Annotated in this window: 54 protein-coding genes (2 of these 54 running past the window's edge); 30 read left to right on the top strand and 24 right to left on the bottom strand. The window is 61.9% G+C overall.

What is annotated here, in order from left to right:
- The 3 genes in view from KIT08_03565 to KIT08_03555 are tightly spaced (at most 46 nt apart) and all read left to right on the top strand, a layout consistent with a single transcriptional unit that may run on beyond the window.
- On the top strand, nt 1–539 hold the 3' portion of the coding sequence (locus KIT08_03565; protein UYN90322.1) for a formylglycine-generating enzyme family protein. It extends 229 nt beyond the left edge of the window; the window shows 539 of its 768 coding nt (coding positions 230–768); the start codon falls outside the window, past its left edge; the stop codon is at nt 537–539.
- A 46-nt stretch (nt 540–585) separates the two neighbouring features.
- Nucleotides 586–1,083 carry a hypothetical protein gene (locus KIT08_03560; GenBank protein UYN90321.1) on the top strand — a complete coding sequence of 166 codons (498 nt, stop codon included), beginning with the start codon at nt 586–588 and terminating at the stop codon, nt 1,081–1,083.
- 40 nt (nt 1,084–1,123) lie between these two features.
- Nucleotides 1,124–1,474, top strand: coding sequence for a DUF971 domain-containing protein (locus tag KIT08_03555; protein UYN90320.1), 351 nt, complete (start codon nt 1,124–1,126; stop codon nt 1,472–1,474).
- Between the two features lie 175 nt (nt 1,475–1,649).
- On the opposite strand, the gene KIT08_03550 is transcribed toward KIT08_03555, so the two are convergent.
- From KIT08_03550 to KIT08_03525, 6 genes are read right to left on the bottom strand one after another with little or no spacing between them, the layout of a single operon-like run.
- The gene (locus KIT08_03550; GenBank protein UYN90319.1) at nt 1,650–2,411 is read right to left on the bottom strand and encodes a response regulator transcription factor; all 762 of its coding nucleotides are present in this window, start codon (nt 2,409–2,411) and stop codon (nt 1,650–1,652) included.
- A gap of 5 nt (nt 2,412–2,416) precedes the next feature.
- The gene (locus KIT08_03545) at nt 2,417–2,659 is read right to left on the bottom strand and encodes a hypothetical protein (protein ID UYN90318.1); all 243 of its coding nucleotides are present in this window, start codon (nt 2,657–2,659) and stop codon (nt 2,417–2,419) included.
- A gap of 7 nt (nt 2,660–2,666) precedes the next feature.
- The gene (locus KIT08_03540) at nt 2,667–3,176 is read right to left on the bottom strand and encodes an FHA domain-containing protein (GenBank protein UYN90317.1); all 510 of its coding nucleotides are present in this window, start codon (nt 3,174–3,176) and stop codon (nt 2,667–2,669) included.
- On the bottom strand, nt 3,173–4,669 hold the full coding sequence (locus tag KIT08_03535) for a VWA domain-containing protein (protein ID UYN90316.1): 1,497 nt from the start codon (nt 4,667–4,669) through the stop codon (nt 3,173–3,175). Before KIT08_03535 ends, KIT08_03540 begins: the two co-directional genes overlap by 4 nt.
- Before the next feature lie 53 nt (nt 4,670–4,722).
- Nucleotides 4,723–5,628: a serine/threonine-protein phosphatase gene (locus KIT08_03530; GenBank protein ID UYN90315.1), complete on the bottom strand. Its 906-nt coding sequence runs from the start codon at nt 5,626–5,628 to the stop codon at nt 4,723–4,725.
- Between the two features lie 19 nt (nt 5,629–5,647).
- Nucleotides 5,648–7,417, bottom strand: a complete 1,770-nt coding sequence (locus KIT08_03525) for a PQQ-binding-like beta-propeller repeat protein (GenBank protein ID UYN90779.1) — start codon at nt 7,415–7,417, stop codon at nt 5,648–5,650.
- A 236-nt stretch (nt 7,418–7,653) separates the two neighbouring features.
- Here KIT08_03525 and KIT08_03520 point away from each other — a divergent pair, with 236 nt between their 5' ends.
- The 4 genes from KIT08_03520 to KIT08_03505 all read left to right on the top strand — a co-directional run bounded on the left by KIT08_03520 (nt 7,654) and on the right by KIT08_03505 (nt 12,995).
- Nucleotides 7,654–8,646 (top strand): hypothetical protein, encoded by a 993-nt coding sequence (locus KIT08_03520; protein ID UYN90314.1) that lies wholly within the window; start codon nt 7,654–7,656, stop codon nt 8,644–8,646.
- Nucleotides 8,640–9,794, top strand: coding sequence for an FAD-binding oxidoreductase (locus KIT08_03515; protein ID UYN90313.1), 1,155 nt, complete (start codon nt 8,640–8,642; stop codon nt 9,792–9,794). The genes KIT08_03520 and KIT08_03515 overlap by 7 nt, the downstream gene beginning before the upstream one ends.
- Nucleotides 9,794–10,963 (top strand): CinA family nicotinamide mononucleotide deamidase-related protein, encoded by a 1,170-nt coding sequence (locus KIT08_03510; GenBank protein ID UYN90312.1) that lies wholly within the window; start codon nt 9,794–9,796, stop codon nt 10,961–10,963. Before KIT08_03515 ends, KIT08_03510 begins: the two co-directional genes overlap by 1 nt.
- A 109-nt stretch (nt 10,964–11,072) precedes the next feature.
- Complete coding sequence (locus KIT08_03505) at nt 11,073–12,995, top strand: amidohydrolase family protein (GenBank protein UYN90778.1); 1,923 nt, start codon at nt 11,073–11,075, stop codon at nt 12,993–12,995.
- A gap of 160 nt (nt 12,996–13,155) precedes the next feature.
- Here KIT08_03505 and KIT08_03500 read toward each other — a convergent pair whose 3' ends face one another.
- The 5 genes from KIT08_03500 to KIT08_03480 form a co-directional block, all read right to left on the bottom strand.
- Nucleotides 13,156–13,869: an ABC transporter ATP-binding protein gene (locus tag KIT08_03500; protein ID UYN90311.1), complete on the bottom strand. Its 714-nt coding sequence runs from the start codon at nt 13,867–13,869 to the stop codon at nt 13,156–13,158.
- Between the two features lie 9 nt (nt 13,870–13,878).
- The gene (locus KIT08_03495) at nt 13,879–14,676 is read right to left on the bottom strand and encodes an ABC transporter ATP-binding protein (protein UYN90310.1); all 798 of its coding nucleotides are present in this window, start codon (nt 14,674–14,676) and stop codon (nt 13,879–13,881) included.
- A gap of 20 nt (nt 14,677–14,696) precedes the next feature.
- On the bottom strand, nt 14,697–16,352 hold the full coding sequence (locus KIT08_03490; GenBank protein ID UYN90309.1) for a hypothetical protein: 1,656 nt from the start codon (nt 16,350–16,352) through the stop codon (nt 14,697–14,699).
- A gap of 9 nt (nt 16,353–16,361) precedes the next feature.
- Complete coding sequence (locus KIT08_03485; GenBank protein ID UYN90308.1) at nt 16,362–17,423, bottom strand: branched-chain amino acid ABC transporter permease; 1,062 nt, start codon at nt 17,421–17,423, stop codon at nt 16,362–16,364.
- 96 nt (nt 17,424–17,519) lie between these two features.
- Nucleotides 17,520–18,755 (bottom strand): branched-chain amino acid ABC transporter substrate-binding protein, encoded by a 1,236-nt coding sequence (locus KIT08_03480; protein ID UYN90307.1) that lies wholly within the window; start codon nt 18,753–18,755, stop codon nt 17,520–17,522.
- Between the two features lie 441 nt (nt 18,756–19,196).
- Here KIT08_03480 and gyrB point away from each other — a divergent pair, with 441 nt between their 5' ends.
- The 3 genes from gyrB to folD all read left to right on the top strand — a co-directional run bounded on the left by gyrB (nt 19,197) and on the right by folD (nt 22,486).
- Nucleotides 19,197–21,116 carry a DNA topoisomerase (ATP-hydrolyzing) subunit B gene (gyrB, locus tag KIT08_03475; GenBank protein ID UYN90306.1) on the top strand — a complete coding sequence of 640 codons (1,920 nt, stop codon included), beginning with the start codon at nt 19,197–19,199 and terminating at the stop codon, nt 21,114–21,116.
- Nucleotides 21,117–21,161: 45 nt separating this feature from the next.
- Nucleotides 21,162–21,542, top strand: a complete 381-nt coding sequence (locus tag KIT08_03470) for a VOC family protein (protein ID UYN90305.1) — start codon at nt 21,162–21,164, stop codon at nt 21,540–21,542.
- 68 nt (nt 21,543–21,610) lie between these two features.
- Nucleotides 21,611–22,486 (top strand): bifunctional methylenetetrahydrofolate dehydrogenase/methenyltetrahydrofolate cyclohydrolase FolD, encoded by an 876-nt coding sequence (gene folD / locus KIT08_03465; GenBank protein UYN90304.1) that lies wholly within the window; start codon nt 21,611–21,613, stop codon nt 22,484–22,486.
- A gap of 11 nt (nt 22,487–22,497) precedes the next feature.
- Here the strand turns inward: folD and KIT08_03460 are convergent, their stop codons facing one another.
- Genes KIT08_03460 through KIT08_03430 form a run of 7 tightly spaced genes read right to left on the bottom strand, consistent with a single transcriptional unit; the run spans nt 22,498 to nt 28,468 of the window.
- The gene (locus KIT08_03460) at nt 22,498–22,869 is read right to left on the bottom strand and encodes a monovalent cation/H(+) antiporter subunit G (GenBank protein ID UYN90303.1); all 372 of its coding nucleotides are present in this window, start codon (nt 22,867–22,869) and stop codon (nt 22,498–22,500) included.
- A gap of 8 nt (nt 22,870–22,877) precedes the next feature.
- Nucleotides 22,878–23,153 (bottom strand): pesticidal protein Cry22Aa, encoded by a 276-nt coding sequence (locus tag KIT08_03455; GenBank protein ID UYN90302.1) that lies wholly within the window; start codon nt 23,151–23,153, stop codon nt 22,878–22,880.
- Nucleotides 23,140–23,661, bottom strand: a complete 522-nt coding sequence (locus KIT08_03450) for a Na+/H+ antiporter subunit E (protein ID UYN90301.1) — start codon at nt 23,659–23,661, stop codon at nt 23,140–23,142. Before KIT08_03450 ends, KIT08_03455 begins: the two co-directional genes overlap by 14 nt.
- 8 nt (nt 23,662–23,669) lie before the next feature.
- A complete protein-coding gene (locus KIT08_03445; protein ID UYN90300.1) occupies nt 23,670–25,235 on the bottom strand; it encodes a Na+/H+ antiporter subunit D in 1,566 nt (521 codons plus the stop codon).
- Nucleotides 25,232–25,693 carry an NADH-quinone oxidoreductase subunit K gene (locus tag KIT08_03440; GenBank protein UYN90299.1) on the bottom strand — a complete coding sequence of 154 codons (462 nt, stop codon included), beginning with the start codon at nt 25,691–25,693 and terminating at the stop codon, nt 25,232–25,234. The genes KIT08_03445 and KIT08_03440 overlap by 4 nt, the downstream gene beginning before the upstream one ends.
- Nucleotides 25,690–26,118 carry an MnhB domain-containing protein gene (locus KIT08_03435; protein ID UYN90298.1) on the bottom strand — a complete coding sequence of 143 codons (429 nt, stop codon included), beginning with the start codon at nt 26,116–26,118 and terminating at the stop codon, nt 25,690–25,692. Before KIT08_03435 ends, KIT08_03440 begins: the two co-directional genes overlap by 4 nt.
- Nucleotides 26,111–28,468, bottom strand: a complete 2,358-nt coding sequence (locus tag KIT08_03430; GenBank protein UYN90297.1) for a DUF4040 domain-containing protein — start codon at nt 28,466–28,468, stop codon at nt 26,111–26,113. The genes KIT08_03435 and KIT08_03430 overlap by 8 nt, the downstream gene beginning before the upstream one ends.
- Before the next feature lie 337 nt (nt 28,469–28,805).
- Here KIT08_03430 and KIT08_03425 point away from each other — a divergent pair, with 337 nt between their 5' ends.
- From KIT08_03425 to KIT08_03390, 8 genes are all read left to right on the top strand, one after another.
- Nucleotides 28,806–30,191, top strand: coding sequence for an 8-oxoguanine deaminase (locus KIT08_03425; GenBank protein ID UYN90296.1), 1,386 nt, complete (start codon nt 28,806–28,808; stop codon nt 30,189–30,191).
- Between the two features lie 137 nt (nt 30,192–30,328).
- Entirely contained in the window at nt 30,329–31,270 is a 942-nt protein-coding gene (gene arcC, locus KIT08_03420) for a carbamate kinase (protein ID UYN90295.1), read from the top strand.
- A 72-nt stretch (nt 31,271–31,342) separates the two neighbouring features.
- Entirely contained in the window at nt 31,343–32,290 is a 948-nt protein-coding gene (locus tag KIT08_03415; GenBank protein UYN90294.1) for a glycosyltransferase family 2 protein, read from the top strand.
- Between the two features lie 307 nt (nt 32,291–32,597).
- On the top strand, nt 32,598–33,179 hold the full coding sequence (locus tag KIT08_03410; protein UYN90293.1) for a hypothetical protein: 582 nt from the start codon (nt 32,598–32,600) through the stop codon (nt 33,177–33,179).
- The gene (locus KIT08_03405) at nt 33,179–34,684 is read left to right on the top strand and encodes a hypothetical protein (protein UYN90292.1); all 1,506 of its coding nucleotides are present in this window, start codon (nt 33,179–33,181) and stop codon (nt 34,682–34,684) included. The genes KIT08_03410 and KIT08_03405 overlap by 1 nt, the downstream gene beginning before the upstream one ends.
- The gene (locus KIT08_03400; protein UYN90291.1) at nt 34,684–35,274 is read left to right on the top strand and encodes a hypothetical protein; all 591 of its coding nucleotides are present in this window, start codon (nt 34,684–34,686) and stop codon (nt 35,272–35,274) included. Before KIT08_03405 ends, KIT08_03400 begins: the two co-directional genes overlap by 1 nt.
- Complete coding sequence (locus KIT08_03395; protein ID UYN90290.1) at nt 35,271–36,689, top strand: hypothetical protein; 1,419 nt, start codon at nt 35,271–35,273, stop codon at nt 36,687–36,689. Before KIT08_03400 ends, KIT08_03395 begins: the two co-directional genes overlap by 4 nt.
- Before the next feature lie 34 nt (nt 36,690–36,723).
- On the top strand, nt 36,724–37,890 hold the full coding sequence (locus KIT08_03390; protein UYN90289.1) for a hypothetical protein: 1,167 nt from the start codon (nt 36,724–36,726) through the stop codon (nt 37,888–37,890).
- Between the two features lie 51 nt (nt 37,891–37,941).
- Here the strand turns inward: KIT08_03390 and KIT08_03385 are convergent, their stop codons facing one another.
- The 4 genes from KIT08_03385 to KIT08_03370 are packed head-to-tail and all read right to left on the bottom strand — an operon-like array spanning nt 37,942 to nt 41,263.
- Complete coding sequence (locus KIT08_03385) at nt 37,942–38,790, bottom strand: ParB/RepB/Spo0J family partition protein (GenBank protein ID UYN90288.1); 849 nt, start codon at nt 38,788–38,790, stop codon at nt 37,942–37,944.
- A gap of 1 nt (nt 38,791) precedes the next feature.
- Nucleotides 38,792–39,580 carry a ParA family protein gene (locus tag KIT08_03380; GenBank protein UYN90287.1) on the bottom strand — a complete coding sequence of 263 codons (789 nt, stop codon included), beginning with the start codon at nt 39,578–39,580 and terminating at the stop codon, nt 38,792–38,794.
- On the bottom strand, nt 39,580–40,431 hold the full coding sequence (locus KIT08_03375; GenBank protein ID UYN90286.1) for a hypothetical protein: 852 nt from the start codon (nt 40,429–40,431) through the stop codon (nt 39,580–39,582). The genes KIT08_03380 and KIT08_03375 overlap by 1 nt, the downstream gene beginning before the upstream one ends.
- A 40-nt stretch (nt 40,432–40,471) precedes the next feature.
- Complete coding sequence (locus tag KIT08_03370) at nt 40,472–41,263, bottom strand: alpha/beta fold hydrolase (GenBank protein ID UYN90285.1); 792 nt, start codon at nt 41,261–41,263, stop codon at nt 40,472–40,474.
- Nucleotides 41,264–41,440: 177 nt separating this feature from the next.
- Between KIT08_03370 and KIT08_03365 the strand changes: the two genes are divergently transcribed.
- A complete protein-coding gene (locus KIT08_03365) occupies nt 41,441–42,718 on the top strand; it encodes an MFS transporter (protein UYN90284.1) in 1,278 nt (425 codons plus the stop codon).
- Between the two features lie 60 nt (nt 42,719–42,778).
- Nucleotides 42,779–44,065: an MFS transporter gene (locus KIT08_03360; protein ID UYN90283.1), complete on the top strand. Its 1,287-nt coding sequence runs from the start codon at nt 42,779–42,781 to the stop codon at nt 44,063–44,065.
- A gap of 178 nt (nt 44,066–44,243) precedes the next feature.
- Here the strand turns inward: KIT08_03360 and miaB are convergent, their stop codons facing one another.
- Both miaB and KIT08_03350 read right to left on the bottom strand, forming a co-directional pair.
- Entirely contained in the window at nt 44,244–45,611 is a 1,368-nt protein-coding gene (gene miaB / locus KIT08_03355; GenBank protein ID UYN90282.1) for a tRNA (N6-isopentenyl adenosine(37)-C2)-methylthiotransferase MiaB, read from the bottom strand.
- A 77-nt stretch (nt 45,612–45,688) separates the two neighbouring features.
- Nucleotides 45,689–46,063 (bottom strand): hypothetical protein, encoded by a 375-nt coding sequence (locus KIT08_03350; protein ID UYN90281.1) that lies wholly within the window; start codon nt 46,061–46,063, stop codon nt 45,689–45,691.
- Nucleotides 46,064–46,214: 151 nt separating this feature from the next.
- On the opposite strand from KIT08_03350, the gene KIT08_03345 reads away from it, so the two are divergent.
- The 10 genes from KIT08_03345 to KIT08_03300 form a co-directional block, all read left to right on the top strand.
- Nucleotides 46,215–47,420, top strand: coding sequence for a C39 family peptidase (locus KIT08_03345; GenBank protein UYN90280.1), 1,206 nt, complete (start codon nt 46,215–46,217; stop codon nt 47,418–47,420).
- 135 nt (nt 47,421–47,555) lie between these two features.
- A complete protein-coding gene (gene hrcA, locus KIT08_03340; GenBank protein ID UYN90279.1) occupies nt 47,556–48,602 on the top strand; it encodes a heat-inducible transcription repressor HrcA in 1,047 nt (348 codons plus the stop codon).
- 8 nt (nt 48,603–48,610) lie between these two features.
- Entirely contained in the window at nt 48,611–49,126 is a 516-nt protein-coding gene (locus tag KIT08_03335; GenBank protein ID UYN90278.1) for a nucleotide exchange factor GrpE, read from the top strand.
- A gap of 24 nt (nt 49,127–49,150) precedes the next feature.
- Nucleotides 49,151–51,070 (top strand): molecular chaperone DnaK, encoded by a 1,920-nt coding sequence (dnaK, locus tag KIT08_03330; GenBank protein UYN90277.1) that lies wholly within the window; start codon nt 49,151–49,153, stop codon nt 51,068–51,070.
- Between the two features lie 58 nt (nt 51,071–51,128).
- A complete protein-coding gene (dnaJ, locus tag KIT08_03325) occupies nt 51,129–52,250 on the top strand; it encodes a molecular chaperone DnaJ (protein ID UYN90276.1) in 1,122 nt (373 codons plus the stop codon).
- 321 nt (nt 52,251–52,571) lie between these two features.
- Entirely contained in the window at nt 52,572–53,168 is a 597-nt protein-coding gene (locus tag KIT08_03320; protein UYN90275.1) for a YdcF family protein, read from the top strand.
- A complete protein-coding gene (prmA, locus tag KIT08_03315; GenBank protein UYN90274.1) occupies nt 53,168–54,088 on the top strand; it encodes a 50S ribosomal protein L11 methyltransferase in 921 nt (306 codons plus the stop codon). The genes KIT08_03320 and prmA overlap by 1 nt, the downstream gene beginning before the upstream one ends.
- A 198-nt stretch (nt 54,089–54,286) precedes the next feature.
- On the top strand, nt 54,287–55,012 hold the full coding sequence (gene trmD / locus KIT08_03310; GenBank protein UYN90273.1) for a tRNA (guanosine(37)-N1)-methyltransferase TrmD: 726 nt from the start codon (nt 54,287–54,289) through the stop codon (nt 55,010–55,012).
- A 109-nt stretch (nt 55,013–55,121) separates the two neighbouring features.
- Nucleotides 55,122–56,318 (top strand): tetratricopeptide repeat protein, encoded by a 1,197-nt coding sequence (locus KIT08_03305; protein ID UYN90272.1) that lies wholly within the window; start codon nt 55,122–55,124, stop codon nt 56,316–56,318.
- A gap of 2 nt (nt 56,319–56,320) precedes the next feature.
- Nucleotides 56,321–57,010: the 5' portion of a tetratricopeptide repeat protein gene (locus KIT08_03300; protein UYN90271.1), read on the top strand. 642 nt of this gene lie beyond the right edge of the window; the window shows 690 of its 1,332 coding nt (coding positions 1–690); its start codon is at nt 56,321–56,323; its stop codon lies beyond the right edge, outside the window.

The following is a 57,010-nucleotide window of genomic DNA, read 5'->3' as shown; positions in this document are numbered from 1 at the left end:
TGACCAATGCACAATATCGCAAATGCGTGACGGCTGGCGCATGCAACTATCCCATCGGGCCGGAGCTAAACCCGTACTACTACCTGCCCGAGTATGCCAACCACCCCGTGGTGTATATCACTTGGTATCAGGCCCAGGACTTCTGCATGTGGGCCGGAGGGCGCCTGCCGCATGAGCTGGAATGGGAGAAAGCCGCCCGCGGCGAGAATGCGAATAGCTTCCCATGGGGCGAAGAAGACAATATCCCCGTACGGGCTCAAGTGGGGCGTGACCTTTTTCAGGATAGCACCGTTGCCGTCGGCTCCTTTTCGCAAGGACATAGCCCCTATGATGTGCTGGATATGGGCGGCAATGTTCGGGAGTGGATCGACGATTGGTTTGATGAGGGGCATGTTGTCCTGCGCGGAGCGGCCTGGTATGACCCCCCGGTATACAGTCTGACGTATACACGTCTGTCGCACGAGCCGGGCTCGGGCGGGCATGGCCGCGGTTTCCGCTGCGTGTCTGATGGTTTCCTGCTGACCAGCTGGGGCCAATAACCGGACGGCTGTTCGCAACTGCCTTGCGCATAGTATCCTTGTGCGCGTGGATATCCAAGACCTGCTGCAGCGCATTCGCCGTTACGCCACCCCGCGTGTATTGCTGGCCGCCCTGGCTCTGGCGATCGTGCTGGGCGCCGCAGGCGTGTTTGCCATGTTCGCCTACTTGCCCGCCAGCACGGTCGAAGACCGCGCCGCCGCCCTGACCTGGATACCCGGCCCAACCAACACACCCGCCCCCACCGCCACCCTGGTGCCTACCTCTACCCCCACGCCGGAATTCGTTGGCCCGCCCAGCGGGCAAATGGGCGTGGGTGCCTATGTGCAGATCGTAGGCACGGAAGGCCGCGGTCTGAACATTCGCAATGCACCGGGGCTTTCCACCAATATCCAGTTCCTCGCCTACGACGCTGAGGTCTTCATAGTGCGCGATGGGCCGCAGGAAGTGGACGGGCTGACCTGGTGGTATCTGGTGACCCCGGTGGATGCTGCCCGCGCTGGCTGGGCCGCAGCAACCTATCTTGAAGTAGTAGTCGAACAATAGAAAGGAAGGGTAGTGCTCGCACTATCCATAAAGCGAACGCATGACTGAGATCACCCCCAGATCCATGACCGCCAACCGCTCCGAAGCGCGGCTGACCATCGAGTGGAGCAATGGCCGCGTGGCCAGCTACCCGTTCGAGCTGCTGCGCAACGCCTGCCCCTGCGCCCAGTGCCGCGGCGGCCACGAGAACATGAAGCCAGAGCCAGACCCCGGCGTCTTCATCATCCCGCTGATGAGCGCGAATGCCACACGCCTGGTGGGCATCGAGGCCGTCGGCAACTATGCCATTAACGTAGAGTGGGAGGATGGCCACAAGTACGGTATCTACAACTGGTATTACCTGCTGGCCCTGGCCGATGAGATGGATAAGCACGCCCAGAAAGGCGCATAGTTGGATATCTTTGGCCTGAACCCAATGGAGTGGTGCTGCTGGATGCCACTGTTCCTCATTGGTTTACTGGGAGGTATGTCCTTGCAATAAAAAGCCCGCTGTTCAGCGGGCATTTGTTTGTGACGGTTGATTCTTTGCAGCGTTCTACTCGGCCGAAACAAAAGACGGCCAGTAGTTACTTCTTGCTCTTTTTTGCTTCTTTGGGGGCTTCTTTCGCCTGCTCGTTCTCTCGCTTGAAGTCTACAAAGCGATAACCCACACCGCGCTCGGTCAGGATGTATTTGGGGTTGGCCGGGTCTTTCTCCAGCTTTTCGCGCAGGTAATTGACATACAGACGCACGTAATGCGGCTCGTCGCGGTACTCGTAGCCCCATACTTTGGCCAGGATCTGGTCATGGGTTACTACCCAGCCGGCATTCTGCACCAGGTGGTAGAGCAGGCGGTACTCGGTGGGGCGCAGCCTCACCAGCTTGCCGTCCACCCATACTTCGCGGCGGTCAAAATCCAGCTTGAGGCGGTCATCCACCTGGATGATGCCCTCGCTGCCGCGCTGGGATTCGGTGCGGCGTAGCACGGCGCGCACCCGGCTCACCAGCTCGCGCGGGCTGAACGGCTTGGTGACGTAGTCATCGGCGCCAAGCTCCAGGCCGCGCACGCGGTCATCTTCCTCTGACTTGGCGGTGAGCATGATCACGGGCACATCATTATTCTCGCGGATCAGGCGCAACACTTCAAAGCCGTCAATATCCGGCAGCATCACATCCAGCACGATGAGATCGGGCAGGCTTTGGCGTAGCTTGTCGAGCGCCTTCTTGCCGGAGAAGGCTTCCTCAACCTGGAAGCCGTCCTGCTCCAGGTTGAGGCGGATGAAGCGCACGATGCGCTCTTCGTCATCCACCACCAGGATGCGTTTGTTAGTCAGGGGAGCTTCACTCATGGGTCTTATTCACGCACAAAGCCGATAATCTCGTCTTCGCCGCCGCTGGGCAGGATCTCGACAAAGCTGATACGCGTCCACGGCCAATAAACGGTGGTGACATCGTTCTGCAGATAGTGCAGGTCTTTGCCGTCACGCTTGCGTGGGTTCATAACGCGCAGCATGGTGTCAGTGGGCGTAGGCAGTTCTTCGATCTCGCCCACGACGGGGTCTTCGTTATGCAGATGGATAAGTACAGTGTGTGGCATGCGCTCTCTATTCGCCGGTGAGGGCTTGGATGCTTAAGCGCCCGAAGCGCAGCACATCCTTGTTGCTCACGGGGTAGGTCTGGTGGGGGGAAAGCTTCTCATTGTTGAGGCGGGTGCCGTTGGATGAGCCCAGATCGGTGATGGAGATTCCGTCTTCCACAATGCGGATGCGAGCATGCAAGCGGGAGACGCCGGACTCGTAGGCCGCGTACGGTTCCAAATCCACATCCGGTAGGATGGACTGGCCCGAGCTGACCCGGCCGACGATGAATTCGCCCGGCCCTTCCAGCGGCAAAATTTGCCCGCTGCGAATGATATGCAGGTTCAGGCGGGCTGGGCCGTTGGGGCGCATCAGCGTGCCGCTGGTTTGCAGGCGAGTGGTGGTGAGCCCACCGGGAGAACTGTCCATCGGCATGGTGCGCAGACCCTCATCCTGAATGAGCTTAGCCCCGCAGTCCGGGCAGAAGAGATCTTCCTGTTGCTGGTTCTTGCCGCAACCGCTGCAAACGACGATCACCCTGAGCCTCGTTTCCCGCGCCCTTCGGTGTCGTCAATCAGGGCGCGTGTGCCGTATTTTATCTGTTTTCCCTCTTTCGCACCCAGCGCTTCGCTCTCCTTTAGGTCATCAGCGGCCAGCAGCACTGTGCGCGCCAGGCTGCGCTGCCCCTGCGAGAGCAGCCGCGTGGCCAGCATGCGCATGCGCTTGGCCGCGGCTTCAGAGTCGCCATGCTCCAGCTCGTGGCGGGCGCGTTCCTGCATGCGATACAGCGAGAGCTTGCCGATGGCGGTGATGAGCGTATTGGGCGGCGCCTCCGGCTCGATGATCTCCGAGATCTGGCGGGTGAGCTGGAAGCGGGCCGAGTTGGAGGGAATGGGGCGGGTGGGCACGTCCAGGCTGAGGCGCCCTTCTGCCAGGGTCAGGTAGCCGTCTTGCGCGCCGCGGCTGTCGATCTCGAATTCCAGCAGCACGCTGAGGCTGTCGTTCTGCGGCACATTGCCCAGGAAGATGGGCTGTTGAAGCGAAACCGGGCCGAGGTCTGGCGAGAGACGGAAGACGTAATTCAGTTTGCTCATCGCTCCATTTTCGTAGCTCAGTTTGACGTTGTTGGCATAGCTGAGGCTGAGCGTATTGAGCCGCTTTTCGAGCAGGGTGTGAATCTCGGCGCTCTTGTCGGCATACAAGCTGCTGCCGCCGGATTTGGACACCAGCTGGTCAATGAACTCTTCGTTCCATTCGTCGCCAATGCCAATGGCGCTGATCGGGATACCCTGTTGGGCGGCCTGGCTGGCCAGGTCTAGGCAGGCGGCTTCGTCGCCATAGGTGCGGCCGTCTGTGATCAGTACGATGTGGTTGGTGGCGCTGGCACGCAGGTGGCGCTGCACTTCCACCAGGCCGGCCTTGAGCCCTTGGTACATCTCGGTGCCGCCGCTGGTCTGCAACGTGCTGAGGCGCGAGATAAGGCGCTGGATATCAAGGCCGGGCTGGGCCGGCACCACCACCTGGGCGCGGTCATTGAAAGTGATGACCGAAAGAATGTCGTGCTCGCTGAGTTGCGAGACGAACTGGCTGGCGGCTTTGACCACCTGGCTCAGCCGCGCCCCGGCCATGGAAGTGGACGTATCCAGCACCAGGGCGACATTGAGCGGCGGCTTGAGCCGCCGCTCTTCCTCGCTGGCGCTGGGTTTGAGGTCAAGCAGAACGTAGATTACCTGCCCGGGCTCGTCTGGTGTGATCTGCGGGCGGCTGTACAGTGCATTCACCATCAGGGCGGGGGGCGCTTCAATGTCTTCGGGCAGGCTGGCGTCATACTCGCGGCGCAGTTGCGGGTCTTGCAGGGTGTCGAAGGCTTCCTGTACCAGCAGGAAGAGCTCGTTGGCGCCGGTGTGCTTGTTGGTATCCGGGTGAAACTGGCGCGCGGCGCGACGGTAGGCGCGCTGCACTTCATCCTGGCTGGCATCCCGCGGGATGCCCAGGCGGGCGTAGTAGTTATCCAGATAACTGGTTGCCATGAACTATCAGTGTAGCTGAATCCAGCCGGGCAGGAGCCCCCACGGGTATGCTCTTAGTGCACTAGACGCGCCAGCACCACGGCAATGTTGTCGGCGCCGCCGGCGGCGTTGGCTGCTTCTACCAGATGCAGGCAGGCCAGGTAGGGGCTGGTGGTGGCGTTGATGATGGTTTGAATGTCATCTTCTTCAACGAAGCCCCACAAGCCATCCGAGCACAGCAGCAGAAAGCTGTTGGGCGAGAGGCTGCCGGTGAAGAAATCTGCCTGGACAACATCCCCCTGGCCCAGGGCGCGGTAGAGCACGGATTTTTGCGGATGGTCAGCTGCTTCTTCCTCGCTAAGCTGCCCCATTTCCTGCAGGCGTTTGACCAGCGTGTGGTCCTTGGTAAGCTGCTCCATGCGCCCGTCGCGGTGCACCATGTAGGCGCGGCTGTCGCCCAGGTGGGCGATGACCAGCTGGGTGCCAACCACCAGGGCGGCGGTGAGGGTGCAGCCGCCGCCGGGGGCGGCGCGCTTGACGGCGCGGTGGGCTTCGCTCACCGCGCCTTCCATGATCTCACGCAGGGACTCATCCGCGGGCTGCGGGTCAGGCCCGAAGAGCGGCTTGTAGAGCCGCTGCATCAGGTAGTGCCCCAGAGCGCGCACGGCGGTCTCGCTGGCGATCTCGCCGCTGCGGTGGCCGCCCATGCCATCGGCCACGACATACACGCCGAAGGGGATCGCCATGTCGCCGGCGCCCAGTGTGCCGTTGAAGCACAGCAGGCTGTCTTCGTTGTTCTCGCGGCGCTGCCCCTGGTCCAGGGCGCTGCCCGCGATGATGTGAATGTACTTGCCGGGCCGCTCGCCGCTGCCCAGATCCCACAGTTGGGCTTCGCTCAGCGGCGCGGTGGCGGCGTTGCTGGGCAACGGGGCTGAAGCGCCCTTCTTCTTTGAAAACAGCTTCTTAAGGAAGTTGGCCATAACGCTCTCTTGTGCTCCGCTATGCCAGGAAGGCATACAGTTTTTTGTCGGTTGAGCCAATGAAGATCATGTCATCGTGGGCAACGGGGGTCCCTGTGATCGGGGCACCGGTCTGGTAGCGCCAGCGCATGCGGCCGCTGGCTGCATCCAGGCAGTACAGGCTGCCATCCACCGAGCCGCAGTAGACTGCGTCTCGGTGCACGATGGGCGAGCCGTTCACCTGGTGCTCGGTGGTATAGCGCCACAGCTCCTTGGCGGAACGGGTGTCTACGGCGTAGATGATGTGGTCGGCTGCGCCGGTGTAGAGCACATTGCCGGCGATGGCCGGGGTGCAGATGCTGCCCTTGCCCAGGCGGAAGCGCCACACAGCCCAGCCGGTGTTGGCGTCCAGGGCGTACAGCGTGCCGTCCATCGAGTTGAAGTACACCACGCCGTCCTGCAGCACGGGCGAGGAGGTGATAGCGCGCTTGGCCTTGAAGCGCCATTTGGCGTCGCCGCGAAAATCGGTGGCGGTGAAATCGCCAGCCTCGGAGCCGAAGTAGATGTGCTCATTGCCGACCCAGGGCGTGGAGCGCACGGGTGAGCCGGCCTCTGAGCGCCAGGCCAGGCGGCCGCTGCTGAGGCTGACGGCATGCAGACTGCCGTCATCCGAGCCGATGAACACGTGCCCCTCTGCGATCCGCGGCGAGGAGCGCACCGGCCCATCCGTGTAGTGCGTCCACACCACTTTGCCGGAGCGGGTCGAGATCACGTGCAGGCGTTTATCTTCGGAACCGAAGTAGATGTTGTTATCAAAAATGGCGGGTTTGCTGGCGATGCCGCCGTCAGTGGGGTACTTCCATTTGAACTCGCCGTTGGCCGCGTCCACCGCGTAGAGATTGTTGTCATAGCAGCCGATGTAGAGCGTGCCGTCGTGGTAGGTGGCCGAGCTGCGCAACTCGTCCTCGGCTTCGAAGCTCCACAGAGGCTTGACGCCCACGCCGCGGCTGGGAGCGCCGCTGCTGATGGTGGTGGGGATGCTCAGGTTGAGCAGGGTGCCGGTTTTGCGCGCCACGTTGATCAGCGCCTCTTTCATCTCCAGCGCGCTCTCGTAGCGGTCCTCCGGCTTGTATTCAAGGGCGCGCTCCACCACCGCGGCAAACTCGCGGCTGACGTTGGGATTGATCTCGCTGATCATGCGCTCGCCGAAGGAGAACGGCGCCTCCAACTGAGGGTCACGCAGGGTCAGTAGGTGGTGCAGCGTGGCGCCGAGGGCGTAGATGTCCACCTTGGGCGTGGCTTCGCCGCGGTACTGGTCAGGCGGGGAATAGCCCTGCGTGCCCACCATGGTGTTCTTCTGCTTGGATTCAAACACCTTGGCGATGCCAAAATCCACCAGGGCGATGTGGTTCTGCAGGGTGTTCATGATGTTGGAGGGCTTGATGTCACGGAAGATGATCGGCTCCGGCTTGTGGCTGTGCAAATAGTCCAGCACATCGCACAGCTCCACCGCCCAGGCCAGCACCTGCTCCTCGGGGAAGAAGCCGGTGGTTTCCGACAGCAGCTGTTCGAGGTTCTTGCCGTGAATGAATTCCAGCACCAGATAGGCGCGCTCGCCGATGGTGAAATAATCGTATATGCGCGGGATGGAGGGGTGGCGTAGCGTGGCGAGGATGTTGGCCTCGCGCTCGAAGATCTGGAAGATGTTCTTACGCACCAGGGGGTCGGTGACCTGGCTGATCATCTCTTTGATCGCCACCAGGCGGATGGCTTTGAAGTTCTTGTCACGGGAGCGGTAGACCGAGCCCATGCCACCGATGCCTACGATCTCCTGGATCTCGTAGCGCTCTTGCAGCACCTCACCCTGCCGCAGCTGGCTGTGGCGCGCGGCATTCTCAGGGATATCCAGATTGCGGGTGGGTTGGTCCTCGCTCAGCGTTGCTCCTCGGCCAAACGGCCTGGTGAGCGATTATAGCCCTCAGCCCTGTTCTGCGCTAACGCATGCGGCGGCAGAGCTGCACGGCGAAAAGAATTAGAATTGCCAGCATGCTGATACTCAACGCCAATGAAGTCCGCCAGGCGCTGCCGATGGACGAGTGCATCGCCGCCATGAAGCAAGCGTACGCGGCCCTCTCGGCCGGCACGGCCGAGGTGCCGCTCCGCACCCGCCTTAACGTCGCCCCGCATGAGGGCATGAGCATCCTGATGCCCGCATTCGTTGACGGCGCGTCACCGGAAGAGCAGGCCCTGGCGGTCAAGCTGGTCTCGCTGTTCGGCAAGAACCCGCAACGCGGCCTGCCGCTCATCAATGCGGTGGTGCTGGCTTTTGACCCTGAAACCGGCGTGCTGCAAGCGGTACTGGAAGGCGCCGCCGTCACCGCCATCCGCACCGGCGCCGGTTGTGGCGCCGCCACGGATGTGCTGGCCCGGCCAGACGCCAGGACCCTGGCGGTCTTCGGCGCCGGAGTACAAGCCCGTACCCAACTGGAAGCGGCCTGCGCCGTACGCAAGATCGAAACAGCCTGGATCTATTCGCCCAACCAGGAGCAGGTAGCCAAGTTCATTAGCGAAATGGCCGGGGTGGGGCGGGTGCCCAAGGATCTGCGCCCGGCCGCCAGTCCGCAGGAAGCGGTGGCCCAGGCCGACATCATCAGCGCCGCCACCACCAGCCATGCGCCCGTGTTCGCCGCCGCAGATGTGCGCCCGGGGGCGCACATCAACGCCGCCGGCACCCACACTGCTGAGGGCATCGAAGTGCCGGCCGAACTTGTGGCCAAGGCGCGCATCACCGTGGACAGTCGCTCGGCTACCCAGGTGGAAAGCGGCGAGATTGCCATCCCACTGCGTGATGGGCTAATCAAAGTAGACGATATTGCCGAGCTGGGCGAGGTGCTCAACGGGAAGGCGGCCGGGCGCAGCTCGGCGGAGCAGGTCACATTCTTCAAGTCCGTGGGCGTGGCCGTGCAGGATGCACTGGCCGCCCGCGTTGCAGTTGCCAATGCCCGCAAGTTAGGCATTGGCACGGAGGTAGCGTGGTAAGTCTTCCCAAGACGGCATCGGTAGTCATCATCGGCGGCGGCGTAATGGGCGCCTCGGCGGCCTATCACCTGGCGCAGCGCGGCATCAAGGACGTGGTGCTGCTGGAGAAGGAAGAGTTCTTCGGCCTGGGCGCCACCGGCCGCTGCGCCGGGGGCGTGCGCTACCAGTTCGGCACTGAGGTCAATATTCGCCTCAGCCTGGCCAGCCTGCCGATGTTGGAACGCTTTCCAGAAGAGATCGGGCAGGAGGTGGACTATCGCCAATGCGGCTATCTGTTCCTGCTCAACAATGAAACCGATATTGCCGTGTTTGAAAAGAACGTAGCCTTGCAAAACAGCCTGGGCGTGAACACCGAATGGCTCACGGGCGACGAAGTGCGCGCCCGCCTGCCACAGATGCGTTTGGACGATGTGTTGCGCGGCACCTTCAACGCCAAGGACGGCCTATGCGACCCGAACAGCGTGGTGATGGGCTACATCAACGCCGCCACCCGCCTGGGCGCGCAGTGCATCGGCAGCGTCGAGGTAACCGGCCTGCAAGTCGAGAGCGGCGCCGTCACCGGCGTGCATACCAACCAGGGCAGCATCTCGACCCCGCTGGTGCTCAACGCGGCCGGCCCGTGGGCCGCCCAGGTTGGCGCCATGGCCGGGCTGGAGCTGCCCATAAGACCGGTCCGCCGCCAGATGCTTACAACCACGCCGCTGCCGGAGATCCCGGCCGACTATCCCTTCGTGATCGATTTTGCCCAGTCGCTATATTTCCATCGAGAAGGCGAGGGGCTGCTGACGGGCATGTCCAACCCCAACGAGAAGCCAGGCTACGACCAGAATGTGGATCCCGACTGGGAACTCACCATCCTGGAGCGTGCCGCCGAGCGTTTGCCGGTTCTGGAAAAAGCAGGCTTGGCCAGCCACTGGGCCGGTCTGTACGAAGTCACGCCAGACGCGCATCCCATCTTCGGCGCAACGCCAATCGACGGGCTCTATCTGGTGGGCGGTTTCTCAGGCCACGGCTTCATGCACGGCCCGATCTCCGGTAAGCTGATGGCCGAGATCATGCTCGATGGCGCCGCCAGCAGCGTGGATGTATCCATGCTGGGGCTCGACCGCTTCAGTGGTGATTCGCTCAAGGAGTACAACGTAATCTAATGCCCTCCGCTGAGATCCTCACCATTGGCACCGAACTGCTGCTCGGTGAAATTACCGATACCAATACGCAGTACCTGGCGCGCCAACTGCGTGACGCCGGCATTGACCTGTTCTACACCTCCACTGTGGGCGATAACGAGCAGCGCATTGCCGACGCGGTCACCCTAGGCCTCAGCCGTTCCGACATCGTGCTGTGCACCGGCGGCCTGGGGCCGACGGTGGACGACGTCACCCGCGAGGGGATTGCCCGCGCCCTGGGCGTAGAGCTGGAGTTTCGCCCGAAGCTATGGGAGCAGATCGTGGCGCGCTTTGCGCGCATGAAGCGCACCCCCAGCGAGAACAACAAGCGCCAGGCCGAGCTGCCACAGGGCGGCCGCAGCCTGGAGAACGCCGTGGGCAGCGCCCCCGGCGTTCTGGTGGAATCCAATGGCAAAGTGGTCATCGCCGTGCCCGGTGTGCCCAATGAAATGAAACACATCTATGAGCACGGCATCCTCCCGTATTTCAAGGAGCGCTTTGGCCTCACCGGCGTTATCCGTGCCCGCGTGCTGCACGTGGCTGGCGTGCCCGAATCGCAGATCGACGAGCACCTGGCTGATCTGGAACGCCAGACCAACCCTACGGTTGGGCTGGCGGCGCACGCCGGCAGCGTGGATGTGCGCCTGACCGCCAAAGCCGAGAGCGTGGAGCAGGCCAACCAGATGCTGGATGAGCTGGAAACCGAGGTGCGCCAGCGCCTGGGCGACTGGGTGCACGGCGTTGACGAAGAAACCCTGGCTCGCGCCGTGCTGCGCGAGATGTCCAGGCGCAAGCAAACCCTGGCGGTGCTCGAAAAAGGGCTGAGCGGTGCCATCGTCAAAGCGCTCACCGGCGAGGGCAACGCCTTCGTGGGCGGCGAAGTGCTGCACGCTGGCCTGCGCACCGAGCCGCTCAAATCCGCCGCCAGCGAATACGCTGGCAAGGTGCGCGCTGATATTGTGCTGGCCGTGGAGCTGCGCACCAAGGGCGAAGCCCAGCACGCCCACGAGCTGGAGATCTTCATCAGCGGGCTCAAGGCGCCCCATCACATCGCCTTCCCATATGGCGGGCATACCGCCCAGGCGGCAGGCTGGGCTACCAGCCTGGCGCTGTCTTTCCTGCGGCGCAAACTGTTGGATGAGGTAAACTAGGCCAATTTAATTTCAAGCACTCATTAACTTGCGATGCAAGAATATAACGAAAGGGAAATGATTGGCTACTAAAGCAGACCTTATTCTTACCAACGCCCACGTCCTCACCATGAATGAGGACATGCAACAATTCCCCAAGGGCGCCGTCGCCATCCTGGGCGACAGCATTCTGGCCGCCGGGCCGGAAGATGAAATCCTGAAACAATACGAAGCCACAGACAAGCTGGATTGCGGCGGCAAGGTGCTGATGCCCGGCCTGGTCAACGCCCACACACATGTGCCCATGACCCTGCTGCGCGGCCTGGCCGACGACCTGCGCCTGGATGTGTGGCTGATGGGCTACATGATCCCGGTGGAGCGCGAGTTCGTCACGCCGGACTTCGTTCACCTGGGCACCTCGATCGGCTGCGCCGAATACATCCGCTCGGGCATCACCAGCTTTGCCGACATGTACTACTACGAGTCCACCGTGGCTGAGGCCACCGCCGCGGCCGGCATGCGCGCCGTGTGCGGGCAAACCGTGATGAAGTTCCCCACGCCAGATGCCAAGTTCTACGAAGAATCGATGGCCTACACGCGGGAGTTCATCCAGAAATGGAAGGGCCACCCGCTCATCGTGCCGGCCGTTTCCCCGCACGCGCCCTACAGCTGCACCGAGGAGATCCTGCGCGCCACTGCCGCCCTGGCGGTGGAATTTGATGTGCCTCTGCACACCCACATTGCAGAAAGTTCTTTTGAAGTTGAAAATGCCCGCAAGGAATGGGGCATGCCGGTGGTGCCGTACGTAAAGAAGCAAAATCTGTTTGACGCCAAGGTGTTGGCGGCTCACTGTGTCCATGTCGACAAGGGCGAGATCAACACCTTCGCGCACTATAACGTGGGCGTCTCGCACAATCCATCCTCCAACATGAAGCTGGCCTCCGGCGCCGCCCCGGTGAGCGAGATGCTGCGCGCCGGTCTCAACGTCGGCATCGGCACGGATGGCCCGGCCTCCAACAATGACCTGGATATGTTTGAGGAAGTGCGCCTGGCCGCGTTCCTGGCTAAGCTGCGTGAGAATGACCCCACTACGCTGCCGGCCCAGACCGCTTTGCTCATGGCCACTCGCCTCGGCGCGCAGGCCATGCACATTGGCGATGTTACCGGTTCGCTGGAGCCCGGCAAGCGGGCTGACCTGATCCTGGTCAACATTGACACCCTGCATGCCTCGCCGCACTTCAGCCGTGACCCCAACAGCACCTATGCCCAGATCGTGTACGCGGCTAAATCCACCGATGTGACCGATGTGATGGTCAACGGCAAGTGGCTCATGCGTGCCAAGCAGCTCACCACGCTGGATGAGCAGGCTTTGCTGACCCAGGCCAATGAGTTGGCCAAGAAGATCGACAAATTCTTGATCGCTCGCGAGAAATCGGTGCTGACCAAGCTCATCGCCATCGGCGGCGCCACGCAGGAGGAAAGTTTCGAGGCCCAGCTCAAGGTGCCAGTGGAAGACGCCGAGCCGGTGATCGCCGCGATGGAACATCCTGAGATCAAGATCGTTTACAAGCGCCACTATCATGAGTACGACACCTACTTCATGTTCCCTGAGGAAAACTACACCCTGCGCTATCGCGAGGATGTGTTCCTCAAGGAGAACGGGCAGCCTGATCATTCGCGCTACCGCCTGACCCTGATGGGGGACACCCATGAGCGAGATTTCCCCAGTGCGGTCATCCTATCCCGCAGCCGCTACCTGGCGCCGGCAGACCAGAGCCTGCGCTTCTACCGCGAATACTTCCAACCCCCGCGTGAGGTCGAAGTCGAGAAGAACCGCCGCCGCTGGCTGGTGCATTTCCGCGGGGAGGATTTCTACGTCAATGTAGACCGCGTCGACAAGCCGGATCTGGGCAGCTTTGTTGAGATCAAGAGCCGCACCTGGAGCCAGCGTGACGCTGAGACCAAAGCCAAACTCATCCTGGAACTTGCCAAGCTGCTGGGAGTCTCGACCGAAGGCGCTGAGCCACGCGAGTACGTCAAGATTGCCGCTTAGCCCTGCACGCAGACAAAAAAAGCGCAGCCATTGGCTGCGCTTTTTTTTGTTCTAAGTCGATACGTCTTTGCGAGCCGCCAATGGCGGCGAAGCAAACCCAAGCCTATGCGGGAGATTGCTTCGTGCGCTGCTACGCAGCGCCTCGCATGACAGATGAGGCTCAGTCAATGCCCAGATAGGCCTTCTGCACCGTCTCGTTCTTGGCCAGCTTGTCGGCCTTGTCGCTCAGAACAATTTCGCCGGTTTGCAGCACATAGCCGCGGTGGGCGATCGCCAGCGCCATGCTGGCGTTCTGCTCCACCAGCAGCACGGTGGTGCCTTCCTTGTTGATCTCCTTGATGGTGTCGAAGATGCCATCCACCAGGATCGGCGCCAGGCCCATTGAAGGCTCGTCCAGTAGCAGCAGCTTGGGCTGCGCCATGAGCGCACGAGCGATCGCCAGCATCTGCTGCTCGCCGCCCGAGAGCGTACCGGCCACCTGCTTGCGGCGCTCCTTCAAGCGCGGGAAGCGCGTAAAGGCGCCTTCCTTGTTGCGTTCGATGCGGGCCTTGTCGTTATCGATGTAGGCGCCCATCTCAATGTTCTCTTCCACCGTGAGCTTGGCAAATACGCCGCGGCCTTCGGGCACCATCGAGACGCCCTTGTACACCAACTCGTGAGCTGGATATTTGGAGAGATCCTCGCCGTTCAGCTTGACCGAGCCCTCGCGCGGCTTCAGTAAGCCGCTGATCGTGCGCAGAGTCGTGGTCTTGCCCGCGCCGTTGCCGCCGATCAGGGTCACGATCTCGCCCTGATCAACGTGCAGGGATACGCCTTTGAGGGCGTGAATTTTGTCGTAGTAGGTGTGAATGTTGTTGACTTCAAGCATGGCCATGGGGGCTCCTTACTTTGCCTTAGCCGTCTTAAGGCCAGATGCAGCGCCGCTGCCCAGGTAGGCCTCGATCACCTGCGGGTTGCTTTGGATGTCCTTCGGCAAGCCTTCGGCGATCTTGGCGCCGTAGTCCAGCACCGTGATCTGCTCGCTGATCCCCATCACCACCCGCATATCATGCTCGATCAGCATGATGGTGATGCCGAGCGTATCGCGCAGCTCACGGATGAACTTGGTCAGATCGGCGGTTTCGTTGGGGTTCATGCCTGCTGTCGGCTCGTCCAACAACAGCATCTTGGGTTGGGTGGCCAAGGCCCGGGCGATCTCCAGGCGGCGCTGGGCGCCGTACGGCAGATTGCGCGCCAGCGAGTCACCCATGCCGCGCAAACCCACAAAATTCAGCAGGCGCTTGGCCTCCTCTTCGGCGGCAGCTTCTTCTTCCTTGAAGCGCTTTGAGCGCACCACCGCATCAACCAGATTGGAGTGCAGATGCACATGCTCACCCACCAATATGTTCTCGATCGAGGTCATGTTCGAGAACAAGCGGATGTTCTGATAGGTGCGCGCCATGCCGGCCCGGGTGATCTGATCAGGGCGCAGGTTGTGGGTGGGTTCACCCTCAAACAAAATCTCGCCCTTGTCGATCTTGTAGAAGCCCGTGATGCAGTTAAAGAAGGTGGTTTTGCCTGCGCCGTTGGGGCCGATCACAGAGCTAATGCTCTGCTCCTTGATGTCCAGGCTCAGGTCGTTTACGGCCACCAGACCGCCAAAGTTCTTGGATACGTTTTTTGCAGACAAGATGTTTGTCATGGTCGTCTTCCGTTCCGGCCTTAGCCAGCCTGCTCCGCTTCGTCACCCGCGTGCAATTCACGCTTGATGACCTCCGAGGGAATGAAGCCCTCAGGGCGGCTCAGCATCATGGTTACCAGCAGCACGCCGTAGGCCAGCCAGCGGAACTCAGCGAATTCGCGCAGCAGCTCCGGCAGACCCACCAGGATGATGGCGCCAACCAGGGTCCCGGGAATGCTGCCCAGGCCGCCCACGATGATGAGGCTGAGCACGTTGATGGAGATGAGCAGGTTGAAACTGTGCGGGAAGATGGACCCCAGCTTGGAGGCAAAGATGGCGCCCGCCAGGCCCGAGAAACCCGCACCGATGGTGAAGGCCAATAGCTTGGTGTTGACCAGGTTGATGCCCATCGCTTCCGCCACATCTTCGTCTTCACGCATAGCCATCCAGCGGCGGCCAATCTGCGAATCGCGCACCCGTGTCGACATGAACATGGCGATCGCCACACCGATCAGGATTACGTAATACATCTGCTCTGGCCGGATCAGTGCCAGCTCGCCCACCATCGGCTTGGGGATGTTCAGGATGCCCTGGGCACCGCCAATGTACGGCTTCATCAAGTCAGATAGGGCCAGGATGCGGATGATCTCGCCGAAGCCCAGAGTTACGATAGCCAGGTAGTCGCCACGCATGCGCAGTACCGGCATACCCAGGATCAGCCCGGCGAAAGCCGCCACAGCCACACAGATCGGCAGCGCAACCCAGAAGGACATCTCGGCCAGGCCCAGATGTCCGGTAGAGGTCAATGCCGCCATCGTGTAGGCGCCAATCGCGAAGAAAGCCACGTAGCCCAGGTCAAGCAGGCCGGCCAAGCCCACCACAATGTTGAGGCCCAGGCCCATCAGGAAGAACAGGCCGATGTTATTGGTCACTTCGGTCAGGTAGCTGCCCAGCAACATCGGCAGCACCAGCAAAAACAGGCTGATCAGCGCAGTGCGCACGATCTTGGCCTGGCTTGGCTTCAGGTCAGGGCCGATCTTGCCAGTGCCGATTCGGCCGCTCTGGCGCAGGAAGCTGATGGCGCTGGCCAGCGTGAACAACACGATCGCTGGCACCAACAGCAGCGCCTTGGAGGCGAAGATGGCGCTGCTGAGTTGGCTGCTGAACAGGCTGCGCAGGCGCTCCGACAGGATCTCGGAGAGCAAGCCCACCAGAAGCGTGATCGAGGCGCCAAGCAGCAACGCGTTGCGCAGCTTGGTCGGCACCATTGCCAACGCTCCTCCTGCCAGGGCCGCGCCGATCAGGGTAATCAACAGCGTGGTGCCGCCGCCGGCATGCTCAAACGTCAGAATGTTGATGAGTCGCGGCGAGATGTTGATGAAAATGCTGCGCACATTGAAGTTTTGCGCCAGCCAAACAAAGGCGAACATCACCAGGCCAACGCTCACGCCCAGCAGCAGGGCTTTGAGCAGGCCCAGCCATTTTTGGCTGCCTGGCGTCTCGCGCACTGCGCGGTAGGCGAAGAAAGCCGTAGGGCCAAGGAACAGGATCTGGGCCATGGTGAACAAGCCCGTGATCACGTAGCGGCCGCCGAACAGCTCCACCATGCCGATCGCGCTGACGCTAAGCGTGATGATGCTGGTAACCAGCAGTTGCATTCCAAGTTTACGCAGGTCGAGGTCTTTAAAGAAACTCATGTCCAACCTCTACGCTTTCTTTTCTTTCAAACGCTCACCCACAATGCCTTGCGGGCGGAAAATGAGCACCAGCACCAGCATGGTGAAGGCGATCACATCCTTGAGCTGATTAAAGGCGGGAATACCCAGGCTTTGCAGGAACAGGCTGGGGCCCAGGGATTCGAACAAGCCCAGAAACAGGCCGCCCACCGCTGCACCGGGGATGCTGCCGATCCCGCCCAGCACCGCCGCCGTAAAGGCCTTGATGCCCGGGATGAAGCCCATGAAGAAGTGCACCTGGTGGAACACCAGGGCGTACAGCATGCCGGCCACACCCGCCATCGCCGCGCCAGTGGCGAAGGTCAGACTGATGGTGCGATTAACGTTGATCCCCATCAGGGCCGCCACGTCCTTGTTCTCGGCCACCGCGCGGATCGCCTTGCCGGGGCGGGTCCTCGAGATGAAGAAGTTCAAGCCGATCAGCACGACCAGGGTCACGAAGATTACCAGTACGTGTGACTTCAGCACTTGCGTATGCAGGAAGGGCACCGTGCCCTCCAACTGCGGGATGTCAGGGAAGGGAATCACTTGCGAGCCGAACAGGCCGCGGAAGTAATACTGCCAGAAGAAGGAAGCCCCGATGGCAGTGATCAGCGGCATCAAGCGCGGGGCGTGACGCAGCGGGCGGTAGGCGATACGCTCAGTTAGCAATGAGATCGCGATCGAGATCAGGATCGAGCACAGCGCGATCAGCAGTAGGCTTGGGATCGGATGAGATGCCAGATAGCCCGCCCGCGCCAGCGGGATGGCTACCGCCGACGTAGAGGCAAAGATGCCCGACATAAAAAATTCGCCGTGTGCAAAGTTGATCATTTGCAGCACGCCGTACACCAGGGTGTAGCCGATCGCGATCAAGGCGTACATGCTGCCCTGGGCAATGCCAAAAATAATGAAGTCTTCCCAATTGCGCAACGTGTACGGATTGCTCAAAATGGTTTTGACCGTGCCAACCAGGATCACTGCCACAATGGCTGCCCGCACGACCCAAAGAAAAAGATCAATGAAATTAAGATTACGTAGGCGGTCTCTCATGCGTCTTGCTCCGGCGTAGGTACTAGAGGCCCAGGGCTTGCGCCCTGGGCCTTTTGTTACAACGAAAAGCTTTGTCGCTCGAAAGCCGTGTAAGACTTACGGCCAGATGGCGACGTAGTCGCCGTTCTGGATCTCGTACACAGCGATCTTGGGATCAGCGCAGTCACCGTACTCATTGCAGGTGAGGCTGCCGGTAATGCCAGCAAAACCGCTGGTGGCATACAGACAGTCGCGCAGGTCCTGGCGGCCGATCAACAGCGCACCACCGTCACCCTGCTTGGCAACTTCCTCGATGCAGGCGAACACCATGTTGGTGGCGTCGAAGGCATGGGCGTGGAAGACCGACAGGGGGGCGCTACCAAAGTTAGCCTGGTAAGCGGCCGTGAAGTCAGCGTAGGTGTCACCAGCGAAAGCCAGATCCGGGCCGGAGAAGTACATACCCGCGGCGGCGGAACCAATGGCCTCGGCAGCGGCGGCCGAGAAGCAGCCGTCAGCGGCACCGCGGACGGTGTTCTCGAGGCCGGCAACTTCCAGAGCCTGGGTGGCCAGGTGGGCACACTCAGCAGTGAAGACGGGGAAGAACAGGAAGCCAGGAGCACCACCAGCGCTAGCAGCGATGGAGGTCAGCACCGGGCGCATGTCCGTGTCACCCACGTTCACAGCGGTGAAAGCGACAATCGTGCCGCCCTCAGCCTCAAAGGCCTCGCGGAACGCATTGGCCAGGCCCTCGGTGTACGGGTCACCGTCGTGGATGGCGGCGGCCGTGGTCAGACCCAGGGTGTTGTAGGCGTAGTCAGCCATGGCAGCGCCCTGAACCTTGTCGTTGTGGGCGGTGCGCAGGTAACCGGGCTTCCAGGCCTGAGCCGGGTCCGTCAGGGACGGAGCGGTGTTGGACGGGGAAACCACAGCGTAACCAGCGTCAGAGGCGATCTGAGCCAGGGGTACACCAGCGCCGGAGCAGCTGGTACCGATGATGGCGACAATGCTGGGGTCAGATACGATCTTCTGACCAGCGGTCTGGCCGCCTTCAGCAGAGCAGCCGTCATCTTCAGCCTGCAACTCGACCGGGTGGCCGAGCACATCACCCTTGAACTCAATGGCGATCTCAACACCGTGCTGGGAGTCCAGACCCAGGTCAGCGTTCGGGCCGGAGATTACCAGGGCGGAAGCAATGCGGATGGGGGCACCCGCGGCTACTTCAACACAACCAATCGCGTCAGTACATTCAAAAGCAGCAGCGGATCCACCGCCGCCACCAGTAGCACCGCCACAGGCGGCCAGCACCAAGCCGGCTACCAGAATGGCGGTCAAAGCCAATAAACGCTTCGACATTCTTACTCCTCCAATAGAGTTATTCGAAAGATCTTTTGTTTTCCTAGGAAAGCAAAACAAAGTGGTTTTTATTATCGCGGTTATCGATGGCACCTCCTTTTTCCTTTTTCTATGGATAGAGGTGCGCATAATGGTCTAACCAATCGCGCACCTCTATGTTCATAGCTAAATAGGTCACAATCAGAGGGATTGTGAACATTCATTGTACATATCCCTCATAAGTGGGTCAAGCTGCAATACTTTGCATGCAAATAGAAAACTAACCACTCAGGCAACGCTCCAGCCGTTTTCTGAGGCCGCTCATATAGACGCGCGTGGTAAAATAGAACATAGAGTCCAAAGATACATCCGTAGCTCTGCCAACTGGGGAAAGAATTCGATAGCGTAGAACTGGCAGGGCATTTTTAATCTAGGGACCTGTTTCATTGTTGGAGGTACTTCGTGGCAGAGCAGGCCAAATCCTATCAAGCTGAGAATATCCAGGTCCTAGAGGGCCTGGAGGCTGTTCGCCGTCGCCCCGGTATGTATATCGGCGGCACGGACATTAAAGCCTTGCACCACATCGTCTACGAGGTGGTGGATAACTCTATAGATGAAGCCATGGCGGGCGTGTGTGACCGGATCGAGGTCACCATCCACAAGGATCGCAGCGTTACTGTGGCCGATAACGGCCGCGGCATCCCGGTAGACCAGCACAAGACCGCCAAAAAGTCGGCCCTGGAAGTGGTCATGACCATGCTCCACGCCGGCGGCAAGTTCGGCGGCGGCGCCTACAAGGTCTCCGGCGGTCTGCACGGCGTGGGCGTCTCGGCGGTCAACGCCGTCTCCGAGTGGTGCGAGGCTGAGGTCAGCCGTGACGGCGCGGTGCACAAGCAGCGCTACGAGCGCGGTGTGCCCACCGGCCCCGTAAAGGTGCTGCGCAAGATGAAACCGGGCGAGAGCACCGGCACGCGCATCACCTTCAAGTTCGACCCGATCCTCTTCAAAGGTGATCTGGACTATCGCTTCGAAACGCTGATGCAGCGTTTCCGCGAGATGGCCTTTGTCACCAGGGGCATCACAATCAAGCTGGAAGACGAGCGCGACAAGCGCGAAATGACCTTCTACTTCGAGGGTGGCGTCACCTCCTTCGTGCGCTACCTGAACCGCGAACGCGAAGCCCTGCACCCGGTCTTCCACCGTGAGCAGGAGCTGGAAGGCGTCGTCGTGGACGTGGCGGTGCAATACACCGACGCCTTCACGGAATCCGTCCTGGCCTTCGCCAATACCATCAACACCATCGACGGCGGCACGCACATGACCGGGCTGCGCTCGGCCATCACCCGCACCATCAACGACTATGCTCGCAAGAACGGCTTGCTGAAGGATAGCGACCCGAACTTCAGCGGTGATGACACCCGTGAGGGGCTGACCGGCATCGTGAGCGTGAAGGTGCCTGACCCGCAGTTCGAGAGCCAGACCAAGGTCAAGCTGATGAACCCCGAAGTGCAAACGTACGTGGCCCAGGTGGTCAACGAGCACTTCGCCGAATTCCTGGAGCAAAACCCCTCCGGCGCCCGCGCCATCGTGGCCAAGTGTCTCACCTCGGCCCGCGCCCGTGACGCCGCGCGCAAAGCGCGTGACCTTGTCATTCGCAAATCTGCGCTGGAGAGCCTGACCCTGCCCGGCAAACTGGCCGATTGCTCTGAGCGCGATCCGGAAAAGAGTGAGCTCTACATCGTCGAGGGTGACTCGGCCGGCGGCTCGGCCAAGCAAGGCCGAGACCGCCACTTCCAGGCCATCTTGCCGCTGCGCGGCAAGATCCTCAACACCGAGCGCGCCCGCCTCGACAAGATCCTGGGCAACAACGAGGTCAAGGCGCTCATCTCGGCGCTTGGCACCGGGATCGGCGAGAACTTCAGCCTCGAAGGGTTGCGTTATCACCGCGTCATCATCATGACCGATGCTGACGTGGACGGCAGCCATATTCGCACCCTGCTGCTCACCTTCTTCTTCCGCTACATGGAGCCGCTAATCAGCGAGGGCTATCTCTACATCGCCCAGCCACCGCTGTACTCTGTGACCAGCGGCAAGGAAGTGCAATGGGCATTCTCAGATCGCGAGCGCAGCAGTATTCTGAAAGAGCTCGGCCCCAAGGGTGAGAAGGCCAGCGTGCAGCGCTATAAGGGTTTGGGTGAAATGAACCCTGACCAGTTGTGGAGCACCACGATGGACCCGGAGAATCGCAGCCTACTGCGCGTCAAGATCGAGGATGCCGCCGAGGCCGACCGTGTCTTCTCCATGTTGATGGGTGACGAAGTGGCGCCGCGCAAACGCTTCATCCAAACCCACGCCAAAGAAGTGCAGAACCTGGACGTGTAGCAAACGCGAAGCGTTTGCTACACGTCCAATCTATAGGAGAGTGCCATGGCTTACAAACCCGAGAATTACAACGACCTCTCGCCCTATCTCATCGTAGATGACCCCAGGGGCCTGATTGCTTTCTTGGAAACTGCCTTGGACGGCAAGACCAAGCAGATGTTTGAGCATGAAGGCCGTGTGGTGCACGCCGAAGTGCAGCTGGGCGATTCGATCGTGATGTTGTCGGGCGCCAATGAACAGTTCCCCGCCGTCAAGAGCGTGCTGCACTTATATGTCGCCGATGTGGACGCGCTTTTCCAGCGCTGCATCCAGGCCGGCGGGGTGGAGTTCCACCCGCCGCAGCAACAGCCCGGAGAGTCTGACCGTCGCGGCACGTTTACCGACCCGTTTGGCAACATGTGGTCACTGGGCACCAAGACCAGCTAGTCCAAAAAGAGCGCCGCGACAGCGGCGCTTTTTTTTTTGCGCCTATCAGTCAATCGTATAATCGCCCCATGACTGCAATCGTCCTTGACGGCAAAGCCATCGCCGCCCGCCTGCGCGCCGAGATCGGCGCTGAGGTAGCCGCCCTGCGGGCCGCCGGCGGCCCGCACCCCGGCCTCGCCACCGTGCTGGTGGGCGACAACCCGGCCTCCGCTGTGTATGTGCGCAACAAGCACAAAGCCTGCGCTGAAGCCGGTATGCACTCGATTGACATCCAGCTTCCCGCCAGCGCCAGCCAAGCTGAGCTGCTCGCCCTTGTGGCCGAGCTCAACACGCGTGCCGATGTTCACGGCATTCTGGTGCAGCTGCCGCTGCCGGCCCACATTGACGCGCCCAGCATCATCGCTGCCATTGCGGTGACTAAAGATGTAGATTGTCTGCACCCTGAGAATGTCGGCCTGCTGGCCCAAAAGGGCCGCCAGCCGCGCTTCTTGCCCTGCACCCCTGCGGGCGTGTTGCATATTTTGCAGGTATCCAGCATTGCCCTGACCGGGGCCAATGCGGTGGTGCTCGGCCGCTCCAACATTGTGGGCATGCCGCTTTCATTGCTGCTGGTGCGGGCGGATGCCACCGTCACCATCGCCCACTCGCGCACGCAAGATCTACCCGCGGTCTGCCGAACGGCTGACGTGTTGATCGCCGCCGTGGGCGTGCCTGAAATGGTGCGCGCCGACTGGGTTAAGCCCGGCGCCACCGTCATCGATGTGGGTATCAATCGCGTGGCTGACCCAGCCGCCAAGCGTGGCAGCCGCCTCGTCGGCGATGTAGCCTATGCCGAAGTCGCCGAGTGCTCCGGCGCCATCACGCCCGTGCCCGGCGGGGTGGGGCCGATGACGATCGCCATGCTGTTGCAGAACACACTGCGGGCAGCCCACCCCAGCCAATAAAAAGAGCCGCTCTAGCGGCTCTTTTTCTTTTTGGCAGGTTTGGCCTTGCGCGCTCGGCGTGGCCCGCTTTCCATCTCGTTAATGATCAGCTTTTGCTTGACGCTTGGTGGGGCAACTTTGTAAGCGGCTCTGGTGAGTGCCGTGGTGGCGATCGGCCCAGTAATAAAAAAGAGGACAACCAGCACGATCATGCGTGCAAGATATTCGGGATAGTAAATGCCCGCAGCCAGGATCAGCCCACTGATCCCCAGCGTGCTGGCTTTGCCAAAGCCGTGCATGCGCACAAAAACGTCAGAGAGGTTCAGCACGCCAAAGCTGCTCACCAGCATGATCAGCACGCCGATGCCGGCGGAGAACAGGGTGAAAATCTCGCGTAGGTCCATCGTCTCTCCTATTCGCCGTCGCGGGCATGCTCCAGGTAGCGCGCCAGCAGCACAGTTCCCAAGAAACCCAGCACCGCCGCCACCATGGCAATGTCCAGCAGCATCGGGGTATTGTGGCGAATGGCCAGCAGCGCCACCATGCCCACCGCGTGTAGAGCCAACAGGTCAAAGGCCAGAGCCCGGTTGGGTACATCCGGGCCAATGATCAAACGCACGGAGCCCAGCACAAAGGAAACCGTTAGCGCTACGAGCAGCACCTCCAAGCCAGCGTTAAACCAATTCACTTTGCCAACCTCCACGCGTTACAAGTGAAAGACGCCGCTCAAATGTTTCTTTGATCTCATGTCGAAACGCGTCTGCATCTTCCACAAAAAAGCTGTGAATATAAACTACGTTGCGGCCGCTCTTGTCGGGCCGCAGGTCAATGCTTACAGTGCCGGGGGTCAACGTGATCATGGTCACCAACACCGTGATCTCAAAATCTGTATCCAGGGTCAGCGGCACGGCCACAATGCCGGGCTTGAACTCCAGCTTGGGGTGCAGGATCCACCAAGTCAGCTTGGCATTGCTGAGCAAGATCTCCCACGCCGCAAACAGTAGAAATGCAATCAGCCATTTTAGGCGTTGCCGGTAGCTGCGATAGTAAATAGAGAGCGCCATTATGCCCAAACCGAAACCCATGAACAGATCAGCCGCTCCATACATTGGAAAAAAGATGTACCAAAACACGGCCAGACTCACATTGACCAGCAAGAGGCCGATGATCTCTTGATTTTCGTGCTTCTTCGGCATCGTTTCTCCTAGTGGTCCAGGCTCACAGGTTCGATCAGGTCGCTGGGCGCTACAGCCTGAATGTAGCCGGCCCGGTCGATCACTTGATCGGCGGCCACCTGTGACCATTTGATGAACGTATCGCTGAAGATGCCCATCCCCAGGCTGATGACCACCAGGATCATGATCGGGGCGATGGTGATGCCATAGATCGGCCGGCGCGGCGTGGGCAGCACAGCCTTGTACTGCTTGCCGGCAAATCCCTTCTGCCACAGGCGCACCATGCTCATCAGCGTCAGCAGGCTTACTAGCAGGCTGACCGCCGCGATCATCCACTGCTGCGAATCCAGAGCTGCTTGCAGCAAGCCCAACTTGCTCACAAAGCCGCTGGAGGGCGGGATGCCGGCCAGCGAGAACGCCGCCAGAAAGAAAATCGCCGCCAGCAGAGGGAAGCGCTTGACCAGCCCGCCCAGGTAGCCTTCTTTGAGTTGGCCGGTGCCCATGGTCAGCTCGGCCGCGCCGCCCGCCATCAGCAGCGCGGTCTTCACGATCATGTGGTGCATGATGTAAAAGATGCCCGCCGCCAACCCAAAGCCGATCGCCAGCTGGTTGCCGCTGGCGGCCAGGCCCAGCCCCATCACCATGTAGCCCACCTGGCTAATGATGTGGAAACTGAGCACGCGCCGGATGGTGTTCACCGCCATGGCGCCGAACACGCCAGCCAGCATGGTGAGCGCTGCGATACCCAGCAGCAGCGGCTGCCAATCCCGCAGCAGGTCAGGAAAGATCAACGGGAATATGCGGAACAGCGCGTAGATGCCCACCTTGGTGAGCAGGCCGCCGAAGATGGCGGTGACCGCGGGGTGTGGGGTGTGATAACTGGCCGGCAGCCAGAAGAACAGCGGAAACAAGCCAGCCTTGCTGCCATACGCGATCAGCAGCATGCCCGCCACAATGATGCGCAACGTCAGCGGGGCCGCTTCCATGCGCACCGCCAGGTGGGCCAGGTTCAGCGTGCCCAGCGTGCCGTACACCACGCCGGCGGTGGTCAGGAACACGGTGGAGGCCAGCAGGTTGAGCACCACATAGCGCATGCCGCCGTTCACCTGCCCCGGGCGCCCGCCCAGGCTCAGCAGCACGAAGCTGGCCATCAACAGCACTTCAAAGAAGACATATAAATTAAAAAGGTCGCCCGCCAGGAACGCGCCGTTCACGCCCATCAGCAGGAACAGCAGCAGCGGGTGGAAATTGAGCCCTTCGCGCTGGTCCAGCGTGCCGATGGCGTACAGCACGATCGTCACCATTAGCACTGCGGTCAGCGTCAGCATGATCGCGCTCAGTCCATCCGCCACCAGGGTGATGCCAAACGGCGCCTGCCACAAACCGGCATGCAGCACCATGCGCTGGTCCTGGATAACGGTCGTATAGAGCAGCAGCAAGGCCACGCCCAGGTTAAGCACGCTGGCGATCAGGGCCAGGTTGCGCTGAATGCGCATCTGGCGCAGGTTCACCCGCGTGGCCATCAGCAGCGAGCTGGCGGCAAACAACAGCGGAATGACGACCGGGGCCGCCAGCCAGTTGGCGTTGATGTTCATTTGCGGCGTCCTTTAGGCTTGCGCAGCTCACGCTTCAGCACTATGTCTTCCAGCCATTCGTAATCCTCTTCCACGGCTTCCAGCGTGGCCGCCGGCTCCATGGCGAACGGGTCGTCGGCGCGGTCCGTGCAGCTTTCCACCGCCTCCAATGAGTTGCGGCGGTGCAGCAGCGCGATCAGAAAGGCCACGATGCCGAAACTGATCACGATCGCGGTCAGGATCAATGCCTGTGGCAGCGGGTCCACAAACTGGCTGATGTCGCCATTGAAGGCGGCCTTGTCCACCACGATCGGCGGCTGGCCGCGGTGGCTCACGCTGGTGCTGAACACCAGCAGGTTCACCGCATGCGTGAACAGGCCCAGGCCGATCACCATGCGCACCGGGTTGCGCTGCAGCAGCAGGTACGTGGCGCTGCCCATTAGCACCGCCACCAGGATGGCAAAGACCAGCGCGATCACTTGTTCGCTCTTTCCGCTGGTCGACTGAGCTCCAGCAGGTACGAGGTGACGAACGCGCTCACCACCATGAACACGCCAATGTCAAACGTGGTCGGCGAGCCCAGCTCCAGCACAAAATCGCCCAGGCTGATCTTCCACCAAATGCCTTGAAAGAACACCCCATAATGGCCAATGCCCAGCAGCGCCGAAAAGACTGCGATCAGCAGGCCTACGCCCATGGCAGGTTGTAGATAGGTGCCGATCAGGCGGCGAACAAACTGGTCGCCGCGCGCCAGGATCTGCATCAGGAACGCGGTGGCAACCACCAGCCCCGCAATGAAGCCGCCCCCCGGCGCGTTGTGCCCGGCCAGCAGGAACACCACGGCCAACATCAGCAGCACCGGGGTAAGAATGCGGTCAAGCAGCGATAAATAGATCTCAGGCATCGTACGGCTCCTCAAAATCCTCTTCAGGCTCGATCGGGCGCATGCGTGAGGCGCGCAGCAGGGCGTAGCCGCCGAGCGCCGCAACCACCATCACGCTGATCTCGCCCAGCGTATCAAAGCCGCGGAAGTCCACCAGGATCACGTTGACAACGTTGCCGCCATGCGCTGCGTCTACCGAGTTGAGCAGGAAGAAATCACTGATCAGTGGGAACAGCGGCTCACCCGCCGCCACCAGCGCCATGCCAAAGCCCCACACGGCCACCGCCGCGCTGATCAGCAGATACTTCAGCGATCGGTGTTTGGGTTGTTTGGGATAGGCGTGGTTGGGGATGCGATAGAACACCAGCACCAGCAGCACCAGCGTCAGCACTTCCACTAAGAATTGGGTCAGCGCCAGATCCGGTGCTGAGAAGAACACATAGATCAGCAGCACCACCACGCCCACCAGGCCCAGGCTGATGATGGCGCTCAGGCGGCTTTGCGCCCGGGCGATCACCAGCGTAGCCAGCACGGCCAGCAAAGGCAGCACGACCTCGTAGAAGGTGGGCAACGCATTCCAATCCACGCGCAGATCAGCCACCAGGTTGATGCTGAAGGCGTAGATCACCACGCCCGCCGCTGCTAGCAACGGGATGCTGATCTGGGTCGGGAACGATGAGCCTTGCAGCGTGCGCGTGCTCCAGCCCGCCAGGCGGTATGCACCCTCCACCACCCCGTCGAAGACGCCAGTGCCGCTTAGTTGTGGCCCGCTGGCGAACAGCTTGTGCAGCTTGCCGCGCAGCGTAAAGATCAGCCCGCCCAGTGCGATCGCCAACAGGCTGGTCAGAAAGATCGGTGTCCAGCCGTGCCAAAGCGCCAGGTGCAGTTCGGCCGGCGCGGCCGTGATGGAGGCGACTGGCGCGGCGAACAGCGTGCCTTCGATCGACGTCAGGAAGAATGGGATCGCCGCGCCCACCAGGGTCAGCGCCAGCACCGGCAGCACGAACAGGGTCGAGGGCGGGTGCTCGATCTTGGCAGGCTTGAGCTCCGCCTTGCGGCGCAGGAAGGCTTCCCACACGATGGTCAGGCTGTAGGCCACGGCCAGTGCGCCGGCCGCCACCGTGGCGGCCAGGCCAGCCCAGCCGATCTGGCTCAGGCCAGATTCGATGAGTGCGAAGAAATTCTCCAGCAATAATTCCTTGGCGAGGAAACCAAAAGCTGGAATCAGACCCGCCATGGAGATTGCCGCCAAAATGGCGGCCGCGCCCAGCAGCGGCAGCTTGCGCGCCAGCCCGGCCAGTTTGCGAATGTCGCGTGTGCCGGTGGCATGGTCCACGATGCCAGCCACCATGAACAGTGGCCCTTTGTACAACGCATGCGCCAGCGTGCCCACCACTGCGGCCACCGCCGCCAGTTTGCTGTCAAACGCCAGCAGCATCACCAACACGCCCAGTTGGCTTACCGTGGCATACGCCAGGATCGCTTTGAGGTCATAGTGGCGTAGGGCGATCAGCGCACCGGTCAGCATGGTGAGCCCGCCCACCACGAACAGCGCCCAGAACCACAGCGGGTTCTCGGCCAGGGCCGGGTGCAGGCGTGCCAACAGGTACACGCCCGCCTTCACCATGGTGGCGGAGTGCAAATAGGCGCTGGCCGGCGTGGGCGCCGCCATGGCGCCGGGGAGCCAGAAGTGGAACGGGAACTGGGCCGACTTGGTGAACGCGCCTAGCAGCACCAGCCCCAGCATGGGTGCAAACAGCGCGTGGCTGGTGAAGGTGCTGGCCGGCAGCGCCAGCAACCCGCTGATGGAATAGGTGCCGGCCATCTGACCCAGCAGCACAAACCCGCCCAGCATGGCCAGCGCGCCCAGACCGGTCACCACCAACGCGCGGCGGGCGCCCTCCAACGCGTTGTTGTCACTTAGCTTGAAAGAGATCAGCAGGTAGCTGGTGATGCTGGTGCCTTCCCAAAAGACGAACAGGGCCAGCAGGTTATCGGCCCACACCAACCCCAGCATGCTTGTCATAAACAGGAACAGCAAGCCGTAGAAATAGCCCAGGCTGCTCGATCTCTCGAAGTAATAGCCGGCATACACCGCGATCGCCGTGCCCATGCCGGCAATGATCAGGCCAAAGAAAAGGCTCAACCCATCCAGGCGCAGGTCCAGGGCCAGGCCGAGCGCCTGTGACCAGATGTGCTGTTCGCTGACCGCGTTGCCCTGGCTCACTGCGCCAAGCTGGCTCAGCAGCCAGCCGGTCACTACCGCCGGGGCGATCGCAGCCAGCCAGCCGGCGTGGCGCCAGCGATGCGGCTTCAGCAACCAAAGTGCCGGCGCAGTGACGGCCAATAGGGCGAGTAGTTGTATCAACATGGTCTACATTGTAGGTTAGCTCGCAGGTGGCCGCGCCGATAAGCGGCTTCGTACGAATTTAGTCCCTGCCTCTTCTTATATGAGATTTTGCAACACCAACTACTGAAGCGTGCTTGAAACAAGAAGGCCGCCCGGCGATACTCGGCGGAAAGTGCCCTTGCGGAACACAGTACGTCAGTAAAACGTCGTGGCGGCCTGCCAACGGTGACGAAGCGGTTGGAAAATGTGCTAGTAAGTGAAATCACTCACTTATTGCTATGCTAACAAACTCCATATCCCTTTGTCAAGCAGACACCCGTTTGCCGCAACCCACGGCGTGCCTTATCATTGCCATCCAATGAGCACATTGCTAGTACGTAATGCAAGCTTGGTCGTCACCATGGATGAACAGCGCCGCGAGCTGAAGGATGCTGGCTTGTTCGTGCGCGATGGCCTCATCGAGCAGGTTGGCCCCAGCGCCGAATTGCCCAATACCGCCGACGAAGTGCTGGATCTGCGCGGCCACATCCTGCTGCCCGGCCTGGTCAATACGCATCACCACTTCGTGCAGATCCTCACCCGCGCCGTGCCCGCCGCCCAGAACGTGAACCTCTTCAACTGGCTCACTACGCTGTATCCGATCTGGGCGCGCCTCACGCCGGATGATGTCAAAGTCGCCACGCGCACCGCCCTGGCCGAGCTGGCCCTCTCCGGCTGCACCACCGCGTCGGACCATTTGTACATCTATCCCAACGGCGCCCGGCTGGATGACCAAATCGAGGCCGCGCTGCAGATCGGCCTGCGCCTGCAAGCCTCACGCGGCTCTATGACCCTCGGCGAGAGCCAGGGCGGCCTGCCGCCCGACAGCGTGGTCGAGACCGACGCCCAGGTGCTGGCCGAAAGCCGTCGCCTGGTCGAGACCTATCATGACCCCAAGCCCGGAGCCAACATCCAGATCGTGCTCGCCCCGTGCTCGCCCTTCAACGTTTCGCCGGACCTGATGCGCGAAACGGCCAAGCTGGCTCGCCATTACGGCGTGCACATGCACACTCACCTTGCCGAGACGCAAGACGAAGAGCAGTACACGCTGCAGCACTATGGCATGCGCCCGGTGGCCTGGATGGAAACCATGGATTGGCTCGGCCCGGATGTCTGGTACGCCCACTCCGTGCATGTCAACGATGCTGAGATCGCCCAATATGCCCAGCACAACTGCGGCGTAGCGCACTGCCCATCCTCGAACATGCGCCTGGCCTCCGGCATACCGCCGGTGCTCAAGATGCTAAACGCCGGCGTGCGCGTCGGCCTCGGCGTGGACGGCTCGGCCAGCAATGACAGCTCACACCTGCTGGCCGAGGTGCGCCAGGCGATGCTGCTAGCGCGCCTGGACGCGGGCCAGCGCGGTGCCTCGCTCTCCAGCGATGACGCCCCGCCGCTGATGACCGCCCGCACCGCTTTCGAGCTGGCCACGCGTGGCGGCGCGGCTGTGCTTGGCCGCACGGACATCGGCTCGCTCGAAGTCGGCAAGTGCGCCGACTTCTTCGCCGTCAATCTGCACCAACTGGGCTTTGCCGGCGCACTGCATGACCCTCTGGCCGCCCTGGCGTTCTGCGCTCCGGTGCAGGCCGACTACACCGTGGTGGGCGGGCGCTTTATTGTCAAAGAGGGCCAATTGCAAACCGCCGACCTGCCCGTATTGGTCGAGCAGCACAACCAGGCCGCCGCCCGCCTTGTGAATGGCTAGTCATTCCGAGGCGGCCTTCTGCAAATATTCCCAAACTGCAATTCTGGCAAGCCGAGGAATCCTTTAGCCCAAGAAAGAGCCCGTGTGTTTTTACCAGCATGGATTTGGGAGACAACCTCTAGGGTACAAAGGTAACTATGACAAAAAAGATCGCCGTCGTCGCCGTGGGCGGCAATGCCCTCATCCAACAAAAGGGCAAAGAAAGCATCGCTGATCAATATGCGGCCGCCAGTCAGACCATGGGCTATGTCGCCGAGATGATTCAAGATGGCTGGGATGTGGTCGTTACCCATGGCAACGGCCCGCAGGTCGGCTTCGCCCTGCGCCGTTCGGAGCTGGCTGCCGCCGAGTTGCCGCCCGTGCCGCTCGACTACTGTGGCGCTGAGACGCAGGGCTGGATCGGCTACATGTTCCAAAAGGCGCTCAATAACGTCTTTGCCCAGCGCGGCATTGCCAAGCACGCCGCCACCGTGGTGACCCAATGCCTGGTGGACGCGGCCGACCCGGCCTTCGCCCAGCCCACCAAGCCCATCGGCTCCTTTGTGGATGAGCAAACAGCGAAGCTGTTAAGTGCCCAGGGCAAGCACGTCGTCGAGGACTCCGGCCGCGGCTGGCGCGAGGTAGTTGCCTCGCCCCAGCCGCAAGAGATCGTTGAGGCGCCTGCCATCAAGCAGCTCATCGAGAGCGGCTTCATGGTCGTGGCCTGCGGCGGCGGCGGCATCCCCGTCGTGAAAGAGGGTGGGGAACTCAAAGGTGTGGCCGCCGTGATCGATAAGGACTTCGCCTCCAGCCTGCTGGCGGGCGAGATCGGCGCTGAGCTGTTGCTCATCTCCACCGGGGTGGAGCAGGTGATGTTGAATTACAACACCCCCCAGCAACGCGCCGTGGAGCGCATGACGGTTGCCGAGGCGAAGCAATATATAGAAGAGGGCCACTTTGCCCCCGGCAGCATGCTGCCCAAGATCCAGGCCGCCGTTCGCTTTGTTGAGGGTGGCGGCAAGCAGGCGCTCATTACCGACCCGCCCAATATCGCCCGCTCCTTGCGTGGCGAAACCGGCACTTGGCTTATCGCCGGCTAGCACTCGGCGCATAGCCGAGTATGCTGCCATGCGTACTAGCCGTTTCCTGAGTTTCAGCGCATAATCGCTGCAATGAAGGCGCCTACCTATTCCGTTGTAGTTCCTCTGTTCAACGAGTCTGCCAGCCTGCCGGAGTTCATTGCACGCACCACCGCCGTAATGAACCAGGTGGGCGAGCCGTGGGAGCTGATCATGGTGGATGACGGCTCGCGTGACGCCACGGCCGAGATCCTGCTGCAACACGCCGGCGCTGCGGAGAACATTCGTCCCATCCTGTTCGCGCGCAATTTCGGTCACCAGATCGCCGTCACCGCCGGCATGGACTATGCTCGCGGCACCGCCATCATCCTCATCGACGCGGATCTGCAGGACCCCCCCGAGGTCATCCCGGAGCTGATCGCCAAGTGGCACGAAGGCTACGAGGTGGTCTATGCCGTGCGCCGCCAGCGCGAGGGCGAGAGCTTCTTCAAGAAGTTCACCGCCTCCGCTTTCTACCGCCTGATCAACCGCATCACAGATATTGAAATACCGCTCGACACGGGCGACTTTCGTTTAATGGATCGCAAAGTGGTGGATGTGCTCAACCGCATGCGCGAGCATCATCGCTTCCTGCGCGGCATGTCGGCCTGGGTTGGCTTCCGCCAGATCGGCGTGCCGTATGACCGCGCCGCCCGTTTCGCCGGCGAGACCAACTACACCCTCGGCCGCATGGTCAAGCTGGCTCTCACCGCCATCACGGGCTTCTCGTTCTTTCCCTTGCAGGTCTCTACTTATTTTGGGTTTGTCTCCGCCGCCCTGGGCCTGTTGGCAATTCCCATCGTCATCGGTCTGCGCCTCATGGGCAGTCAGGCCTTTATCGGCCAGGCCACTGCGCTGATCGCGGTGTTGTTCTTTGGCGGCGTGCAGCTCATCTCACTCGGCATCGTCGGCGAGTACATCGGCCGCCTGTACGACGAAGTGCGCGGCCGCCCGCTCTACATCCTGCGCAACAACCCAGACGAGCCAGTCAAGAAGCGCTAGAAGCCAACCTTGTCATTGCGAGGCCGTGCGGCGGCGTAGCCGCCAAGCAACCAAGCAATCTGGGGTTAACTCGCCGTTTCCCTCGTGCATCCCGATCGCTGCGAGGGATCCTCGCAGCGTACTTCTAAAAAATTACCTTTCTTTGACCCACGCCCTGTAATCCGAACGAGGCCATAGGCCGAGGAGCCGCTGTGCTTTCCAGCGGAAGAATCCGTTAGGTGCCGATGGAGCCATAGGCATGCCTGTGCGAATTCCAAGCTACTGACCGCTTACCTGGGGCGGCTACAATAAGCAGCCAAAGCCGCGTATGCCCCAGCTACTGTCCACCGACCTCGTCCTTGTTTGCATCATGCCCAGCCCGCGTGATCTCGATATCGCCCGCACCCTGGGCTGGTATCGTATCCCTCTGGTGAGCGGGCCAGGCATCATCGCCGCCGATCACCTGGCCTTTTACCAACCCGCCAGCTTCGGCAGCCGCAAATGGTGCATTGAGTACACCGCGCCTGTATCGGGCTATGAACTCGTGCTGCGGCGTGACCTTTTTAAAGACGAGCCTGACCATCCGCGTGCCATGAACGAGTACTACAAGATTCAGCTCAGCACTCTGCAAGCACTGCCGCGCCCCATCCCGGCCGGCGAGTGGAAGCGCATCACCTTCTTTTACACAACGGGCGAGTTGCTCCGTTCGGCTGAGACGATCGCCGACCTGCAAGTGCCCTCCGAGGAGCGCGGCGTGCTCTACCGCTCCATCCGCGAGAAGGCCATCACTGACCAAGGCTACGATACACGCCACACGCCTGACCTGCCGGTGGATCTGGACCTGTTGGCCCTGTTCACCATTCGCGAAAGCGGTGAACTCTACTTCGGCACCGATGAGGCAGACGCCTGATGCTGGTTCTGCTGCCCGTCATCCTCCTCATCGTGACTCTGCTGGCCCTGGTGGGCCTGCAGCGCTGGCGGCCTGCCTTCAAATCCTACTGGTTCGTGGCCACCGGAGGCGCCCTGGCCGCCGCCTTGGTGGTATTGGGTCTGCGCTTCAGCCTGCCGCAGGTTGCCAGCTTCCCTGGCTGGCAGCTTGGCGACGCGCTGGAGTTTCCATTCACCCTGGTGCTTGATGCTCATTCCTGGCCGCTGGCCTTGGCCTTGTTGGTCTTGCTGTTGGCCCGCCTACTAGGCAGCGTGCGCCGTGCCTCCGGCGTTAGCTGGCCCATCTGGATGCCCGCGCTGGCTGTGGCGGGCGCTGGTCTGCTGGCGATCAGCGCGGGTGACCTGCTGGCCGCTGCGCTGACCTTGTTCCTGCTCGATGTGCTTGTTTATGCGTTGCACAGCCCGGTCGCCCCGCAGGGGCGCCAGGCTGTGCTGCTGGAGCAGTTTGCGCTCAATGTGGGCAGCGTGCTGCTGGTGCTGGCCGCCTGGGCCACGCCGCCTTCCTACGCCAGCCTGGCCGCCATTTTCATAGCCGTTGCTGGCGCTGTGCGCCTGGCAGTGTCTACCGGCCCACACGAAGGCGCCAGCCAGCCGATGCCCGCCTTTGTCAGCATGTTGCGCGTGGCGCCAGCGGCTGCGGCGCTGGCCTTGCTGGCGCGCGGGCTGCCGCTCACGGGTGCGCTGTTACATGTGGCCTTGCTGGCTGTGTTGGCGGTTGGCGTGCGCTATGCGGTGCATAGTTTGCGTGCGGATGCCCCGTCGCACAGCCTGTACCAGTGCCTGGCCGCATTGGCATTGGCCGCCGGCATCGCAGGCGCACCGGCCGCTGCACTGGGCTTTGGCCTCATACTCTTATTTGCAGACAGCATCGGCCAGCTGGCTGGCCGCTACCCGCGGTTGCGCTTGGCGCTGGTAGGCGCTGGGGCGCTACTACTGTGTGGCTTGTGGTTCACGCCTACCCAAGGCGTGGGCTGGCTGTATGCCGCCCCTGCCAGCCCATTGGTGTTTGCCTTCCTGCCGGTGCACGCACTGGCCTTGCTGGCTTTGTTGCAACGCGTCACTGACCCCGTGGAACCGCCCGCTCCGGATGAACCGTGGACCTTGGCCGTGGAAAGTATCGGCGCGGCCCTGCCAGCCAGCGTGCTCTTGCTGCTCGGCCTGCTGTTGCCGAGCGAAGGCCAGGCACCCGTGTGGGTCGGCCCGGCGGTGCTGGGCTTGCTGGCCGCCGCCTGGGCAGCCCGCCGCCAGTTGCAGCGCAGCGGGCGCAGCTTGCTGCCGCCGCATTGGCGCATGCCTGCGGTGCAACTGCCCACGCTTGCCCGCGTGGCTGCAGCGCTATCCGCTGTATTGGGCGGCGGCTTGCGTCTGCTCAGCAGCCTGCTGGAAGGTGAAGCCGGCTTGCTGTGGGCCTTGCTGGTGATCGCTCTGCTGATCTCGATTGCTTCACAAAGTGGGCTGGCCGGCTGATGAGTGATTTCACTGGCACTCTGGTTGTTTTGCTGCTGTTGATCACCGCGCTGTACCTGCTGGTGAATCAGGACTGGCGTTGGGCCATCGCCGCATTGGGCTTGCAATATGTGTGGGCCTTTCTGTTGGTCATCCCTTCCTGGCCGGCCGAGCTGGCCGTGGTCAAACTGGTCACTGGCTGGATAGCCGCTTCGGTGTTGGGGCTGACCCGCCTCAATTTGCCTGCCACGCCGCCGGCCACCGGCAGCGTGCCGTCAGGCAGAGTATTCCGCTTGCTGGCCGCTGGCCTGGTGGTGCTGCTGGTGTTGGGCGCGGCTCCGCGCCTCACCGATTGGTCGCGCGCTTTCGGCATCTACCCGGCCTGGGGCGGCCTGCTGCTGATCGGAATCGGCCTGATGCAAATTGCTTTGCGCTCCGGCTTCTTCCGCAGTGCACTGGGCTTGCTGACCTTGTTCGCCGGTTTTGAGATCCTGTATGCTGCCGTGGAAGCCAGCACGTTGGTGACCGGCTTGCTGGCCGCCGTCAATCTGGGCATCGCCCTCGTCGGCTCGTATTTGCTGGCTGCCCCCACGCTGGAGGCGGAGGAATGAGCTCTGCATTCCTATGGGTGGTGCTGCCCATTGCCGTCGGTGCAGCCTTGCTTCTGTACCGCCGCAAAGATGACACGCCCTTGTATCTGTCGCTGGGTCTGAGCGCCGTGCTTACTTGGATCGCCTGGCAGTTCCCAATCGACGTGGTGTTGCAGCTTGGCTCGGTCTCGTTCGAGATCGCGCCTACGCTGGTCTTGCTGGGTCGCAACTTCACGCTGGGCGAGACCCAGCGTTTGCTGCTCACCTTCATCTATGCCGCCCAAACCTTTTGGCTGCTGGGCGCCTTCCTCACCCGGCCAGGGCGCTTGTTTGCTGGCCTCTCGCTGATTGCGGTGGGTTTATTCATGGCGGCGCTGGCCGTGCAGCCCTTCTTGTATGCCGCCCTGCTACTGGCCGCCGCGGTGCTGGTGTGGGTGCCGGTGCTGGTGCCGCAGGGCAGCCAGCCGGGCCGCGGCGTGCAGCGCGCCATCGTATTCAACTTGTTTGCCGTGCCTTTTATTCTCTTCACCGGCTGGCTGCTGACCGGTGTGGAAGCCACGCCGGGCAACTTCAGCCTGGTGTTGCGCGCCGGGTTGCTGCTGGCCTTGGGTTTCAGCTTCCTGCTGGCCGTGTTTCCCTTCCACACCTGGATGCCCATGCTGGCGCAGGAGAGCCATCCGTATGTCATCGGCTTTCTGATGTTCTTCCTGCCCGCGGTGTCTTCGCTGTTCCTGCTCAGCCTGATCGAGCGATACGTCTGGCTGCGCGAGAACCCAGCCGTCTTCCAGTTGCTGCTGGCGGCCGGCAGCCTGGGCGTGCTGTTGGGCGGCTTGTGGGCCTCGCAGCAGCGCCACCTCGGCCGCATGCTGGCCTTCACCAGCACGCTGGCTACCGGCGGCCTGCTCCAGGCGATTGGCCTGGGCGATGCCGCCGGGCTGCACACCTTCTTTGCCCTATTGCTGCCCCAGGCCTGGGTGCTGTGGGCGCTGGCGGCCTGCTTTGCCGTGCTGGCGCGCCATACGCCCAGCCAGCAGCTGGATGAGCTCGGCCCGGCCCTGCGCCAGCACCCGCTGCTGGCCTTCACCAGCGTGGCGGGTCTGTTTGGGCTGGCCGGGTTGCCACTGCTGGGCCCCTTCGCGGCGCACTTGTCCATTTGGAGCGGCGTGGGGCAGCAGTCGGTGGCCTTGCTGGTGCTCTCACTGTTGGGTAGCCTAGGCCTCCTGGCCGCCGGCTTGCGCTTGCTGCATGCCTGGCTAGGCGCCCCTGCGCCTGCGACGCAGCCGGGCGCCGCACAGGCCCGGGGCGACTTTGCCAACCCGTATATCTGGGCCTTCTTCATCATTTGGGGCGTTACCCTGCTGGGCTACGGGCTTTTGCCCTCATTTTTAGCCCCGGTGGGGCGACTGGTTCTCATGTTTCCCCAATTACTTCAATAGCTGGCGACAATAACTTGTCGCTATAATGCCAACCATGGAAAAAGAACAGCTTGAGAAGAAGGTGCAATGGCTGGACGAAGAGCGCCGCAAGGCCATTGCCGAAAATGAAGAGCTGAAGAAGCGCCTGGAGGTACTGGAGCGCAGCCTGTTGCGCTCTCAGAAGACCAGCGCCTCCCGTTCGGAGAGCAAGGCCAAGGTCAAGTCTCTGGCTGACCAGGTGGGCGAGCTGGAAACCGAGCTCAAGAACCAGGGCAGCCAGTTCAAGGAGCAGATCCTCGAGCTCAGCAGCCAGCGCAAGACTCAGGGCAAGACCCTGGCCCAGGAGCAAAAGGGCTTATCCAAGGTCCTGGATGACTTCCGCAAAGAGATCAGCGACCTGCAAGCCCTGCGCAAGGGCTTGAACGAGCAATCCCAAGCTGTCCTAAAACTGAGCGGCTCGGTTGAGCGCCTGGAAGAGGCGGTGACCGAGGTGGAGCGTGGCGAAGAGCAACGCGCCAAGGTCGCCAAGAACATTGAAAAGAATAGCCAGCAAGACATCAAGCGGCTGACCGAAATGCACGCCGAGGTGGCGGCATTGATCAGCCGCCTGGATACGGCTGCCAAGCGAACCGAGCTGATCCTGGACGGCCAACGCAAGGTGGATAAGCGCGTGGACGAGGTCTTCGAGGCCGAGGAGCAGCGCAAGCAGGCGCAGCTCGCGTTCCTGGAGCAGGCCGGCGTGCAGGAGGAAGAGCGCAAGCGCACCATGAAGGAATGGGGCAAGCGCTTTGAGCTGGTCGAAGAGCAGTCCAATTCTCTGATGCGCCATCTCAAGGAGCTGGAAACCACCGACCTGGCCGTCAAGCGCGCCCAGCGATCTTTTGATGAGCTGGTGGAGAAGATCAACCGCCGCGTGAACGAGCTGAGCGAGATCCAGCGCCTTGGCGAGCAACGCTTCCGCCAGGAATGGTCAACCTTCCAGGCGGATTCGCAAAAACGCTGGGCCAATTTCACCCTAACCCACGAAGAGCAGCTGCGCGAAGAGAGTCGCCAGCGCGAGAAGCTGGTGGATCAAAGCACCTCGCTGGAAGACAACCTGCGCGAGGTGCAAGACAACTTGCAGCACCTCACCGATCAGTCTGAACGCAACCTGCAAACCTTGCTCGAGCTGGCCCGCGACTCGCTCGCCGAGAACGAGCGCTTCATCAGCAACCAGCGCTAACCAAAAAGCTCAGGCATATGCCTGAGCTTTTTTTATTTGTCAATAATCCTGCTACCGTTTGCGCATCAGCCGTGTCACCAGGCTGTCAAGTTCCTCATCCGAGTAATAAAACACCGTAATGCGCCCACCCTTGCGGCTGTGCTGCAGGTTCACCTTGGTGCCCAGGGCGTCGCGCAACTCATCCTGCAAATTGCGTATCTCCGCGCTCTGCCCGGCTTTGCTGGCTTTCTTCGGCTTTACGCCACGCAGCTTGCGCACCAGCTCTTCGGTCTGGCGCACGTTCAGGCTTTGGCTCACCACCGTGCGCAGCGCCGCATTCTGCGCCTGCGTGCTGTCAAGACCCTTGAGAGCGCGGGCATGGCCTTCGCTGATCTCTTCGTTCAGCAGGGCTTTCTTCACTGCCTCGCTGAGCTCCAGCAGGCCCATCGTGTTGGTGATCGCTACACGGCTCTTGCCCACCCGGCGGGCGATCTCTTCGTGCGAGAGCTTGAACTCGTTGTGCAATTGCTGGTACGCCTCGGCCGACTCAAGCGGGTTGAGATCTTCACGCTGCACGTTCTCCACCAACGCCAGCTCCACCAGGTCCTGGTCGTCCGCCTCGCGCGGCACGACCGGCACAGTGGCAAGCCCGGCCAGCTTGGCGGCTTGCAGGCGGCGTTCGCCGGCGATCAGCGTATATTTCCCGCCGCCTTCGTCCTTGACGATCAGCGGTTGGATGACGCCATAGGTGCGGATCGAGTTGGCCAGTTCGCTCAGTTGCTCTTTGGCAAAGTGGGTGCGGGGCTGGTGCGGGTTGGGGCGTATCGCAGCCACGGCCACCTGCTGCACATCGCTGGGCTTGATGGCGCTTTCAGATGGAATGAGCGAGTCAAGCCCGCGGCCTAAACGAGACTTTTTCATATCACGCGCTCACGGCAGCCTGCACGCCGTCTCCTTCCAACAGTTCCTGCGCCAGCTCGCGGTGCGCCTCGGCGCCCGGCGAATTGGGGAAATAGGCAATGATCGGCAGCCCGTGCGAGGGCGCCTCGGCCAGGCGAATGTTGCGCGGAATAACCGCCTTGAAGGTCTCGTCCTTGAAGTGGCTGCGCACCTGGCTTACCACCTCGTCTGAGAGGCGCGTACGGTTGTCATACATGGTGAGCAGCACCCCGCGCACGCGCAGGCGCGGGAACAGCGCCTTGCGCACGCGCTCGATGGTGCTGAGCAGCATGCTCAGCCCCTCGAGCGCCAGGTACTCGCACTGCACAGGGATGATGATGCCGTCTTGCGCCGCCACCATGCCGTTGAGGGTCAGCAGGCCCAACGAGGGCGGGCAGTCGATCAGGATGTAGTCGTATTTGTCTTTGAGCGGGGCCAGCGCTTCGCGCAGCTTGTTCTCGCGGGCCAGCTCGTTCACCAGCTCCACCTCAGCGCCGGCCAGCGCCGGGCTGGCCGGCAGCAGCGAGAGCTTGAGCTCGGGGCTGACCAGGATACTGTCGGCCGCCGAGTGCAGCCCCATAATGGCTTCGTAAGTGCCACTCTTGACTGTCGCTTTGTCAATCCCTAGGCACGAGGTGGCATTCGCCTGCGGGTCCAGGTCCACCAGCAGCACACGTTGGCCAAAATGGGCCAGGTAGGCGCCCAGGTTGATCGTCGTGGTGGTCTTGCCCACGCCGCCTTTTTGGTTCACAAAGGTATAGATACGTGCCATCAGGCCGCAGCCTCCGCCAGCAGGTCAAACAGTTCATCCCGGGTAGGGATGCCTGCCAAGCCGGGCCGCGTCACCGAATGGGCTGCCACCTGGGCAGCCAGCGCCGCGGCCTGCCGCGGCTGGCCGCTGCGCTGCAATTGCAGCAGGAAGGTGGCCGCGAATACATCGCCCGCGCCGGTTGGGTCTACTTCCTCCACGATAGGGGTCTCGATGCGGGTCATCTCGCCTTGGGTATATAAAGTAGCGCCAGCCTTGCCTTCGGTTACCAGCAGGATGGGGCACAGGGCGGCCATGCTGTCAATGCGGGCCTGGTCGCCACCTATATCTTCTAGTCCTAGAATACAAGCATCCAGCCGGCTAAGAATCAGATCCGCCTCCAGCCAGTCGGCCGGCTGCACGCGGCCGTCGGCGTCCCACTCGCGCAGCCAGCCTTGCGGCGTGGCCCCGCGCAGCGCATCCGGGTAGTAGCTCAGGACGCGCGGTGAGACTTCCTGCGCAACCGGCGCCAGGTGCAAAATACTGGCCGTGCGCCACGCTTCAGGGATGTGGTGAAAATCAAGTTCAGGGGCCTGGTGCAGAATGCGTTGGGTGCGTGCGCCGTCTATGTAACTGTTCTCAAAGCGCGTGCTGTGCTCTGCGCCGATGTTGAGGATGGCGATGCCTTCCAGCGCCTCGGCGGGCATCTCTTCGCCCCACCCGGTCAGGATGCCGGCGCGCAGGCCGAAGGCCCGCGCCGTCAGGGCCGCATAGGCGGCAGAGCCGCCTATGCGTGGCCCGTCTGGCGTATCGTCAATCGTGATGTGCCCAATGGCCAGATAATCCACCGGCTCCATGCGTCTGCTGTACAGCATGGCGGGATTATATCGTTTGCGGCTCGGGCTCTTTGGTCAATTACAGGCTGCCAAGGAAAGCAGCGACTACCTCATTGAACTTCTCCGCTTGTTCCAAGTTCGGCACATGCCCGGCTTGAGGGATCAAATGCAGCTGGCTATTGGGGATGGCAGCCGCCATCCCCTCCGCTTCGCTCTTGGGAATCACCTGATCTTCCTCGCCGTGCACCACCAGCGTAGGCGCGCTGATCTGGCTCAACAGCGGGGTCGAATCCGGGCGGTCGCGCATGGCGGTCAGTGCCATCACTACGCCCTCGGTGGTGGCTCCAGCCATGATGGCCTTGAGCTCCTCGGCGGTTTGCGGCTGGGCTTCGTAGTTTGCGGGGGCCAGCAATTTGGGGAACATGCCTTCGCCAGCGGGGGCAGGACCCTGTTCGCGAGCGGTGGCGATCGCCTTGTCACGGTTGGCCTTGGCCTCGGCGCCATCGGCCCCGGCGCGGGTGGAGAGCAGCATCAGGCCTCGCAGCCGTTCGGGGTATAGGCGGGCGATCGCCAGGGCGATATAGCCGCCCATCGAAAGCCCGCCGATGACGGCTGGGCCGGTAATGCCCTGGGCATCCAGCACGGCCATGCAGGCATGCGCCAACTCATCAACCGAGGCTTGCGCCTCGGGCGCAGCCGGGCTGCTGCCGAAGCCCGGCAGGTCAGGCGCCAGGATCTGGGCGGTATCCGCCAGCCCGCTGAGCTGGGGCTGCCACATGCGGCTGGTGAACGGGAAGCCATGGATGAGCAGCACAGGGGTGCCTGAACCGCTGATCTGGACGTGCAGAGGGGGGATTTTTGTGTCAGTCATACTGAAAGTGTAAGCTATTTTGCCAAAAAATCAAAAAACACCCACAAAATATAAGGATTTATAAATTGGGCATTGACAAAATCTAAATCAAAGTTTATTATTCTTGCAACTAAGGAGCTTAAAATGTTTATTTCTTTTCTTTCTCGTTTCAAATTCTTTTTCTAGAGCTTAGGCTTAATGATTCACTCAGAAGCACAGCCTACCGGTTGGCAGCGCCCATTCTTCCAGGTGTGGATAGGGCAGGCGCTGTCACTGCTTGGCAGCCAGCTCGTGCAGTTCGCCCTGGTGTGGTATCTCACCCGTGAAACAGGTTCGGCCACCGTGCTGGCCACCGCTACGCTGGTGGCCATGCTGCCCAACATCGTGCTTGGCCCCCTCGCCGGCTCCGTGGTGGACCGCGGCGTGCGCAAGCGCATCATGATCCTGTCGGACGCTGGAATCGCCATCGCCACCCTGGTGCTGGCAGCGCTCTTCGCGCTCGATGTAGTGCAGATCTGGCATATCTATGTGCTGCTCGGCCTGCGCTCGCTGGGCCAAAGCTTCCACAGCCCAGCCTTCAGCGCCTCCACTTCATTGATGGTGCCGAAGGAGCATCTGCCGCGCATTCAGGGTGTGAATCAAATGCTCAACGGCGGGCTCAGCGTGGTGGCCGCACCACTAGGCGCTTTCCTGCTTGAATTCCTGCCGACCCAGGGCGTGATGGCTATTGACGTTGTCACCGCCACCATCGCCATTCTGGCGGTACTGCCCGTACGTATTCCACAGCCCGTACCCGCGCAAGCCGAAACCAAGCCGGGCTTCTGGGCAGATTTTCGCGATGGTCTTTCTTATGTAATCACCTGGCCGGGTCTGATGCTGCTGCTGGGTATGTCCATGCTCATCAATGTACTCTTCAGCCCGGCGATCTCATTGTTGCCATTATTGGTCACCCAGCACTTTGAGCAGGGCGTGATCCAGCTCGGCTGGTTGCAAGGCCTGTGGGGGCTTGGCATTGTGCTGGGTGGTGCGCTGCTGGGCGCGTGGGGCGGCTTCAAACGCCGCATCTATACCTCGCAGCTCGGCTTGCTGGGCCTTGGCCTGGCCTTCGGCCTGATGGGCTTGCTGCCGCCCGGCGGGTTCACCTTCGCCCTGGCATGCACGCTGCTGGCGGGGCTGATGCTGCCGCTATCCAACGGCGCCTTCTGGGCCGTGATGCAGGCCACCGTTGACCCTGCCCGCCAGGGCCGCGTGTTCTCACTGGTGATCAGCCTGGCGAGCGCCATGGCGCCAGTAGGTTTGCTGCTGGCTGGCCCCATCGTTGACACATATGGTGTGCCGTTGTGGTATCTGGTGGCCGGTGGTTTGTGCATCTTCATTGGAGCCTTTGGTTTGATGATCCCCGCCGTGCGCGATCTAGAAGACGGACGCCCTGAACCTTCAAAGCAGCCGGCTCAACCCGCCGCTTCGCAGAACTAAGCTCACTGACAGCTGACAACTTTGCCTGAATTCATCCGTAGTGCATCCTGAGGAGAGAGAATGACCGAACAAGCAGATCCGCTAGAGCAACAAAACTGGCAGCGCCGTTTCTTCACCATCTGGACTGGCCAGGCCTTTTCCATCCTGGGCAGCCAGCTGGTGCAGTTTGCCCTGGTGTGGTACCTGACCCGTGAAACCGGCTCGGCCGTGGTGCTCACCACCGCGACCCTGGTCGCGTTGCTGCCTAGCATCTTTCTCGGCCCGCTGGCTGGTTCCTTCGTAGACCGCGGCAACCGCCGCCGCATCATGATGATCGCTGATAGCTGCATTGCGCTGCTCACGCTCACCTTGGCGATCCTGTTCGCGCTGGACCTGGTGCAGATCTGGCACATCTATGTGCTCATGTTCCTGCGCTCGCTGGGCGGCAGTTTCCATGGCCCGGCCATGGCCGCTTCCACCTCGCTGATGGTGCCCAAGCGCCATCTCGCCCGCATCCAGGGCGTCAACCAGATGTTGGGCGGCGGCCTCAACATCATCGCCGCCCCGCTGGGCGCCTTGCTGCTGGAGCTGCTGCCGATGCAGGGCGTGCTGGCCGTGGATGTGGTCACCGCCTTGCTGGCTGTGACGCCGTTGTTCTTCTTCCAGGTGCCGCAGCCGCCCGCGCCGCCCGCCGGCGCCGAGCCGACCAGCTTCTGGCAGGATTTTCGTGCCGGCTTCCGTTACGTCTTTGAATGGAAGGGCCTGATGATCATTTTGCTGATGGCCACCGCCATCAACTTCATGCTCACCCCGGCCGGCGCATTGACCCCGCTGCTGATCACACAATACTTCGAAGGCGGGGTGAAGGACCTGGCGCTGTTCGATGCCGTGTTCAGCGTTGGCGTGATCGCCGGCGGCTTGGTCCTCGGCGCCTGGGGTGGCTTTAAGCGCCAGGTGGCCACCGTGCTGGTGGGGATCATTGGCATTGGCCTGTTCTCCTTCGTGGTCGGCGTGGTGCCGCCCAACGCCTTCCTGCTGGCGGTTGCCGGCATGTTCGGCGTGGGCATCGCTGTACCGGTCACCAATGGCTCGCTGGGCGCTATCTTCCAGACCGCGGTGGACCCCAACATGCAGGGCCGCGTCTTCACCCTCATCGGCAGTTTTGCCACCGCCGCCTCACCGATCAGCTTGGTGCTTTCCGGTCCCTTGTCTGATCAGTTTGGCGTGCAGACCTGGTACATGGCCGGCGGCCTGGTGTGTGTGCTGATCGGCGCGGCAGGCTTCTTCATGCGCCCGGTGATGAGCGTGGAAAAAGGCCACCCGCGCACCCAGGCCGCGGAGGCGGCTTCGGCGGCCACGACAGGCTAACAAACTTGTTTGGTTAGGCAGGTAAGGATTGCGGCTACGCTTGCGTCTGCTGAAGTAGGAGCAAGTGATCTCTGCACTTCTCTCCTCCCTTGAGATCGCAAACGGGCGCGGCGAGGCGCCCGTTTGCGCTTAAAGTAAAAGACTGCGCCATTGGCGCAGTCTTTTTTTTTATTGCAAACTAGCCGGAGATGGCTATCGTCTCCAGCAAAATAGGAGCGCTAGCCGGGCTGGGCAGCAAGCGGCCCTGCATTGACCATGGGCCGGTCCAGGTGATCTGCACCGGCAACACCTGGCCGCGCAGGCTGGCATCACTCTGCACGAAGACCAGCTTATTCGTTTCCGTGCGCCCCTTCCAACGGCCGCGCACTTCTTCCTCAAACAATACTGTCACAGTCTCGCCCATGTAACGGGCGTTGATCTCGCTCAGGATGGCTTCCTGCTGGCGGTCAAGCACTTTGAGGCGGCGCATCTTCTCGTCCTCGGGCACATCGTCCACCATGCGGCGGGCGGCCACCGTACCCTCGCGGGTCGAATAGCGCGCCAGGTGGGCCACATCCAGCTTGAGCTCGGCCAGCAGTTGGCGCGTACCTTCGAACTGCGCCTCGCTCTCGCCGGGGAAGCCGACGATGATGTCAGTAGCGATCGATACGTGCGGAATGATGCGGCGAATACGCTCCACCAGTGCGCGGTACTCCGCAACCGTGTAGCCGCGCTTCATGTTGGCCAGCACTTCGTCATCACCGGCTTGCACCGGCACTTCAATATGTGGCATCACTTTGGGCAGGGCGGCCACCGTCTCCAGTAGCTCGTCGGTCATCCAGTTGGGATGCGAGGTCAGGAAGCGGATGCGCTCAATGCCATCCACTTCGCTCACGTGGCGCAGCAGGGCGGGCAGGTTGGGGCCGTCTGGCACGTCTTTGCCATAGCGGTCGACGATCTGGCCTAGCAGGGTCACTTCCTTCACGCCCTGCGCCGCCAGCGAGCGGATCTCGGCCACGATCTCGCCCAGCGGCCGGCTGCGTTCGACGCCGCGGCGGTAGGGGATGATGCAGAACGTGCACGCATGCGAGCAGCCATACACCACCGGCACATGCGCGCTCACCAGGTTGCCGCGTTCCTCGGCAGGCAGGATCAGCGATTCATCATCCATGGCGTCAAAGCGCTGCTGGGTGTCCTGCAGTTCAATGTAACGGCTGTCGTCCTGGGTCAGGTGGGCAACCAGCGGGCCGGGGTCGGAGGGCGGCGAGAATACATCCACAAACGGCAGGGCTTCGCGCAGCTTGTCCTGCCCCTTTACGCCCACCATGCAACCCATCAAGTTGATGGTCACATCTGGCTTGGCCTGCTTGAGCGGCTTGAGCGAGGTAACCCGCCCCATGGCCTTGTCCTCGGCGCTCTGGCGCACCACGCAGGTGTTGAGCACGATGACTTGCGCGTCCTCGATCACCGGTGTGGCCTGGTAGCCCAGCCGCTCCAGCGCCGAAGCGACCCGCTGCGAGTCGGCCACGTTCATTTGGCAGCCCTCGGTCCAGATGTGGTATTTCATGGTCAGGGATTATAGCTAAATCAGCGCAACAAAAAAGCGCACTCGTATGAGTGCGCTTTTTTGTTGATGTAGCATTATTAGTCAGCGTCCAGATCCAGCACGACGCTGTAATCGGCATAGTCCACGGGAGCTGAGGCCAACGGGTAGGGGTTGACCTCCACCAGGGTCACGGTGAACTCGCCCACGTTGGTGGAATTCACATCGCCGGCGCTCATGTCGCCCAGGGTCAGCACCACCACGCGGGTGTTGTTGCCCTCCTGGATCGCAAATTGTGCCTGCACGAAGCCGGACGTTAAGCAGATCGCATCGGCCGGGCAGCGACTGTCTTGCACGATTCCGGCAAAGGTTAACACCGAGCCGGACTGCACGTCATCCAGGCTCTCGCCCGGCTTCATTTCCGCCTGGCCGGCCTCAAACACTCGGTTGCCCGCCGCTGGGCTGCAGGCGGCCACCAGCAGCAGTAGTGCGCTTAGTAGAACGATACTCCATTTCGTGGTTTCTCCTTAGTGTGTGTGCTAAACGCCAGCTGCGTGGCAATAGTTCCCGTGCACACACACTACAATACTTAGCCTGCACTCAAGATAGCTGGATACAATCAACCCGATGCGTATTCGTAACATTGCTCTTGGTTTGCTCGGCCTGCTGGTCCTGGCCTTGCTGGTGTATCAGATCCCCTGGGTCAAAGAACGTTTGGAATGGCGCCTGGACCTGGCGCAGGTCTTCGTGCGCAGCCGCCTCAACCCCGTCGGCGAGCTGCCGCCGCCCCAGATCGCGGTCAGCAGCCCGGTTTTCCAGCTCACGCAAACTCCCATGCTGACCACCCCCACCGCAACCCTACAGGCCACCCCAACCCCGCTGCCACCCAGCGTGTTGCTTCCGCCGCCTGCGCACGTTACCCAGGGCCCAAACAACTGCGGCCCGGCCACATTAGCCATGTACTTGCGCTATTACGGGTGGGATCGGGACCAATACACCATTTCAGATGTCATCAAGCCAGTCACTGCCGACCGCAATGTCAATGTGGATGAGTTGGATCATTACGTGCGCGTGAACGTTGGCGCGCTCAATACGCTCTTCCGCGTCAACGGCAGCCTGGAGCTGATCAAGCAACTGCTCGCCGCTGGCGTTCCGGTCATGGTTGAAAAAGGCCACGTCATCGAGATCGACTATCTTTTCAACGATGACTACTGGAACGGGCACTATGCCCTGGTGACCGGCTATGACGATGCCACGCAGGAATTTATCTTCCAGGATAGCTACAACGGCCCTGACCAGCGCATGGGCTACGAAGAATTTGACATGTGGTGGCAGCACTTCAACCGGGTCTATAACCTGGTGTTCCGGCCTGACCAGTCCGAGGTGGTGCAGGCTATCCTCGGCGATGATTGGGATGCCAGCGTCAATCGCCAGAATGCACTGGTTGCCTCACAAGAAGAAGTGCAGCAGCAGCCGGATAATGCTTATGCCTGGTTCAATCTGGGCATGAACCAGGTCAATCTTGCCGATTATGCCAACGCGGCCGTCTCCTTTGACCAGGCCCGCGTGATCGGGTGGCCCATGCGCATGCTGCGCTATCAGTTTGGGCCCTTCTTTGCCTACTATCACACCAACCGCTTGGAAGACCTGCAGAAATTGGTGGACTATGCGCTGGTCATCACCCCCAACTCAGAAGAAGTGTTGATCTGGCGCGGCTGGCTGATGCAAAAGCAGGGCGACCATGCCGGTATGCTTGAACAATTCAACCTGGCCCGCGCCGCCAACCCCAACTCCAGCTACGTCGAGCTGGCCTTCAGCTCCATAAACCAGTAGTCAGGTTCACTCTTAGACCTTTGTAAGAAACTCCAGCAGGGCAGTTATTTTCTTGACTGCCCTGTTTACGCTTGTTAAAATGAGTAAAGTATGCTTTTAGCACTCTCGATGTGAGAGTGCTAAAACAAGACACCTATGACACCGCAACCACTCAGTGAACGCCAGAAGCTGATCCTGGGCCTGATCGTCCAGGATTATGTCGAGAGCACCCAGCCAGTCGGCTCCAAACGCCTGCTGGATCAATATGCGCTCGACTTCAGCTCGGCCACCATCCGCAATGACATGGCCGAGCTTACCGAGGCTGGCTACCTACGCCAGCCGCACACCTCGGCTGGCCGCGTGCCCACCGAAGAAGGCTTCCGCTTCTTCGTCGGCGAGCTCATGGCCCGCCAGGAGCTGCCGGCCTCCCTCAAGCACACCATCAGCCACCAGTTCTACCAGGCCCGCCACGAGACCCAGCAGTGGATGAAGCTGGCCGCCTCCGTACTGGCCAACCAGTCCCGCGCCGCCTCGCTCATCACCGCCCCGCAGACCCAGTCGGCGCGCTTCAAGCACCTCGAGCTCATTCTGACAACCGGCCGGCAGGTACTGATGGTGCTGGTGCTGGAGAACGGCCTCATTCGCCAACAGATGCTGGCCCTCAAAGATTCCGTAGACCAGGAGCGCCTCAGTAGCATGGCTGCCAAGCTTAATCAGCACCTGCGCGGCGCCACCCTGGATACGGTGCTGCCGCCCGCGCCCGAAATGGGCGAGCTGGCTGGCGAGATCTACAAGCTGGTGCATGCCGAGCTCCAGAACACGCAGAGCCCGCTCACCGGCGAGGTGTTGCAGGACGGCCTGACCAACGTGCTGGCCCAGCCAGAGTTCAGCGATGCGGATTCGGCCCAGCGCGCCCTGCGCGTGTTCGAGGAGCGCCCCATGCTGGCCGATTTGCTGGCGCAGACCTTGATGAACAGCGAGATCGGTGGCGTGCAAGTGCTTATCGGCGGCGAAGGCCGCTGGGAAGAGCTGAATGACTTTTCGCTGGTTCTGGCGCGCTACGGCACGCCCAACGCCGCCAGCGGCTACCTCGGTGTGCTTGGCCCCATTCGCATGTCGTACGGTCGCGCCGTTTCCACCGTTGACTATGTTGCCGGCTTGCTCAGCGGCATGATGGCCGAAACCATGAGTACACAGGACTGATCTAGGACATGATGGACGAGACAACCCAAACACCTGAAGAGATGCAACCAGCCCATGGCGAGACCGCCGCGGACTTGGGCCTGCAGCAAGAGCTGGCCGCCGCACATGCCAAGGCCGCCGAGAACCTCGAAGGCTGGCAGCGCGCTCAGGCCGAGTTCGCCAACTACAAAAAGCGTATGGCGCGTGATCAGGAGCAGCAAGAGGCTGAGATCCGTGGCCGCGTCATCAAGCGCTACCTGGAAATTGTGGATGACCTGGAGCTGGCTCTCAAGAACCAGCCCGCCGGCGAAGACTGGCCCAAGGGTATCGAGCTGATCTATCGCAAGCTGCTCGGCTTCCTCGACGCCGAAGGCGTCACCCGGGTTGACCCGCTGGGTCAACCCTTCGACGCCAACCTGCACGAAGCGGTGGTGCAGGAAGATAACAACGAATACGAGAGCGGCACCGTGACCGAGGTGCTGCGCACTGGCTACAGCCTGGGCGAGCGTGTGCTGCGCCCGGCCGCCGTCAAAGTTGCAAAATAGCAATCATTCTGAGGAGAAATAGACATGGCAAAAATTATCGGTATTGACCTGGGCACCACCAACTCCGTTGGCGCTGTGATGGAAGGCGGCGAGCCGGTCGTCATCCCCACCGCCGAAGGTGAACGCATCGTTCCCTCCGTGGTGGCCATCAACAAGAACGGCGAGCGCCTCGTCGGCCGCCCGGCCCGCAACCAGGCCGTGGTGAACCCGGAGAACACCATCTACTCCATCAAGCGTTTCATGGGCCGCAAGTTTGATGACTCCGAGACCTCCAAAGCTTTGGAAGTTGTGCCCTACAAGATCCACCAGGCCAGCAACGGCGGCATCGAAGTCGAGATGGCTGACAAGCGCTATACGCCGCCCGAGGTCTCGGCCATGATCCTGGCCAAGATCAAGGCCGACGCCGAAGCCTACCTGGGCGAACCCGTGACCCAGGCCGTCATTACCGTGCCGGCCTACTTCAACGATGCCCAGCGCAACGCCACCAAGGACGCCGGCAAGATCGCCGGCCTGGAGGTGTTGCGCATCATCAACGAGCCCACCGCTTCTTCTCTGGCCTACGGTCTCGACAAGCAAAAGAATGAGATCATCGCCGTGTACGACCTCGGTGGTGGTACTTTTGATATCTCCATCCTCGATGTCGGCGATGGCGTCTTCCAGGTGCGTTCCACCAGCGGTGATACCTTCCTGGGCGGTGATGACTTTGACCAGCGCATCATTAACTGGCTGGCCGATGACTTCAAGTCCCAGAATGGCATTGACCTGCGCCAGGACCGCCAGTCTCTCCAGCGTCTGAAAGAAGCCGCCGAGAAGGCCAAGATCGAGCTTTCCTCGTTGCAACAAACCGAGATCAACCTGCCCTACATCACCGCCGATGCGGCTGGCCCCAAGCATCTGGTCACCAAGCTCACCCGCGCCAAGCTGGAGCAGCTCACCGAAGACCTGATCGAACGCACGCTGGCCCCGGTGCGCCAGGCCCTCAAGGACGCCGATCTCAAACCAGGCGAGATCAACGAAGTCGTATTGGTGGGCGGTATGACCCGCATGCCTGCCGTGCAGGAAGCCGTCAAGAAGCTGTTCGGCAAAGAGCCGCACAAGGGCGTCAATCCTGACGAAGTCGTCGCCGTAGGCGCCGCCATTCAGGCCGGCGTACTGGGCGGCGATGTCAAGGACATCCTGCTGCTCGACGTGACCCCGCTGACCCTGTCCATCGAGACGCTGGGCGGCGTAGCCACCCCGCTCATCGAGCGCAACACCACCATTCCCACCCGCAAGAGTCAGGTGTTCTCCACCGCCGCTGATAATCAGAACCAGGTGGAGATCAACGTGCTGCAGGGTGAGCGCCCTATGGCCGTAGACAACAAGTCGCTCGGCAAGTTCGTGCTCGACGGTATTCCGCCCGCCCCCCGCGGCGTGCCGCAGGTGGAAGTGACCTTTGATATCGATGCCAACGGCATCATCAATGTCACCGCCGCCGACAAGGCCACCAGCCGCAGCCAGCACATCACCATCACCGCCTCCTCCGGCCTCTCGGATGACGAGGTCGAGCGCATGCGCAAGGACGCCGAGTCCCACAAGGCCGAGGACGACAAGCGCAAGGAGCTGGTCGAAGCCCACAACACCGCCGACAGCGCGATCTACACCGCTGAGAAGACCCTCAAGGACCTAGGCGACAAAGTGCCCGCCGCCAGCAAGCAAGAGATCGAAGATCTCGTCGCCAAGACCCGTGAAGCCCTGGGCAGCGAAGATGTCGCCGCCATGAAATCCGCCACCGAAGCCCTGATGGAGCGCCTGCAGAAACTGGGCGCCGAAGCCTACCAGGGCGGCGGTGCTGCGCCCGGCGGCCCGGAAGCTGGCTCCGGCGGCGACGCCGGTTCCGGCAGCGCCGGTAGCGGCCCTGCCAACGGCGAAGACGTCGTGGACGGCGAGTTCAAAGAAGCGTAGGCTGGCGTACGCCAGCCTGAGGAGTTCGCCTTTGGCGAACTCCTTGGCAAATTAACCCATGGCCGCAAAACGCGACTACTACGAGACCCTCGGCGTTCCTCGCAACGCCACGGCGGAAGAGCTCAAGAGTGCCTTCCGCCGTTTGGCGCGCCAATACCACCCGGATGTGAACAAAGACCCGGGCGCCGAAGAGAAATTCAAAGAGCTCAACGAAGCCTACGCGGTGCTCTCGGATGACCAGAAGCGCGCCGCCTATGACCGCTACGGCCACGCCGGCATGGATGGCTTCGGCGGCATGCCTGATTTCACCAACATTGATCTCAGCGATCTCTTCGGCGAGATGTTCGGCTTCCCCTTCGGCGGCCGCCGCACGCGTGACCGCAATGCCCCCGCCCGCGGTGCCGACCTGCAATACAACCTGACCCTTGACTTCGAAGAAGCCGTCTTCGGTGTCGACAAGACCATTGAGTTCTCGCGTGACGAGATTTGCCATCACTGCAGCGGCAACCGCGCCGAGCCGGGCAGCAAGGCCCACACCTGCACCACCTGCGGTGGGGCCGGGGAGGTGCGCCGAGCGCGTGCCACCCTGTTGGGCAACATGATCCAGGTCACCACCTGCCCCGACTGCCGCGGCTCCGGTGAGCTGTTCGACAAGGCGTGCAGCGTGTGCAACGGCGTGGGCCTCGAGCGCAAACAGGTGCGCCGCGAGGTCAAGATCCCTGGCGGCGTGGACAGTGGCAACCAGGTGCGCCTCAACGGCGAAGGCCAGCCGGGTATGAACGGCGGCCCGCAGGGCGACCTGTATGTGGCGCTCAACGTGCGCAATCACAAATTCTTCCAGCGGCAGGAGAACAACATCCTGCTCGATCTGGATATCAACATTGCCCAGGCCACCCTCGGCGCCGAAGTGGAAGTGCCCACCGTTGACGGCCCGGCCGTGCTCAGCGTGCCCTCCGGCATCCAGCCCGGCAAGGTGCTGCGCATGCGCGGCAAGGGTGTGCCGCACCTGCGCGGTGCCGGTCGCGGCGACCAACTGGTCATGGTCAACGTCGCCGTGCCCACCAAGCTCAGCGCCGATCAGCGCCAGCTCTTCGAGCAGCTCGCTGCCACCATGGGCACCGAGGTCCAGCCGCGTGAAAGCGGCTTCCTCGACCGCCTAAAAGACGCCTTCGGCGGTTAAGCCAACCCATCGTCATTGCGAGCAAGAGCCGCACAAGGTGCGGCTCTTTTAACAAGCGTAGTGTGCGCTGCGCACAGCACACACTATCGACGAAGCAATCTCCAAGTTGAGCCTGCAGCAGCTGCCTCGCCAGCACGCCAACCGTGTCGCCCTGAGCGTAGCGAAGGGTACCCTCAGCGCCCATTTCAGCATCACCTCTTTCGGCGGTAAGCTAGCCCTGCCATTGCGAGCAATCCCCATTCAAGCCATCTACCATAAAAAGCTACTCAAAGCATGTCTTGTCCTGCGGCGCCATGTTGTCAAGGGGGATAAAATCTGCTGATGTTCCGGCGCATTCTTCGCATCGTCCTCATCATTGCCCTCGTGCTTGGCATCCACTCTGTGGGTTTGACCGCCCTGCGCATTCGCCAATATGCCCATGTGGACGAGACCCAGCCCGCCGAAGTGGCCGTGGTGCTGGGCGCTGCCGCCTGGCGCAACCGCCCATCGCCGGTCTTCGCCGAACGTATCAACCACGCCATCGAGCTCTACAATCGCGGCATGGTGCGCGCCATCATCTTCACCGGCGGCTACGGCCGCAACCCGCAGGTGGCCGATTCCGAGATCGCCCGTGAATACGCCATCCAACGCGGCATCCCTGCCAGTGTCATCTATGTGGAAACCAACTCCACCGATACCGAAGAGAACCTGATCGAAGCCCAGAAGCTGATGCAATCGCTGGGCTTCACCAGCGGCCTGCTGATCAGTGACCCCCTGCACATGTACCGCGCCCAGCAGTTGGCCGCTGAGCACGGGCTGTCGCTCTACTCTTCGCCCACGCCCACCAGCCGCTATCGCTCCACAGTGTCCCGCGTGGTCTTCACCCTACGCGAGACGTACTCGATCTTCCTGCACTGGCTGGAGGGCGCGCCAAGCTGATGCCCGCCTCCTGGTTGCGCATTGCCCTTGAAGTTGAGCCTGAGCTAGCCGAAGCCGTCTCCGAAGTCTTGGCGCGCCACATCCCCGGCGGGGTGGTGATCGAGAGCACCGCCATCCAGGCCGATGCCGAGGACGAAGGTACTGTGATCGGCAACCTGCGCGTGCTGGGCTACATCCCGCACGACGCCCAGCTGGAGCAGCGCCGCACGCAGATCGAGCAAGACTTGCGTTACCTCGCCCTCATCCAGCCCATCCCCGCGCCGGCCTACGAGCCGGTGCAGGAGCAGAACTGGATGGAGGCCTGGAAGCAGCACTACAAGCCGCTCACCATCGGTGAGCGGCTGCACGTCGTGCCGGCCTGGTACGCGGAAACGGATGCGCCCGCCGAGGGCGGCCGCATCCGTGTGCGCATAGAACCCGGCATGGCCTTCGGCACTGGCGTGCACCCCACCACCCAGCTCTGCCTGCTGCTGGTCGAGCAGCATGTCCAGCCGGGCAATTCAGTCTTAGATATTGGCTGCGGCTCGGCCATTCTGGCCATCGCCGCCATGAAGCTCGGCGCGGCCCAGGCCGTGGCCGTCGATATTGACGTCCAGGCGCTCGACAACGCCCGCTTGAACGCCGAGCTGAACGATGTCCAGGTCGAGATTGGCCCCGGTTCCGTGGCCGAAGTGCTGGCCGGCGAATACAGCCTGCAGCAGGCGGATGTGGTGCTGGCAAACATCCTCGCCCCCGTGCTGGTGCGCCTGCTGGCCGCCGGGCTGGCTCGCCTGGTGGCGCCGGGCGGCGTGCTGGTGCTCTCCGGCATCCTCAACGAGCAGGAGCCGGAACTGCGCACCGCCCTCAGCGCGGCTGGCTTCGCCATCCTCGCCGAGCAGCGCAGCGGCGATTGGCTGGCCTTAGCGGCCAAGCACGTGTAGCTGCATGCATACACGTGCTTCCTGAGCCGGTAAGAACGTCACCACCTGAATGCCGAACCCAACCAGCGAAGGATCCTCGCTGGCGAATCTTCTTTGATGCGTTAGAACTAACCATACGCGTAGTAAGGTTCCCTCGCTTCGCTCGGGACGCACAGGAGAATCTCTGCCCCCGATCCCAATTTGCCTTAGAATCCCACCGTGCAAATAGACGTCTTCACCCTCTTCCCCGAACTCTTTCCCGTCTACCTCGATGCCAGCATCCTCGGCCGCGCCCAGCAGGCCGGCCTGCTGGGCGTCGGCGTCCACAACATTCGCAGCTACGCCACCGACAAGCATCAGGTCACCGACGACACGCCCTTCGGCGGGGGCGGGGGCATGGTGATGAAGCCTGAGCCCATCTTCGCCGCGGTCGAGGCGGTCCTCGGTGCGCCGCCCGCTGGGCCCGTCATCCTGCTCAGCCCGCAGGGCCGCGTCTTCACCCAGGCCGTGGCGCAGGAGCTGGCCCAACACCCCCGCCTGGCGCTGATCTGCGGCCGCTACGAAGGCGTGGACGAGCGCGTCCGCCAGCACCTGGCCACCGACGAGATCTCCATCGGTGATTTTGTGCTCACCGGTGGCGAGCTGCCCGCCCTCATCCTCATCGATGCGGTGGCCCGCAATCTCGCTGGCGTGCTCGGCCAGGTGGATGGTGCCCTCACCGATTCGCACGCCACCGGCCTGCTCGAAGGCCCGCACTACACCCGCCCCGCCGAGTTCCGCGGCTGGGGTGTGCCGCCCGCGCTGCTCTCAGGCGACCATGCCCGCATTGCCCGCTGGCGTCGCCAGCAGGCCCTGCGCCGCACCGCCGAGCGCCGCCCGGATCTTCTGGATAAAGCCAGTCTGAGCGACGAAGACCGCAAGTTGCTTGAAGACAGTGAGAAGTGAGCGGTGAACAGTGAGAGCAGGCAGTCTCGCACGGCTCCTGCTCACTCTATTCCCAATTCCCACCCCCTTCTCACGCTTCACTTAACCTCCCACAGGTAAAATCCATTCCATGTATCTGAGAGGTTCACGCTGGCATATGCAGCGCCAGCGCAAAAAGCGCCGCTCCAACCCGGCGTTCATTGGTTTGCTGGTCATGCTTATCGCAGCCGGCATTTACTTCAATAACTACGTTATTCCCACCATCCCGCTGCCCAGCGCGCCTACGCCCACACCTACGCGCGACCCTGAGTCCTTCATCTCCGCCGCCAAGACCGCCTTCAACGAAGGCAATCTGCTGAACTCCATCGAGAGCTACCAGCAGGCCATCATGCTCTCGCCGGGCAACCCCGCCATCTATCTGGAGCTTGCCCGCGTGCAGGTGCTCTCCGGCCGCTACGAGGCCGCCCAGACATCCGCCTCCAATGCCCTCCTGCTCAGCCCGGATAACCCCACCGGTCATGCCATCCTGGGCTGGACGCTGAACTATCTGGGCGACCGCAGCAGTGCCGAAGCTGCCCTCCAGCGCGCCCTCCAGCTCGACCCGAACAGCGCGCTGGCACACGCCTTCTACGCCGAGTACCTGGCCGATATGCAGGAATATGTTCAAGCCGGCGAAGAATCGCGCATTGCCCTTGAGCTGGATAACACCCTGCTGGAAGTACGCCGCGCCCGCGGCTATGTTCTCGAGACCACCGCCAATTACGAAGAGGCCGCCTTCGAATACCAGCAGGCCATGGCCATCAATGACCGCATCGCCGGTCTGCACCTGGCCCTCGGCCGCACCTACCGCGCCTTGGAGCGTTACGACGATGCCATCGAGCAGTTCGTCATCGCCGATTCGCTCAACCCCGCTGACCCCATCCCCAATACCCAGATCGGCCTCATCTACATCACCACCGGTGAGTTTGGCCGCGCTGTGCAGGCAATGCTGCAAGCGGTCAGCGAAGACCCGGGCAACCCCATCCGCCACGGCAATCTTGGCGTCGCCTACTATCGCAACCGCCAGCCGGTGGAAGCCATCGACGCCTTCACACTCGCCATTCGCGGCGGCATGACCGAGAACGGCGTCGCCGTTCAAGGTCTGCCGCTGGAATACGGCCAGGTGGCTGCCTTCTATTACATGTACGGCCTCTCGCTGGCGCGTGAAGGCCGCTGTCCCGAGGCCCTGCCCATTGCCCAGGGCCTCATCGCCGCCGTGCCTGAAGACCTGATTGCAGTCTCCAACGCCAACGAGATGATCTCAATCTGCTCTGGCGGGGGCGGATAGCTATGCGCGTCACCAACCGGCGCTATCTGTTCCGTGACCCCGGCCGGCAATCCAATCCCTGGCGCCTGCTCTTGTGGGGCACACTGATCCTGGCTGGCATCAGCACGTTGCGCGGCATCAGCGCCGGGACCATCGAGCCGCTCTTCCTGCCCACCGCCACCGCCACGCGCAGCGCCACCTCTTACCGTGAGGAGGGTACCGCCTTCTTCAACGCCGGCAACCTGGATGCCGCCATCGCCGCCTATCAGGACGCGCTGGCGGTCAACCCCAGCGATTACGTCGGTTGGACCGAGCTGGCCCGCATCCAAACCTATTCCGCCAGTCTGCTCACCCAGGACCGACGCCGCACCCGCATGGCCGAGGCGCGCCAGAGCATTGACACGGCCGTCACGCTGGCCCCGCAAGACAGCATGGCCAATGCCGTTAAAGCCTTCGTATACAACTGGAGCGGCAGCTCGGCCACCAACGCCGCCGAACGCCAGGCCTTCGTCTCCGAGGCCAGCACCGCCGCCATCCTCGCCGTGCAGCTCGACAACCGCAATGTGCTGGCCCAGGCCTACCAGGCCGAGATCCTGGTAGACCAGCAGCAATATGACCAGGCCCAACAGCGCGCCCAGTTGGCTATCTCCCTTGACCCCAATTCGCTGGATACCCGCCGCGTGTACGCCTATGTGCTCGAAGCCAGCGGAGCG

The organism is Anaerolineales bacterium, assembly GCA_025808555.1.
Lineage (GTDB): Bacteria > Chloroflexota > Anaerolineae > Anaerolineales > UBA11579 > JAMCZK01.
The sequence above is the reverse complement of the archived record's forward strand: the minus strand, read 5'-3'. Positions and strand labels throughout refer to the sequence as shown.

Bases quoted from the DNA above. Each gene is read 5' to 3' on its own strand.
- KIT08_03380 (UYN90287.1), bottom strand. From the start codon at position 39,580: ATGGCACGTATCTATACCTTTGTGAACCAAAAAGGCGGCGTGGGCAAG.
- KIT08_03520 (UYN90314.1), top strand. From the start codon at position 7,654: ATGCTGATACTCAACGCCAATGAAGTCCGCCAGGCGCTGCCGATGGAC.
- KIT08_03405 (UYN90292.1), top strand. From the start codon at position 33,179: ATGCTGGTTCTGCTGCCCGTCATCCTCCTCATCGTGACTCTGCTGGCC.
- KIT08_03430 (UYN90297.1), bottom strand. From the start codon at position 28,468: ATGTTGATACAACTACTCGCCCTATTGGCCGTCACTGCGCCGGCACTT.
- KIT08_03375 (UYN90286.1), bottom strand. From the start codon at position 40,431: ATGCTGTACAGCAGACGCATGGAGCCGGTGGATTATCTGGCCATTGGG.
- KIT08_03415 (UYN90294.1), top strand. From the start codon at position 31,343: ATGAAGGCGCCTACCTATTCCGTTGTAGTTCCTCTGTTCAACGAGTCT.
- KIT08_03470 (UYN90305.1), top strand. From the start codon at position 21,162: ATGGCTTACAAACCCGAGAATTACAACGACCTCTCGCCCTATCTCATC.
- arcC (UYN90295.1), top strand. From the start codon at position 30,329: ATGACAAAAAAGATCGCCGTCGTCGCCGTGGGCGGCAATGCCCTCATC.
- KIT08_03335 (UYN90278.1), top strand. From the start codon at position 48,611: ATGATGGACGAGACAACCCAAACACCTGAAGAGATGCAACCAGCCCAT.
- KIT08_03530 (UYN90315.1), bottom strand. From the start codon at position 5,628: ATGGCCAACTTCCTTAAGAAGCTGTTTTCAAAGAAGAAGGGCGCTTCA.
- KIT08_03460 (UYN90303.1), bottom strand. From the start codon at position 22,869: ATGGACCTACGCGAGATTTTCACCCTGTTCTCCGCCGGCATCGGCGTG.
- KIT08_03305 (UYN90272.1), top strand. From the start codon at position 55,122: ATGTATCTGAGAGGTTCACGCTGGCATATGCAGCGCCAGCGCAAAAAG.
- KIT08_03450 (UYN90301.1), bottom strand. From the start codon at position 23,661: ATGCCGAAGAAGCACGAAAATCAAGAGATCATCGGCCTCTTGCTGGTC.
- KIT08_03485 (UYN90308.1), bottom strand. From the start codon at position 17,423: ATGAGAGACCGCCTACGTAATCTTAATTTCATTGATCTTTTTCTTTGG.
- KIT08_03445 (UYN90300.1), bottom strand. From the start codon at position 25,235: ATGAACATCAACGCCAACTGGCTGGCGGCCCCGGTCGTCATTCCGCTG.
- KIT08_03535 (UYN90316.1), bottom strand. From the start codon at position 4,669: ATGGCAACCAGTTATCTGGATAACTACTACGCCCGCCTGGGCATCCCG.
- KIT08_03395 (UYN90290.1), top strand. From the start codon at position 35,271: ATGAGCTCTGCATTCCTATGGGTGGTGCTGCCCATTGCCGTCGGTGCA.
- KIT08_03500 (UYN90311.1), bottom strand. From the start codon at position 13,869: ATGGCCATGCTTGAAGTCAACAACATTCACACCTACTACGACAAAATT.
- dnaJ (UYN90276.1), top strand. From the start codon at position 51,129: ATGGCCGCAAAACGCGACTACTACGAGACCCTCGGCGTTCCTCGCAAC.
- KIT08_03425 (UYN90296.1), top strand. From the start codon at position 28,806: ATGAGCACATTGCTAGTACGTAATGCAAGCTTGGTCGTCACCATGGAT.
- KIT08_03370 (UYN90285.1), bottom strand. From the start codon at position 41,263: ATGACTGACACAAAAATCCCCCCTCTGCACGTCCAGATCAGCGGTTCA.
- KIT08_03525 (UYN90779.1), bottom strand. From the start codon at position 7,417: ATGGGCTCGGTCTACCGCTCCCGTGACAAGAACTTCAAAGCCATCCGC.
- miaB (UYN90282.1), bottom strand. From the start codon at position 45,611: ATGAAATACCACATCTGGACCGAGGGCTGCCAAATGAACGTGGCCGAC.
- dnaK (UYN90277.1), top strand. From the start codon at position 49,151: ATGGCAAAAATTATCGGTATTGACCTGGGCACCACCAACTCCGTTGGC.
- KIT08_03480 (UYN90307.1), bottom strand. From the start codon at position 18,755: ATGTCGAAGCGTTTATTGGCTTTGACCGCCATTCTGGTAGCCGGCTTG.
- KIT08_03510 (UYN90312.1), top strand. From the start codon at position 9,794: ATGCCCTCCGCTGAGATCCTCACCATTGGCACCGAACTGCTGCTCGGT.
- hrcA (UYN90279.1), top strand. From the start codon at position 47,556: ATGACACCGCAACCACTCAGTGAACGCCAGAAGCTGATCCTGGGCCTG.
- KIT08_03490 (UYN90309.1), bottom strand. From the start codon at position 16,352: ATGAGTTTCTTTAAAGACCTCGACCTGCGTAAACTTGGAATGCAACTG.
- KIT08_03320 (UYN90275.1), top strand. From the start codon at position 52,572: ATGTTCCGGCGCATTCTTCGCATCGTCCTCATCATTGCCCTCGTGCTT.
- KIT08_03505 (UYN90778.1), top strand. From the start codon at position 11,073: ATGAATGAGGACATGCAACAATTCCCCAAGGGCGCCGTCGCCATCCTG.
- KIT08_03555 (UYN90320.1), top strand. From the start codon at position 1,124: ATGACTGAGATCACCCCCAGATCCATGACCGCCAACCGCTCCGAAGCG.
- KIT08_03435 (UYN90298.1), bottom strand. From the start codon at position 26,118: ATGCCTGAGATCTATTTATCGCTGCTTGACCGCATTCTTACCCCGGTG.
- prmA (UYN90274.1), top strand. From the start codon at position 53,168: ATGCCCGCCTCCTGGTTGCGCATTGCCCTTGAAGTTGAGCCTGAGCTA.
- KIT08_03360 (UYN90283.1), top strand. From the start codon at position 42,779: ATGACCGAACAAGCAGATCCGCTAGAGCAACAAAACTGGCAGCGCCGT.
- KIT08_03545 (UYN90318.1), bottom strand. From the start codon at position 2,659: ATGCCACACACTGTACTTATCCATCTGCATAACGAAGACCCCGTCGTG.
- KIT08_03390 (UYN90289.1), top strand. From the start codon at position 36,724: ATGGAAAAAGAACAGCTTGAGAAGAAGGTGCAATGGCTGGACGAAGAG.
- KIT08_03495 (UYN90310.1), bottom strand. From the start codon at position 14,676: ATGACAAACATCTTGTCTGCAAAAAACGTATCCAAGAACTTTGGCGGT.
- KIT08_03400 (UYN90291.1), top strand. From the start codon at position 34,684: ATGAGTGATTTCACTGGCACTCTGGTTGTTTTGCTGCTGTTGATCACC.
- KIT08_03345 (UYN90280.1), top strand. From the start codon at position 46,215: ATGCGTATTCGTAACATTGCTCTTGGTTTGCTCGGCCTGCTGGTCCTG.
- KIT08_03410 (UYN90293.1), top strand. From the start codon at position 32,598: ATGCCCCAGCTACTGTCCACCGACCTCGTCCTTGTTTGCATCATGCCC.
- folD (UYN90304.1), top strand. From the start codon at position 21,611: ATGACTGCAATCGTCCTTGACGGCAAAGCCATCGCCGCCCGCCTGCGC.
- KIT08_03550 (UYN90319.1), bottom strand. From the start codon at position 2,411: ATGAGTGAAGCTCCCCTGACTAACAAACGCATCCTGGTGGTGGATGAC.
- KIT08_03365 (UYN90284.1), top strand. From the start codon at position 41,441: ATGATTCACTCAGAAGCACAGCCTACCGGTTGGCAGCGCCCATTCTTC.
- KIT08_03385 (UYN90288.1), bottom strand. From the start codon at position 38,790: ATGAAAAAGTCTCGTTTAGGCCGCGGGCTTGACTCGCTCATTCCATCT.